55 protein-coding genes (2 of these 55 only partly in view) are annotated in these 55,199 nt (G+C 63.7%); 18 read left to right on the top strand and 37 right to left on the bottom strand.

The features are described 5' to 3' along the window. The 7 genes in view from fliE to FQU74_RS13845 are tightly spaced (at most 9 nt apart) and all read left to right on the top strand, a layout consistent with a single transcriptional unit that may run on beyond the window. Window positions 1-211, top strand: partial view of a flagellar hook-basal body complex protein FliE gene (gene fliE, locus FQU74_RS13875; RefSeq protein WP_146287070.1) — the 3' portion only. The gene continues 83 nt to the left of window position 1, outside the view; only the last 211 of its 294 coding nucleotides appear in the window; its start codon lies beyond the left edge, outside the window; it ends in the stop codon at window positions 209-211. Next, complete coding sequence (gene fliQ, locus FQU74_RS13870) at window positions 208-474, top strand: flagellar biosynthesis protein FliQ (RefSeq protein WP_146287069.1); 267 nt, start codon at window positions 208-210, stop codon at window positions 472-474. Before fliE ends, fliQ begins: the two co-directional genes overlap by 4 nt. 1 nt (window position 475) lies before the next feature. Continuing rightward, window positions 476-1,189 carry a flagellar hook-basal body complex protein gene (locus tag FQU74_RS13865; RefSeq protein ID WP_146287068.1) on the top strand — a complete coding sequence of 238 codons (714 nt, stop codon included), beginning with the start codon at window positions 476-478 and terminating at the stop codon, window positions 1,187-1,189. 6 nt (window positions 1,190-1,195) lie between these two features. Beyond that, the gene (gene flgG, locus FQU74_RS13860; protein WP_146287067.1) at window positions 1,196-1,981 is read left to right on the top strand and encodes a flagellar basal-body rod protein FlgG; all 786 of its coding nucleotides are present in this window, start codon (window positions 1,196-1,198) and stop codon (window positions 1,979-1,981) included. After that, window positions 1,981-2,403: a flagellar basal body P-ring formation chaperone FlgA gene (gene flgA, locus FQU74_RS13855; RefSeq protein WP_146287066.1), complete on the top strand. Its 423-nt coding sequence runs from the start codon at window positions 1,981-1,983 to the stop codon at window positions 2,401-2,403. The genes flgG and flgA overlap by 1 nt, the downstream gene beginning before the upstream one ends. 9 nt (window positions 2,404-2,412) lie before the next feature. After that, window positions 2,413-3,132, top strand: a complete 720-nt coding sequence (flgH, locus tag FQU74_RS13850) for a flagellar basal body L-ring protein FlgH (protein ID WP_146287065.1) — start codon at window positions 2,413-2,415, stop codon at window positions 3,130-3,132. Window positions 3,133-3,137: 5 nt separating this feature from the next. Then, entirely contained in the window at window positions 3,138-3,611 is a 474-nt protein-coding gene (locus FQU74_RS13845) for a flagellar basal body-associated FliL family protein (RefSeq protein WP_146287064.1), read from the top strand. 10 nt (window positions 3,612-3,621) lie between these two features. Here the strand turns inward: FQU74_RS13845 and FQU74_RS13840 are convergent, their stop codons facing one another. The 10 genes from FQU74_RS13840 to xylF form a co-directional block, all read right to left on the bottom strand. Then, complete coding sequence (locus tag FQU74_RS13840) at window positions 3,622-3,954, bottom strand: hypothetical protein (protein ID WP_188781588.1); 333 nt, start codon at window positions 3,952-3,954, stop codon at window positions 3,622-3,624. Continuing rightward, window positions 3,951-5,015 carry an EscU/YscU/HrcU family type III secretion system export apparatus switch protein gene (locus tag FQU74_RS13835; RefSeq protein WP_146287062.1) on the bottom strand — a complete coding sequence of 355 codons (1,065 nt, stop codon included), beginning with the start codon at window positions 5,013-5,015 and terminating at the stop codon, window positions 3,951-3,953. The genes FQU74_RS13840 and FQU74_RS13835 overlap by 4 nt, the downstream gene beginning before the upstream one ends. Beyond that, window positions 5,012-5,770 (bottom strand): flagellar biosynthetic protein FliR, encoded by a 759-nt coding sequence (locus FQU74_RS13830; RefSeq protein ID WP_146287061.1) that lies wholly within the window; start codon window positions 5,768-5,770, stop codon window positions 5,012-5,014. Before FQU74_RS13830 ends, FQU74_RS13835 begins: the two co-directional genes overlap by 4 nt. After that, window positions 5,767-7,842, bottom strand: coding sequence for a flagellar biosynthesis protein FlhA (flhA, locus tag FQU74_RS13825; RefSeq protein WP_146287060.1), 2,076 nt, complete (start codon window positions 7,840-7,842; stop codon window positions 5,767-5,769). The genes FQU74_RS13830 and flhA overlap by 4 nt, the downstream gene beginning before the upstream one ends. Then, window positions 7,842-8,510, bottom strand: a complete 669-nt coding sequence (locus FQU74_RS13820) for a transglycosylase SLT domain-containing protein (RefSeq protein ID WP_146287059.1) — start codon at window positions 8,508-8,510, stop codon at window positions 7,842-7,844. The genes flhA and FQU74_RS13820 overlap by 1 nt, the downstream gene beginning before the upstream one ends. Before the next feature lie 117 nt (window positions 8,511-8,627). Further along, complete coding sequence (gene xylA, locus FQU74_RS13815) at window positions 8,628-9,929, bottom strand: xylose isomerase (protein ID WP_146287058.1); 1,302 nt, start codon at window positions 9,927-9,929, stop codon at window positions 8,628-8,630. After that, complete coding sequence (gene xylB, locus FQU74_RS13810) at window positions 9,926-11,365, bottom strand: xylulokinase (RefSeq protein ID WP_146287057.1); 1,440 nt, start codon at window positions 11,363-11,365, stop codon at window positions 9,926-9,928. Before xylB ends, xylA begins: the two co-directional genes overlap by 4 nt. After that, the gene (locus tag FQU74_RS13805) at window positions 11,365-12,132 is read right to left on the bottom strand and encodes an ATP-binding cassette domain-containing protein (RefSeq protein ID WP_146287056.1); all 768 of its coding nucleotides are present in this window, start codon (window positions 12,130-12,132) and stop codon (window positions 11,365-11,367) included. Before FQU74_RS13805 ends, xylB begins: the two co-directional genes overlap by 1 nt. 14 nt (window positions 12,133-12,146) lie before the next feature. Continuing rightward, on the bottom strand, window positions 12,147-13,466 hold the full coding sequence (locus FQU74_RS13800; RefSeq protein WP_146287055.1) for a sugar ABC transporter permease: 1,320 nt from the start codon (window positions 13,464-13,466) through the stop codon (window positions 12,147-12,149). A 139-nt stretch (window positions 13,467-13,605) separates the two neighbouring features. Continuing rightward, window positions 13,606-14,631, bottom strand: coding sequence for a D-xylose ABC transporter substrate-binding protein (gene xylF, locus FQU74_RS13795; RefSeq protein WP_146287054.1), 1,026 nt, complete (start codon window positions 14,629-14,631; stop codon window positions 13,606-13,608). Window positions 14,632-14,844: 213 nt separating this feature from the next. Between xylF and FQU74_RS13790 the strand changes: the two genes are divergently transcribed. The 3 genes from FQU74_RS13790 (at window position 14,845) to FQU74_RS13780 (ending at window position 21,879) form a co-directional block, all read left to right on the top strand. Beyond that, a complete protein-coding gene (locus tag FQU74_RS13790) occupies window positions 14,845-16,119 on the top strand; it encodes an ROK family transcriptional regulator (RefSeq protein WP_146287053.1) in 1,275 nt (424 codons plus the stop codon). Window positions 16,120-16,210: 91 nt separating this feature from the next. Further along, window positions 16,211-18,046 carry an autotransporter assembly complex protein TamA gene (locus FQU74_RS13785; RefSeq protein WP_146287052.1) on the top strand — a complete coding sequence of 612 codons (1,836 nt, stop codon included), beginning with the start codon at window positions 16,211-16,213 and terminating at the stop codon, window positions 18,044-18,046. Beyond that, on the top strand, window positions 18,046-21,879 hold the full coding sequence (locus tag FQU74_RS13780) for a translocation/assembly module TamB domain-containing protein (protein ID WP_146287051.1): 3,834 nt from the start codon (window positions 18,046-18,048) through the stop codon (window positions 21,877-21,879). The genes FQU74_RS13785 and FQU74_RS13780 overlap by 1 nt, the downstream gene beginning before the upstream one ends. Here the strand turns inward: FQU74_RS13780 and FQU74_RS13775 are convergent. The 7 genes from FQU74_RS13775 to FQU74_RS13745 form a co-directional block, all read right to left on the bottom strand. Then, the gene (locus FQU74_RS13775; RefSeq protein ID WP_229704397.1) at window positions 21,873-22,709 is read right to left on the bottom strand and encodes a YihY/virulence factor BrkB family protein; all 837 of its coding nucleotides are present in this window, start codon (window positions 22,707-22,709) and stop codon (window positions 21,873-21,875) included. The genes FQU74_RS13780 and FQU74_RS13775 overlap by 7 nt on opposite strands. A gap of 94 nt (window positions 22,710-22,803) precedes the next feature. Then, window positions 22,804-23,013: a hypothetical protein gene (locus FQU74_RS13770; RefSeq protein WP_146287050.1), complete on the bottom strand. Its 210-nt coding sequence runs from the start codon at window positions 23,011-23,013 to the stop codon at window positions 22,804-22,806. A 76-nt stretch (window positions 23,014-23,089) separates the two neighbouring features. Further along, window positions 23,090-23,758: a YjbF family lipoprotein gene (locus FQU74_RS13765; RefSeq protein ID WP_146287049.1), complete on the bottom strand. Its 669-nt coding sequence runs from the start codon at window positions 23,756-23,758 to the stop codon at window positions 23,090-23,092. Further along, entirely contained in the window at window positions 23,755-25,935 is a 2,181-nt protein-coding gene (locus tag FQU74_RS13760; protein WP_229704396.1) for a YjbH domain-containing protein, read from the bottom strand. Before FQU74_RS13760 ends, FQU74_RS13765 begins: the two co-directional genes overlap by 4 nt. A 91-nt stretch (window positions 25,936-26,026) precedes the next feature. Next, entirely contained in the window at window positions 26,027-27,937 is a 1,911-nt protein-coding gene (locus FQU74_RS13755; RefSeq protein WP_146287048.1) for a nucleoside-diphosphate sugar epimerase/dehydratase, read from the bottom strand. Window positions 27,938-28,063: 126 nt separating this feature from the next. Next, window positions 28,064-28,696, bottom strand: a complete 633-nt coding sequence (locus tag FQU74_RS13750; RefSeq protein WP_146287047.1) for a sugar transferase — start codon at window positions 28,694-28,696, stop codon at window positions 28,064-28,066. Then, window positions 28,693-29,565: an NAD-dependent epimerase/dehydratase family protein gene (locus tag FQU74_RS13745; protein ID WP_146287046.1), complete on the bottom strand. Its 873-nt coding sequence runs from the start codon at window positions 29,563-29,565 to the stop codon at window positions 28,693-28,695. The genes FQU74_RS13750 and FQU74_RS13745 overlap by 4 nt, the downstream gene beginning before the upstream one ends. 118 nt (window positions 29,566-29,683) lie before the next feature. Here FQU74_RS13745 and FQU74_RS13740 point away from each other — a divergent pair, with 118 nt between their 5' ends. Continuing rightward, on the top strand, window positions 29,684-30,805 hold the full coding sequence (locus FQU74_RS13740; protein WP_146287045.1) for a polysaccharide biosynthesis/export family protein: 1,122 nt from the start codon (window positions 29,684-29,686) through the stop codon (window positions 30,803-30,805). Window positions 30,806-30,823: 18 nt separating this feature from the next. Here the strand turns inward: FQU74_RS13740 and FQU74_RS13735 are convergent, their stop codons facing one another. The 4 genes from FQU74_RS13735 to FQU74_RS13720 are packed head-to-tail and all read right to left on the bottom strand — an operon-like array spanning window position 30,824 to window position 33,147. Next, on the bottom strand, window positions 30,824-31,267 hold the full coding sequence (locus tag FQU74_RS13735) for a MarR family winged helix-turn-helix transcriptional regulator (protein WP_146287044.1): 444 nt from the start codon (window positions 31,265-31,267) through the stop codon (window positions 30,824-30,826). A gap of 23 nt (window positions 31,268-31,290) precedes the next feature. Next, window positions 31,291-32,121, bottom strand: coding sequence for a carbon-nitrogen hydrolase family protein (locus FQU74_RS13730; RefSeq protein WP_146287043.1), 831 nt, complete (start codon window positions 32,119-32,121; stop codon window positions 31,291-31,293). Window positions 32,122-32,124: 3 nt separating this feature from the next. Beyond that, a complete protein-coding gene (grxC, locus tag FQU74_RS13725) occupies window positions 32,125-32,382 on the bottom strand; it encodes a glutaredoxin 3 (RefSeq protein ID WP_146287042.1) in 258 nt (85 codons plus the stop codon). 42 nt (window positions 32,383-32,424) lie between these two features. Next, window positions 32,425-33,147 carry a ComF family protein gene (locus FQU74_RS13720; RefSeq protein WP_146287041.1) on the bottom strand — a complete coding sequence of 241 codons (723 nt, stop codon included), beginning with the start codon at window positions 33,145-33,147 and terminating at the stop codon, window positions 32,425-32,427. Window positions 33,148-33,185: 38 nt separating this feature from the next. On the opposite strand from FQU74_RS13720, the gene FQU74_RS13715 reads away from it, so the two are divergent. Further along, window positions 33,186-33,998 carry a methyltransferase domain-containing protein gene (locus FQU74_RS13715; protein ID WP_146287040.1) on the top strand — a complete coding sequence of 271 codons (813 nt, stop codon included), beginning with the start codon at window positions 33,186-33,188 and terminating at the stop codon, window positions 33,996-33,998. Window positions 33,999-34,083: 85 nt separating this feature from the next. Continuing rightward, window positions 34,084-35,148: a ferrochelatase gene (gene hemH / locus FQU74_RS13710; protein ID WP_170246248.1), complete on the top strand. Its 1,065-nt coding sequence runs from the start codon at window positions 34,084-34,086 to the stop codon at window positions 35,146-35,148. A 51-nt stretch (window positions 35,149-35,199) separates the two neighbouring features. Here the strand turns inward: hemH and FQU74_RS13705 are convergent, their stop codons facing one another. Both FQU74_RS13705 and FQU74_RS13700 read right to left on the bottom strand, forming a co-directional pair. Then, window positions 35,200-35,379: a hypothetical protein gene (locus tag FQU74_RS13705; RefSeq protein ID WP_146287038.1), complete on the bottom strand. Its 180-nt coding sequence runs from the start codon at window positions 35,377-35,379 to the stop codon at window positions 35,200-35,202. Window positions 35,380-35,526: 147 nt separating this feature from the next. Continuing rightward, window positions 35,527-36,102 (bottom strand): L,D-transpeptidase, encoded by a 576-nt coding sequence (locus FQU74_RS13700; protein ID WP_146287037.1) that lies wholly within the window; start codon window positions 36,100-36,102, stop codon window positions 35,527-35,529. Window positions 36,103-36,267: 165 nt separating this feature from the next. Here FQU74_RS13700 and dalA point away from each other — a divergent pair, with 165 nt between their 5' ends. Next, a complete protein-coding gene (gene dalA / locus FQU74_RS13695; RefSeq protein ID WP_146287036.1) occupies window positions 36,268-36,876 on the top strand; it encodes a divisome-associated lipoprotein DalA in 609 nt (202 codons plus the stop codon). A gap of 50 nt (window positions 36,877-36,926) precedes the next feature. On the opposite strand, the gene FQU74_RS13690 is transcribed toward dalA, so the two are convergent. The 7 genes from FQU74_RS13690 to hslO form a co-directional block, all read right to left on the bottom strand. Then, window positions 36,927-37,424: a L,D-transpeptidase family protein gene (locus FQU74_RS13690; protein WP_146287035.1), complete on the bottom strand. Its 498-nt coding sequence runs from the start codon at window positions 37,422-37,424 to the stop codon at window positions 36,927-36,929. Between the two features lie 114 nt (window positions 37,425-37,538). Beyond that, entirely contained in the window at window positions 37,539-38,774 is a 1,236-nt protein-coding gene (locus FQU74_RS13685; RefSeq protein ID WP_146287034.1) for a class I SAM-dependent RNA methyltransferase, read from the bottom strand. Then, window positions 38,771-40,615 (bottom strand): ABC transporter ATP-binding protein, encoded by a 1,845-nt coding sequence (locus tag FQU74_RS13680; protein ID WP_146287033.1) that lies wholly within the window; start codon window positions 40,613-40,615, stop codon window positions 38,771-38,773. The genes FQU74_RS13685 and FQU74_RS13680 overlap by 4 nt, the downstream gene beginning before the upstream one ends. Continuing rightward, window positions 40,612-42,453, bottom strand: coding sequence for an ABC transporter ATP-binding protein (locus FQU74_RS13675; protein ID WP_146287032.1), 1,842 nt, complete (start codon window positions 42,451-42,453; stop codon window positions 40,612-40,614). Before FQU74_RS13675 ends, FQU74_RS13680 begins: the two co-directional genes overlap by 4 nt. Before the next feature lie 67 nt (window positions 42,454-42,520). Beyond that, a complete protein-coding gene (locus tag FQU74_RS13670) occupies window positions 42,521-43,663 on the bottom strand; it encodes a CCA tRNA nucleotidyltransferase (protein ID WP_146287031.1) in 1,143 nt (380 codons plus the stop codon). After that, window positions 43,660-44,250: a CoA pyrophosphatase gene (locus tag FQU74_RS13665; RefSeq protein WP_146287030.1), complete on the bottom strand. Its 591-nt coding sequence runs from the start codon at window positions 44,248-44,250 to the stop codon at window positions 43,660-43,662. Before FQU74_RS13665 ends, FQU74_RS13670 begins: the two co-directional genes overlap by 4 nt. Beyond that, window positions 44,240-45,241 carry an Hsp33 family molecular chaperone HslO gene (gene hslO, locus FQU74_RS13660; protein WP_146287029.1) on the bottom strand — a complete coding sequence of 334 codons (1,002 nt, stop codon included), beginning with the start codon at window positions 45,239-45,241 and terminating at the stop codon, window positions 44,240-44,242. Before hslO ends, FQU74_RS13665 begins: the two co-directional genes overlap by 11 nt. Before the next feature lie 73 nt (window positions 45,242-45,314). Here hslO and FQU74_RS13655 point away from each other — a divergent pair, with 73 nt between their 5' ends. Then, window positions 45,315-45,761 carry an NUDIX hydrolase gene (locus FQU74_RS13655; protein ID WP_146287028.1) on the top strand — a complete coding sequence of 149 codons (447 nt, stop codon included), beginning with the start codon at window positions 45,315-45,317 and terminating at the stop codon, window positions 45,759-45,761. Here the strand turns inward: FQU74_RS13655 and FQU74_RS13650 are convergent. Next, window positions 45,749-47,017, bottom strand: coding sequence for a PP2C family protein-serine/threonine phosphatase (locus tag FQU74_RS13650; protein WP_146287027.1), 1,269 nt, complete (start codon window positions 47,015-47,017; stop codon window positions 45,749-45,751). The genes FQU74_RS13655 and FQU74_RS13650 overlap by 13 nt on opposite strands. Before the next feature lie 161 nt (window positions 47,018-47,178). On the opposite strand from FQU74_RS13650, the gene FQU74_RS13645 reads away from it, so the two are divergent. Further along, a complete protein-coding gene (locus FQU74_RS13645) occupies window positions 47,179-47,550 on the top strand; it encodes an Hpt domain-containing protein (RefSeq protein WP_146287026.1) in 372 nt (123 codons plus the stop codon). Here FQU74_RS13645 and ilvA read toward each other — a convergent pair. From ilvA to FQU74_RS13630, 3 genes are read right to left on the bottom strand one after another with little or no spacing between them, the layout of a single operon-like run. Next, the gene (gene ilvA, locus FQU74_RS13640) at window positions 47,502-48,761 is read right to left on the bottom strand and encodes a threonine ammonia-lyase IlvA (protein ID WP_146287025.1); all 1,260 of its coding nucleotides are present in this window, start codon (window positions 48,759-48,761) and stop codon (window positions 47,502-47,504) included. The two genes, FQU74_RS13645 and ilvA, sit on opposite strands and share 49 nt — an antisense overlap. A gap of 36 nt (window positions 48,762-48,797) precedes the next feature. Next, window positions 48,798-49,577 (bottom strand): hypothetical protein, encoded by a 780-nt coding sequence (locus FQU74_RS13635; RefSeq protein WP_158635593.1) that lies wholly within the window; start codon window positions 49,575-49,577, stop codon window positions 48,798-48,800. A 30-nt stretch (window positions 49,578-49,607) separates the two neighbouring features. Continuing rightward, on the bottom strand, window positions 49,608-50,366 hold the full coding sequence (locus tag FQU74_RS13630; protein WP_206665033.1) for a hypothetical protein: 759 nt from the start codon (window positions 50,364-50,366) through the stop codon (window positions 49,608-49,610). Between the two features lie 113 nt (window positions 50,367-50,479). On the opposite strand from FQU74_RS13630, the gene FQU74_RS13625 reads away from it, so the two are divergent. Together FQU74_RS13625 and FQU74_RS13620 are read left to right on the top strand one after the other, a co-directional pair. After that, entirely contained in the window at window positions 50,480-51,709 is a 1,230-nt protein-coding gene (locus tag FQU74_RS13625; RefSeq protein WP_146287022.1) for an argininosuccinate synthase, read from the top strand. Window positions 51,710-51,828: 119 nt separating this feature from the next. Continuing rightward, on the top strand, window positions 51,829-52,110 hold the full coding sequence (locus FQU74_RS13620; protein ID WP_146287021.1) for an SCP2 sterol-binding domain-containing protein: 282 nt from the start codon (window positions 51,829-51,831) through the stop codon (window positions 52,108-52,110). Between the two features lie 3 nt (window positions 52,111-52,113). Here FQU74_RS13620 and FQU74_RS13615 read toward each other — a convergent pair whose 3' ends face one another. The 3 genes in view from FQU74_RS13615 to nirB are tightly spaced (each overlapping or abutting the next) and all read right to left on the bottom strand, a layout consistent with a single transcriptional unit that may run on beyond the window. Next, entirely contained in the window at window positions 52,114-54,777 is a 2,664-nt protein-coding gene (locus tag FQU74_RS13615; protein ID WP_146287020.1) for a nitrate reductase, read from the bottom strand. Continuing rightward, entirely contained in the window at window positions 54,774-55,109 is a 336-nt protein-coding gene (nirD, locus tag FQU74_RS13610) for a nitrite reductase small subunit NirD (RefSeq protein ID WP_146287019.1), read from the bottom strand. The genes FQU74_RS13615 and nirD overlap by 4 nt, the downstream gene beginning before the upstream one ends. Beyond that, a protein-coding gene (gene nirB / locus FQU74_RS13605) for a nitrite reductase large subunit NirB (protein WP_146287018.1) crosses the window boundary here: on the bottom strand, window positions 55,106-55,199 show its 3' portion. Its footprint extends 2,345 nt past the window's final position; the window shows 94 of its 2,439 coding nt (coding positions 2,346-2,439); the start codon falls outside the window, past its right edge; it ends in the stop codon at window positions 55,106-55,108. The genes nirD and nirB overlap by 4 nt, the downstream gene beginning before the upstream one ends.

Below are 55,199 nucleotides of genomic sequence, written 5' to 3'. Positions count from 1 at the left end.
TGCTGCGAACCCCGTCGCCAGCTCCGTCTCTGCGTTCGAGGAGGTACTAGCCTCGGCCGAACAGACGGCACGGGCGGCGATGACGGGCGGCGCTGATCCGCATGCGCTGGTCGAGGCGCTGGCCGCCAGCGAAATGGCCGTCGAAACCGTAGTCACCGTCCGCGACAAGGTGGTCGAGGCCTATCAGGAAATCCTGAGGATGCCGGTATGACCGAGGACCAGATCTTTGATGCGCTACGTCAGGCGCTTTGGATCGCAGTCAAGATTTCGGCCCCGATGCTCTTGGTGGCGCTTGTCGCCGGCGTGGTGATCGGCCTCTTTCAGGCGTTGACCTCGATTCAGGAAATGACGCTGACCTTCGTGCCCAAGGTTGCGGCGATGCTAATTGTTCTCTGGGCATCCATGAGCTTCATGACCGCAAACCTCGTGAGCTTCTTCACCGACCAGATCGTTCCCGGAATCGCAGGAGGTTGAAATGGATGCCGCTGGCTATGTGACGCTGACCCGGCAATCCGGGCTGATGCGCGAAATGCAACTGATCGCCAACAACATCGCCAATGCCTCGACCGCCGGCTTCCGGCGCGAAGGGGTGGTGTTCTCGGAATATGTCAGGCGCCTCGACGATGCGCCGTCGCTGTCGATGGCCCATGCATCGGCACGCCACGTCGACCTGACGCCGGGCGAAACCGAGATGACGGGCGCGACCTTCGATTTCGCGATCGAAGGCGAGGGCTTTTTTCTTGTTGAAACCCCACAAGGCAATCGCCTGACACGCGCGGGCATGTTCACGCCCTCGGCCGAGGGTGAACTCGTCAACCCCGACGGCCATCGCCTGCTCGATCAGGGCGGCGCACCGGTCTTCGTGCCGCCCGATGTGGGCCAGGTCATGCTCTCCTCCGATGGCACGCTGTCCGCCGGGGATGAGCCGATTGCCCGGATCGGTCTGTGGCAACCCGCAGCCGACGGCGACCTGCAGCATGAGGGCGGGACTCTCTTTCGTACGACGCAAGGCGAGGTTCCGCTGGATGGTGGTCGCATGGTGCAAGGCCGCATCGAGGCCAGCAACGTGAACCCGATGTCCGAGCTTGCACGCATGGTCGAAGTGCAGCGCGCCTATGAGGCCGGCCAAAGCTTTCTTGATCGCGAGGATGATCGCTTGCGCACCGTCATTCAGGTGCTTGGAGGATAACCAAAGATGAAGGCACTCCAGATCGCGGCCAGCGGCATGGCGGCACAGCAGATGCGGGTCGATGTCGTCTCGAACAACCTCGCAAACATGAGCACGACCGGCTACAACGCCCGCCGTGCCGAGTTTGCGGACCTGCACTATCAACAGATCGCGCGTCCCGGGTCGATCTCGGCCGAAGATGGCTCCATGCTGCCAACCGGCGTTCAACTTGGCATGGGCGTGCGGCCTGCCGCGGTTTCGGTCGTCCTGGCCCAGGGCTCACTGACCCAGACGGGCGGCGATCTGGACATCGCGATCGAGGGACGCGGCTATCTTGAGGTCACCTTGCCGTCGGGCAGCGCGGGCTATACCCGCGACGGGGGCCTGAAGCGTACGGCTGACGGACTGATCGTAACCTCCGAGGGCTACCCGGTCGCGCCGGGACTGACGATCCCAGTCGATGCCCGCAGTGTCTCGATCAATGCCGATGGCGAGGTCTATGCCCATTTCATCGACGAGGTTCAGCCCGAGTTGATCGGAGAGCTGAGCCTTGTGGGCTTCGCAAACGAAAAGGGCCTTGAGGCGATCGGCGGCAACATGTTCCTCGAAACCGCCGCCTCAGGCCCAGCCGTGCCGGGGCAGCCGGGTGAGGACGGGTTGGGCACGCTGCGGCAGGGGTATCTTGAGGAAAGCTCGGTCGATTCCGTGCGCGAGATCACCGAACTGATCAAGGCGCAGCGGGGATATGAGCTGAACGCCAAGGTCATCACAGCCGCCGACCAGATGCTGTCGGCAACCGCACAGGTACGCTGATGCGATGTCTTCTCTATACCGCACTCCTGCTAGGCGGCATGGCGGAAGCGCAGTCGCTTGTGCCGACCCGCACCATCCGCGCGACCGAGATCATTGCGGAAACCGACCTTACACCGGGTGAGAGCGAAGTGCCCGGTGCGCTTTCCGACCCAGCAATGGCAATCGGACAAGAGGCGCAAGTCACGCTCTATGCGGGTCGCCCAATCCGCGCCGAGGATATCGGGCCACCGGCGATCATCGAACGGAATCAGATCGTGCCGCTTGCATATGGCTCGGGTGGTCTTTCGATCCTGACCGAGGGTCGCGCGATGGCGCGCGGCGGCGCCGGAGACGTCATCCGCGTCATGAACCTTGAATCGCGAACGACTGTCACCGGCCAGATTCAGCCCGACGGCACTGTCTCCACCCGCTCCAGCCCGTGAAGGACCATCATGCGCCGCATCCTGCTTTGCGCCCTCTGCCTCGCCGCCTGTGGACGGCTTTCGAATGTGGGCAAGGCGCCCGAGCTGACCCCGATCGAAGGCAGCTATCAGCACCATTCGATGTATTCGACACCGTTCCCCAAAGACCTCGCTGAGGGTCGGCCATCGGATGCCTCGTCCCTGTGGTCTGCCAATCGCGAATCCCTGTTCGGCGAACGCCGCGCCCAGGGGCGTGGTGACATTCTGACCGTGGTGATCGAGATAGACGACAGCGCCGAGATCTCCAATTCCAGCAGCCGCGACCGCGAGGGCAGCGATACGATGCAGGTTCCCGACCTCTTCGGTATCCCGCAGCGTCTGAACGAGCACCTTCCGGAGGGTGCCAGCATGGAAGAGGCGGTGAACACCTCCTCAAGCTCCAGCTACAAGGGCGACGGGTCGATCTCGCGCGCGGAACAGTTGGAACTGCGGATCGCCGCGACCGTGGTCGAGCAGCTTCCCAACAGCATCCTGCGGATCGAGGGGCAGCAAGAGGTGCGCGTGAACAATGAACTGCGCGAGCTGATCGTAACCGGCTATGTGCGGCCCATCGACATCTCACGCCAGAACGAGATCACCTATGACAAGATTGCCGGCGCTCGGATCTCTTATGGGGGCCGAGGCCAGATCACCGATGTGCAGCAGCCCCGCTATGGCCAGCAGATCACCGATATCCTTCTGCCGTTCTGAGCCCGATGAAACGCGTCTTCCTGTTCCTCGCCATTATCCTGATCAGCGCCGGCGCCGGCATAGGCGCCGGTCTGAGATTCCGCCCCGCGCCGCACCCGGAAGAGATCGAAGCGCCAGCAGAGGCTTCAGATCATGCAGGGGCCAGCACCCCCGAGGCGCTGGAGTACGTCAGGATGACCAACCAGTTTGTCATCCCGCTGGTCGAGAAGGGGCGCATCCGGTCTCTGGTTGTGATGTCGCTCAGCCTCGAGGTGCAGCAGGGTCAGGAAGAAGCCGTCCACGCAAAGGAGCCGAAACTGCGGGACAGTTTTCTCCAGATCCTGTTCGATCATGCAAATTCCGGCGCCTTTGACGGCACCTTCACCGAGGGCAACATCCTGGATCGGCTACGTGAAAACCTGTTGGCAGAGGGCAATCAGATCCTGCCCGGGATCGTCAGCGATGTGCTGATCACCGACATCGGACGACAGGATAGCTAACGTGGGGGCGCTAGCCTGCCGGCCGCCCTGACAGCTGATTCAGAACCTGCGACTTGCCAAATGCCTGCGCCGCCTCTGTGCGGCGCTTTTTGGCTTCGTCAAGCTGCTGTTCCAGAATTTCGCGCAGTTGCGCCCGGCGCCGGTCGGCCCAGACGCCATAGACCAGTTGCGCCTTTGCGGCTGCGATCAGGGGCAGGTCAGACGCGGGCGAGGCATCGAGTGCCTGCATCAACGTGCGCGTCTCTGCGCAGCGCGCCGTTGCCTCGTGATAGGCACCCAGCTTGCGGTCGCTGATGGCTGCCGCCAGTTGAACAAGCCTCGCAAGTCTTTCGTCCTTCATCATCTCCTCCGGGCCTTCTTGCGCATGGCTTCGGCAAAGCGGATCGCCGCCGCGACGGCCTGATAATGTTCGCGACCGATCTCATCCCCGACGTCGAGCGCGGCATGCAGCGCGCGCGCGGTGGGTGGGTCGCGGTGGATTGGGACACCGGCTTCGATCGCACGTTCGCGGATGCGGGCCGCAATCTCATCCTGACCCTTGGCGACACAGACCGGCGCGCGCCCGTCCTTGCGGTTCCATTTCAGCGCCACGGCATAATGCGTCGGGTTCACCACGACGACATCGGCCTCGGGCACCGCCTGCAGCATGCGGTTCAGCGCAATTTCCTGTCCACGCTGACGCCGATGGGCGCGAAAATGCGGATCACCCTCAGACTCCTTGTGCTCTTCGGTCATTTCCTGGCGGGTCATCATCGCCTGCCGGCGATGGCGCAGCACCTGCCAAAGGTAGTCGGCAGCGCCGAAAACGAGCCCGAGGGCGGCCGACAAGATCAGGAAGTCCATCGCGAGGTCGAAGATCACAAAGGCAATCTGGCGGCCCTGCAGTTGCGCGACCCCCATGATCGCGTTGAGGTGAGAGCGAACGAACCAGACGGCGGCGATGGCAGTAACCGCCAGCTTCGCAAGATTACGCCCGAAATCGAACAGCCCCTGCACCCCGAACTTGTGACCGGCCGCCGCCAGGGGCGAGATGCGCGACAGACGCGGTTCAAGGTTCTTCGGGGTAAAGGTCCACCCTCGCATCACGGTGACCGCCAGCACGACGGCCATCAGTGGCGGAAGAAACAGCGGCGCAATCTCTAACGCGAGAGACAACACAAGCTCTGCGGGCCGCATGTTGCCCGCCCAAGCCACCCCGGCCTCGGCAGACAGCAGGCGCATCAGACGCAACGACACCTGATCGGTGATCGCAGGGCCAAGAAAGACTGCGCCCAGACAAAAGGAAACCAGCGAAATGGCCGAAAGCGCCTCTGGCGAGCGGGCGATGCGGCCTTCGGAGCGCAACGATTCCAGCCGCTTCTGGCTGGCCTCATGCTGGCGATCGTCGGCGTCTTCCTCGCTCATCTCGGCAGGGCCAGCGGGTCGGAAAGGTAGCTGTCCAGCGACCCACCCCAGATGACAAGCGCAATCGGCGCCGTGATTGCCAGCAGCGCCATCCCGCCCAGAACCACCACCGGGGCCCCGATCATCGAGACCATCATCTGCGTCATGGCTCTGTTGATCACCCCGAGCGCAAGATTGTACAGCACCGAGATCACGACGAACGGCCCAGCGAGCGTAAAGCCAAGCCCGATACAGTGCGCGGCCTGTGCGGTGGCCCATTCGGCCGAATCGTGCGCGGCGGGGGCAAGGCCGACAGGGAAGAGATCATAGCTTTCGATCAGCAATGCCGCGACCTTGACATGAAGGCCAGCCGCAACCGCAAGGGCCAGCGCCGCGACCGCCAAGAGATGCGAGACCACCGGCTGAGGCTCACCCGCCACGCCGAAAAGCTGCGCAAGCGAAATGGACTGCGCGATGATCGTCCCGGCGATCTGCAGCGCCATGACAAGCAGCCGCAGACCAAGGCCGAGCATCAGTCCAATGGCCGCCTCGGCAATGATCGCGGGAATAGTGGGCGGCACAGGGTGGGGGGCGACAACTGGCCCCACAACCATGGTAAAGGCCAGCGCCACGCCAAGGCGCACACGCGGGGGCAGTGTCGCCTCGCCGAACGCGGGCAACAGCGCAACCATGCCTGCCACCCGGCAAAAGATGACGAGCAGACCGGCTACGTGCGGTCCCGCCACCTCCATCAGCGCGGTCAATTCTGCCGTCATGCCGGAACGACGCCGATCAGGGCCGGGCGAGCCTCCATCCCGATTTCTTCATAGGAGAGCACCGGCGTCGGCAGGCCTTTGGCGCCCAGGACCGTCCGCAGGAACCGTCGCCGCAGGGTCGAGGTGACAAGCGCGGGGTGCATGCCACTTTCGGCCGCTTTCGACAGGCGTTCGGCCAGCGCGTTTGCGAGGCGACTGAACTGGTCGGGCGGCAGGGCCACGTCGCGCAGGCCGCGTTCACCCTCGATCTGATAGGTGGCAAAGGTCTTTTCCCACTCTGGCGCCAGTTGCAGCAGCGGGATCGTGCCATCCTCGCGCTTGAGCTCGGCGACAATCTGAAAGCCAAGCCGCTGACGGACGTGATCACAGACCGCCTCGGGCGTGGGTTGGCCGCGCGCCTCGGCGATAGCCTCCAGCACCAGGGGCAGGTTGCGCACCGAGACGCGCTCTTCCAGCAGAAGCTTCAGCACTGTGAGCAAGAGATCCGTTGGCACGCGGTCGGGGATCAACTCGTCGAGCAGCTTCCGGTTCGCTTCGGCCCTTGCGGGGTCAGAGACGTTGACGAATTCGTCCAGAAGTTTACGCAACCCCTTGAGCGTCAGAAGACGGGCAAGATTGGCCTTCAACACCTCAAGCAGGTGCGTCGCCAGCACCTCGGCCGGGGTGACCACGGTCAGGCCGGACAGAACCGCATCCTCTTGCAGGTCCGGGTCGATCCAGCGCGCCGGTGCACCATAAACCGGCTCACGCACATCCAGGCCACCGGGCGCCTCTACTCCATCGGACAGCAGGACCAGCACCTTGTCGGGCTGCAAACGGTCTCGCACCCGCTCAACCCCCTGCAGGCGGATGCGATAGGCTCCGGGGGGAAGAAGCGCATCATCTGTCAGCCGGATCTCAGGCAGGATCAGGCCGAAACTCGCGGCAATATGGTTGCGCATGTTCTGGATACGTGCGTCGATCCCGGTCGCGGGGGACAAGGCCATCGGCACAAGATCCGGGGCAAACTCGATATGGATCTCGTCAAAGTCCAGCACATCGCCCATAGGCCGGCGGCTTGGCGCGACGTTGGCTGGATCGGACAGCACATCACCTGCGGGCGCTGGCGCCTTGTGACGGAAACGGGCCGCCAGCCCAAGAGCCGCTGCCCCAGCCATGAAGGGCAGAAACGGCAATCCCGGCACCAGCGCGAACAGGAACAAGAGCACCGCGACTGTCGCAAGCGCGCCGGGGTACTGGCCAAGTTGCCTGAAGAACGCGGCGTCCGCCGAGCCTGTCCCACCGCCACGCGCCAGCAGCAGCGCCGAGGCGACAGAGATGATGACGGCCGGGATCTGCGTCACCAACCCGTCACCGACCGTCAGAATGGTGTAGGTTTCAAAGGCCTGTGCGGCGGGCATGCCGTGAATTGCGATGCCCATGATCAACCCGACGATCAGGTTCAGCCCGGTGATCAACAAGCCCGCAACCGCATCACCCTTGACGAATTTCGAGGCCCCGTCGAGCGAGCCGAAGAAGTTGGTCTCGGCCAGTTCACGCTCGCGTCGCGCCTTTGCCTCGGCGTGGGTTATCGCACCAGCCGACATGTCGGCGTCGATGGCAAGTTGCTTGCCCGGCATCCCGTCAAGGGCAAAGCGCGCGCCCACCTCGGCCATGCGACCCGCGCCCTTGGTGATCACCATGAAGTTCACGATCAGCAACACGCAAAAGATCACAAGGCCAAGGATCAGGTTGCCGCCCATGATGAAATTGGCAAAGCCTTCGATCACATGGCCGGCTGCGGCAGTTCCGGTGTGGCCGTTGCCGATAATCAGCTTGGTGGACGAGACATTCAGCGCCAGCCGCAAGAGCAGCGAGGCCAGCAGGATCGTCGGGAAGGCCGAGAAATCCAGCGGCCGTTCCACAAACAGCGTGACCGTGAACATCAGGATCGCCAGTGCGAATGATACGGCAAGCCCGAAGTCCAGAAGCCATGTTGGTACGGGCAGGATCATCATCGCGATGATCGCCATCAGCGCCAGCGCGAGCAGGATCGTGGGCTGAAAGAGGGTGCGCAGGTTGGTCCCGGTCATCACGGCATCCGCCGCAAGAGAGACCCGACCCCGCCGACCCGCGGCATCAGCGAGCCGTTCGAGGCCCGCCCCTCGCCCGCGACCAGCAGCGGAAAGGCATTGACGCGCGCCCCCTCGACAATGGGCCCCGCATCAGCCAACCGGACATCCCCGATCCCGGCCAGCACATCTTCAAAACGCGCCATATAGCGGTCGGCGTGGCTGTCGGTGCCCGAGTGATAGGCCCCTGCAGCCTGCACCCAATCGGCGGTTTCCCGATACTTCTGCAACAGGAACTGCGCGGCATAGCGTGCATTTTCCTCGGGGTCGAACATGTCAGGCAGCGCGGCGAATTTCTCGGCATGCCAGTGCAGGTTCAACTGAAAGCAGCCAATGTCGAGATTGGTGTAACCCAGCTCAAGCTGCGCCTCGACGAACTGCTCGGCCTCGGCCTTGCTGTCGAACCAGTAGCCCTGACCTGCCTGATTGACGGCCCAGGGCCAAGGCTCCAGCCCCGTCTCGCCCGCCCGACCAGTTTCGGCACGCGTCAGCGCAAGAAGGATATCAGCAGGCACCCCGGTTTCCCGCGCAGCGTTCCGCGCGGCCTGATCGCAGAGTACCGCAGGCCGGGCATCTGCGGGCGTTGCGCCAAGGGCGGCCAGCAAAAGGGCAAGGGGGTATCGTGGCATGGTGGCGGATTCTCCGTCCGTGCGGGGCGCTTGGGGCCCAGACTACGGCGCGAATCCTTTCCAACCGGTAAGCACCGGGCAGCAGAAGGGCCGCCCGCAGGCGGCCCTTCGCAAAGATCAGATGTAGCGGTTCCAGAGGTTCTCCAGCCGCTCCTGCCGACCTGAACGCGGCTCGGGTTCCAGACCTTCGGCCGTCACGCGGGCGGCCGCGGCCTCCAGCGTGCCCTTCAGCATCGCCTGCGCGGCCGGGGTTTCCCACCCTGCGTAGCGGGCCTTGCGGTTGGCCTCCAGCTCACCCGACTCCAGCAGGGCAGCTGCCGATTTCAGGGCGCGCGCGCAGGTGTCCATGCCGCCCACATGCGCAAGGACCAGATCCTCGGGATCGAGGCTCTGGCGCCGCACCTTGGCATCAAAGTTCGTCCCGCCCGTGGTGTAGCCACCGGCGCGCAGGATTTCATAGAAGGCCAGCGCCTTTTCCGCATGGTTGTTCGGGAATTGGTCGGTATCCCAGCCCGATTGATAGTCGTTCCGGTTCATGTCGATCGAACCGAAGATGCCAAGCGCCGCGGCGGTTGCAATCTCGTGCTCGAAGCTGTGACCGGCGAGGATGGCATGGCCCTGTTCGATGTTGACCTTGACTTCTTTCTCCAGTCCGAACTGCACGAGGAAGCCGTAAACGGTGGCCACATCATAGTCGTACTGGTGCTTTGATGGCTCTTGCGGCTTGGGCTCGATCAGGATCGCGCCCTTGAAGCCGATCTTGTGCTTGTACTCGACCACCTGCTGCAGGAAGCGCCCGGCATGCTCACGCTCGGCCTTCAGGTCGGTGTTGAGCAGCGTTTCATAGCCCTCGCGGCCCCCCCAGAGAACATAGTTCGCCCCGCCCAGTTTCAGCGTGGCATCCATGTTCGCCTTCACATTCGCGGCGGCATAGGCATAGACATCCGGATCGGGATTTGTCGCCGCACCCGACATCCAGCGCCGGTGGCTGAACATATTGGCGGTGCCCCACAGAAGCTTTGCCTTGTGGCTGGTCTGCTTCTCGCCAAGGTAGTCGACGATTTCCTCAAGGTTGCGCAGCGACTCCGCGAAGGTGGCGCCTTCGGGGCGGGCGTCGGCGTCGTGGAAGCAGTAGAAGGGCGCGCCCAGGATATCGAACATCTCGAAGGCCACATCTGCCTTCAGCTTGGCAAGCTGCATCGTGTCGCCGAACCACGGGCGATCGAACGTCTGTCCACCGAACGGATCGCCACCCGGCCAAGCGAAGCTGTGCCAGTAGGCGATGGCGAACCGCAGGTGATCTTCCATGCGCTTGCCGAGGATGACCTCGTCGGGATTGTAATGCCGAAAGGCAAATTCGTTGGTGCTCGACGGCCCCTCATACTTGATCTGGGGGATGCCCTTGAAAAACTCGGTCATGTCAGTCCTCGGATTGCGGATTGTGCAGCGCGATAGCGGGCATGGCCCGCATCGAATGCGTCGGAAAGCGCGGTGACGGGTTCTATCACCCGCGCGATGGGGGGAAGGGTCGCGATCTCGGCCCCGGCGCCGGTTGCGGCCATCATGGCAAGGCGGGCGGCGCCGAAGGCCCCGCCAAAATCGCCGGCTTGCGGCAGCATGACGGGCACGCCGAGGGCGGTCGCGATGGCCGAGAGCCAGTATTCGGACCGAGAGCCGCCGCCCACCGCGACAAGCCGCTCAAGCCGGGTGCCGGTGACTGCCAGCGCATCGCGGCAATCGCGCAGGGCAAAGGTGACGCCTTCCAGCACGGCGCGGGTGCCTGCGGCGCGGTCGGTCGCGTGCTCGAGCCCCGTAAGGGCACCCCGGATCGCGGCGTCGTTCAGGGGCGTGCGCTCACCGCCCAGATAGGGAAGGAACACCGTCTTCCCCGGCGCCTGCAACGCGCCAAGTTCGGCCGTTAGCGCCGCCGCGTCGCGGTCGACAAAGCGCCCATACCAGTTCAGCGCATCGGTGGCGGCCAGAATGACCCCCATCTGGTGCCAGGTTTGCGGCAAGGCATGACAGAAGGTATGCACGGCCGTATCCGGCGCGGGCCGATAGCCATCATTCGCCGCAAAGAGCACGCCCGAGGTGCCAAGGCTGACGAAGGCATCTCCCGCCCGTACAACACCCACCCCCACGCCAGAGGCTGCGTTGTCGCCGCCCCCACCGGCCACGACCACATCGCCGGGCAAACCCCAACGGTTGGCCAGTTCCGCGCGCAGCCTGCCCGAAACTTCGGAGCCCTCGATCAGCCGCGGCATGTGGCTGCGTGTCAGTCCGGTTGCGGCCAGCAGATCATCCGACCAGTCGCGCGCACCGGTATCAAGCCAGCTCGTGCCCGCCGCATCCGACATCTCTGCCACATGCTCGCCCGTGAGCCAGAGGCGCAGGTAGTCCTTGGGCAGCAAGACCTTGGCGACACGTTCCCAGATCCGGGGCTCATGCGCGCGGACCCAGTCAAGCTTCGGCGCCGTGAAGCCCGGAAAAACGATATTGCCCGAGATCCGTCGGAACATCGGATCTCCATCGAGCACGGCGGCCTCAACATGGGAACGGGTGTCGTTCCACAGGATACAGGGGCGCAGCACTTCGTCCGCGGTATCAAGAAGTGTAGCGCCGTGCATATGCCCGGAAAGGCCGATCGCCCGCACCGCACCCAGCCCCGCAGAGCGGGACAAAGCCTCCATCACAGCCTCGGCTGCTGCTATCCAGTCGGCGGGGGACTGCTCGCTCCATCCCGGCGCAGGTCGCGAAACGCCCAGAGGGGCGGCGGCCTCGGCCACCACCCCCTGGGTTTCATCGATCAGCAACCCCTTAAGACCAGAGGTACCCAGATCAAGCCCGAGATACATCAGTAGGCCTGCGGGGGTTTCTTGCCCATGATGATCATGCCAAGGATGTCATCATCGGTTACATCGCCCACGTTCACCGTGCCGACGCGCTGGCCGTTCTTCATCACCACCGCGCGGTCACAGAGGTCCATCACCGCATGGATGTCATGCTCGATCAGGAAGATGCCCAGACCCTGCTTTTTCAGTTCCTGGATCAGCTCGGCCACCATCTGCGTCTCATGTGGCCCGAGTGCTGCGGTCGGTTCGTCCATGATCAGGATCTTGGCGTTGAAGTAGACCGCCCTCGCGATGGCGACCGACTGCCGTTGACCGCCCGAAAGCGCGCTGACCGGCACATTGAACTTGCGGAAGTTCGGGTTCAGCCGACCCATGATCTTGCGGGTCTCGGATTCCATCGCGATGTCATCAAGGAAACCGCCCGCGCCGACCAGTTCGCGCCCGAGGAACAGGTTCGAGGCGGCATCGAGGTTATCGGCCAGCGCAAGCGTCTGGTAGATCGTCTCGATGTTGTAGCTGCGGGCGTCACGCGGGTTGTTGATCTCGGCCTTTTCGCCATTGATCCAGACTTCGCCGCTGTCGGCCCGATAGGCGCCCGAAAGGCACTTGATCAGCGTGGATTTGCCGGCGCCGTTATGGCCCAGAAGCCCCACGACCTCGCCGGGGTAAAGATCGACCGAGACGTGGTCGACCGCCTTGATCCCGCCGAATGCGATCGAGATGTCGCGCAGTTCGACCAGGGGGGTGCCCTTGTTGGGATTGGTGCTCATGTCCTTGCCTCCCCTTACTTCGCGCGCTTGCGATAGATGATGTCGACCCAGACCGCGAAGACGAGGACCGAACCCACGACGATGTTCTGCAAGGCGGCGTCAAAGCCGATCAGCACCATGCCCGTCTGCAGCGACTGCATGACCAGCGCGCCGATGATCGCGCCGTAGATCGTGCCGACACCACCTGCCAGAGAGGTGCCGCCGATGACGGCTGCGGCGATCACGTACAGCTCGTCCAGTGTGCCAAGTGCGTTGGTGGCCGAGTTCAGGCGGGCCGAGGCGACGATCGACGAAAGCCCGGTCAGAAAGCCCATCAGCGCAAAGATCTTGACGGTCATCAGCTTGGTGTTGATGCCCGAAAGCTCGGCTGCATCGGGGTTGCCGCCCATGGCAAAGACGTAGCGGCCAAAGCGGGTGCGGGTCGAGAGAACCGTCATGGCGATGCCCACCGCAATTAGCACCAGAACCGGGATGGCCCAGCCGTGGCTGATGAACAGACCCTCGGCCGGCACCTCGAAGCCCTGTGCCGCGGCGTATTGGTTCACGATGCCCTTGGGCCAGGGATAGGCGTTGACCAGCATCGTCGCGCCGATCACGAGGCCGCAGCCAAGCACACCCAGAAAGACCTCGGCCCAGACCGGGCGCTGCGGAAAGCCGTGGTGTTCACGGTTCTTGCGACCGCTGTAGAGCTTCCACAGGATGAAGGCGCAGGCGATCAGGCCGACGATCCAGCTGCCCGTGGCGCCGATAGAGCCATAGGGCCCGCCACCGATCAGCGAGAAAGTGCTGTCGAGGGGCGAGATCGTCTCGCCGCGCGCCAGAAGGAAGGCCGCGCCACGCCAGACCAGAAGCCCGCCCAGTGTCACGATGAAGGCGGGGATACCCCGATAGGCCACCAGCCAGCCATGGAAGGCGCCGATTGCCGTGCCCACCACAAGCCCAACAAGGCAGGTGACGATCCAGATCATCGGGCTGCCAAGACCAAATATATCGGGCAGGATGCGGGCTTGGGTGATACCCATGACCATGGCGGTGAAACCCAGAACCGAACCGACCGACAGGTCGATATGGCGGGTCACGATGATCAGGACCATGCCGCAGGCCATGATGCCGATAGAGGCGGTCTGGACCGACAGGTTCCAAAGGTTGCGGGGCGTCAGAAACGAGCCCTGCCCCTTGAAGACTGCGCCAAAGATGTGAAAGCCCAGCCAGATCAGCAGAAGGGCCCCGACCATGCCAAGCAGGCGGGTGTCGATCTCGGTGGCTTTAAGAAAGCGGGCAACGGGGCTCTGAGCGGTGTCAGTCCCGTGGGATGGGGTGGTGGATGAGGTCATGTTTGCGTCCGGCACTACGGGGTGAAGGGTGCAGACGGGCGGACAAGGGGGCCATCCCTGTCAGGCCTTTGTCGCAGTGGCGGCGGTGCCGCCTGTGAAAAGCCCGGCGCGCGCATGGGCGCACCGGGCAGCGGGGGCCTTACTTGCAGGCCGCCACGTCGTCGGCAGCGCCTTCGCAGGCCTGTTCCTTCGAGATCACACCGGCGTCGATCACGACGTTCAGGTTCGCCTTGGTGATCGGGGTCGGGTCAAGGAAGATCGCGTTCATCTCAACGCCCTTTTCGCCGCCCGAGAACTTGACTGCACCCTCGACCGCATCAACCGCGGTGCCCGAGGCGAGCGCCGAGGCGATTTCGCCGGCCGCCTTGCCCAGTGCACGGCTGTCTTTCCAGACAGACACGGTCTGCGTGCCACGGGCCACGCGGTTCAGCGCGGCAAGGTCGCCGTCCTGACCACCGATCGGAATGTTCAGACCCTGGGCCTGCAGCGCGGCAATCGCACCGCCCGCCATACCATCGTTCTGTGCCAGAACGGCGTCGATGGCGTTGTTGTTGGCGGTCAGGATCTGTTCCATGTTCTCCTGGGCGCCTTCCGGCTTCCAGCCCTGGGTGAACTGCTCGCCCACGATCTTGATGTCGCCCGAGGCAACCTTCGGAGCCAGCACCTCTTCCATGCCTTCACGCAGGAAGCCAGCATTGGCGTCGCCCGGATCACCCTTGATGATCGCGTAGTTGCCCTTCGGAGCAGCGGCGACCACATTTTCAGCGATGATGCGGCCCACACCCTTGTTGTCGAAGGTCAGGTAGAAGGCGCGCGGGTCTTCGATCAGGCGGTCATAGGCCACGACCGGGATGCCTTCGGCTGCGGCCTTTTCGATGGCGGGGCCAATGGCGTCCTTGTTGTAGGCCAGAACGATCAGGGCATTTGCGCCCTGGGCGATGAGCGCCTCGATATCGGTCAGCTGCTTGGCTTCCGACGCCTGGGCGTCAGCCGAGATATAGGTGTTGCCGGCGGCTTCGAGGGCGGCCTTGATGGCAGCCTCATCGGTCTTCCAGCGCTCCTCCTGGAAGTTGGACCAGCTCACGCCGATGGTCAGGCCTTCGGCAAGAGCCGCGGACGAAAAGCCAGCGGCCGCGATGACCGCGGCGATCAGAGCATTACGCATTTGTATCCTCCCTATGGATGCGGCCAGCGAATGGCCAGGCCGACGGATTCGCCGGCACGCCAGAAAAATGCCCTGAATAATTTCAGTTGTCAAAATATAATTTTTGTCAGACTGTCATGAAGCCGAAGTTTGTTGCGTTTTCTTGCTGCCGTGCAGCATTTCGCAGGCAGATTTGGCACCGCTGCCCGAATTTTTAGTTTGGAGACCGAAGAAATGACGCCGCGAACCCTGTTGGCCGGACTGGGGGATGAGCGCAAGGGGTGCGGCCCCCTGATCGCGCCCCTTTCCGAAACGACGCGGCCCCTGCGCCAGCAGGTGTTTGACCGGGTGCGCGCGGCGGGGCTGATTCCCCGCGTGCAGGTCGCCAAGGAACTCGGCGTCTCTCCCGCCTCGGTCACGACAATCACCCAGGAGCTGATCGAGGCCGGTCTGATCGAAGAGGCCTCTGCCCCGCGCGAAGGTGACCAGGGACGCGGCCGGCCCGCGGTCGCACTCTGCGTGCGGTCCTCGGCGCATCTTGTGGCCGGAATGAAGCTCTCTGACCGTGAACATACCGCTGTGGTGGTAGACTTCTCGGGCAACCTGATCGCCGGCGACGTCATCCCCCGTCGTCCCGGACCGATGAGCCTGCCAGAGCTGTTGGCCGCGATCGAAACGCTGCTGCATCGCGTCTGCGCCAAGGCCGGGATCGAGCCCGCCAATCTGACCGCGCTTGGGCTTGGGGTGCCGGGCTTTGTCGATTGCCAGTCGGGAATGGTCATGTGGTCATCGGTTCTGCTGGAACGCGGTGTGGCCCTGGCACAGGCGGCGACCACGCACCTCGGCCTGCCCGTCCATGTGGACAACGACGCCAATCTGGTGACGCTGGCCGAGCTGTGGTTCGGCGCAGGGCGGGCGCTGGCCGATTTCGCGGTCGTCACCATCGAGCACGGCGTGGGCATGGGGTGCGTGATCAATCACCGCATCTACCGCGGCGCCAAGGGCCTTGGCATGGAGCTGGGCCATACCAAGGTGCAGCTCGACGGCGCGCTCTGCCGCTGCGGCCAACGCGGTTGCCTTGAGGCCTATGTCGCCGACTATGCCCTTGCGCGCGAGGCGACCACCGCGCTGAACTGGAGCCACCGCGAGGGCCAGTCGATCAACGTCCTGCTGGAAAGCCTCTATGATCACGCCAAGGCGGGGAACACCGCTGCCCGGTCTATCTTCCGGCGCGCGGGGCGCTATCTCGCGGTAGGTCTGTCCAATGTGGTGAACCTCTTTGACCCCTCGCTGATCATCTTGTCGGGCGAGCGGATGCGCTACGACTATCTTTATGCCTCGGAAACGCTGGCAGAGATGGAGCAGCTTGCGATCTCGACCGGCCGCCCGAAGCCGCCGGTCAAGATCCATGCCTGGGGCGATCTTCTCTGGGCGCATGGCGCGGCGGCTCTGGCCTTGTCAGAGGTCACCGACGCGCTTTTGATGCCTGCGCGTGAATCCGCAGCCTGACCCGGCAAAACCGGCGCGACTTGCCTGCAACGATTGAGCTTCGCAGCCCAAGCTGCAATACTCGATGCGATTTCGATAGCTGGGGGTACGCGTGTCATTCTTGCGTCTGCGACCGATCGCTGGGGCCGCCATTCTGGCTCTGGCGGGCACAGGCCTCTCTGAACTCGCCCTGGCAGAAAAGGCGGCGGATCAGATTGTGCGCTTTGGGGTCACCGGGCCAGATGCGGCCGAGGTTGACGATGCCGTGCGCGCAGCATCCTCGCTGCTCGGTACAGTACGCGATGGCAACACAGAACCCGACGACCTCTATGGTGCCGCACGCGCGGAATATGCCAGCATCGTCAATGCCTTATATGCGCTTGGTCATTACGGGCCGGTTGTGCATGTGCTGATCGACGGGCGTGAGGCCGCCTCGATCCCGCCGCTTGAGGCCCCGAAACGGATCGGGCTGGTCACTGTGACCGTAGACCCGGGACCAAAGTTCCAGTTCTCGGACGCTGTCGTGGCGCCGCTTGCCCCTGAAACCCGCCTGCCCGAGGATTTTGCCCGCGGCAAGGTTGCCCGCAGCGATCTGGTGCGGCAGGCCGTCCAGACCGGCGTGGACGGGTGGCGCGATGTCGGTCACGCCAAGACCAAGGTTGCCTCGCAGCGCGTGATTGCCAATCACGACAACAGCACGCTGTCCGCCAATGTTCAGCTGAACCCCGGCCCGCGCCTGCGCTTTGGGACCCTGACCGTGAAGGGCAACGAGCGGATGCGCGAGCGCCGCATACACAAGATCGCGGGCCTTCCCGAAGGCGAGGTCTACAGCCCCGAGGATCTGCGCCGTAGCGCCGAACGCCTGCGTCGGACGGGTGTGTTCAGCTCGGTCACGCTGACCGAAGCCGAGGCCATCCGGGCGCCCGACTACCTCGACATCACCGCAACCGTCGTCGAAGAGCGGCGGCGGCGCTATTCCATCGGGGCTGAAGTCTCCAGCCTCGACGGGATTGACCTGACCGGCAGCTGGCTGCACCGCAACCTGTTGGGTGGGGGCGAGCGGCTGCGGGTCGATGCCGAGATCGGCAATATCGCCGCGCAGTCAAGCGGGGTGGATTATGGGATCGGCGTGCAGCTTGACCGGCCCGCCACGCTGACGCCAGACACGACCCTCAGTTTCAAGACCGCCTTCGCGCATCTCGATGACGAGGATTACATTGCCGACATCGTCACGCTGGGCGCGGGGTTCAGCCACTTCTTCTCCGAGCAGCTTACGGCGAGTGTCGGGCTTGAGTTCGGCTACGCCAAGGTGGACGACTTCTTTGACGAATACACCTACGAATACCTGAACCTGCCGATCGGTGTCACATGGGACACCCGCGACACCAAACTTGACGCGCAGAAAGGCTTCTTCCTTTCGACCCAGGTCAGCCCGTTCCAGGGGTTCAACGATACCGACAGCGGTGTGCGCATCACGGCTGATGGCCGGGGCTATCTGACCTTTGGCGAGGAGCGCCCCCTGACATTGGCGGGTCGCGCGCAACTTGGCACGATCATCGGGTCGACCCTGCTCGGCACACCCCGCGACTTTCTGTTCTACTCGGGCGGGGGCGGCACCGTGCGCGGCCAGCCCTACCAGTCACTTGGCGTCGATTACCCCGAGATCTACGCTGAAAAGATTGGCGGCATGGCCTTTGGCGCCCTGTCAGGCGAGGTGCGTGCCCGTGTGACCGAAAAGATCGGCGTCGTGGGCTTTCTCGATCTCGGCTATGTCGGCGCGATGGATTTCGGCGGCGACTATGGCAACTGGCATGGCGGCGCCGGACTTGGGGTGCGCTACGCGACAGGCTTTGGCCCGATCCGATTTGACGTCGCCGCCCCAATCGAGGGCAGCGTCGATACCGGTGAAGGGGTTCAATTCTACATTGGTATCGGACAGGCCTTCTGATGAAGCGGATTTATGCTCTTGCCCTTTGCGCCCTGCCCCTACAGGCGGCAGCTCAGGAAGACGACCGAGGGTTTCTGACCCGCCTGCTTGAAGACAATCTCTCGGGTGCCGGACGCGCCGTTACCATCACGGGGTTCGAGGGCGCGCTGTCGTCGCAGGCCACCATGGCGGAACTGACCATCGCCGATGACACCGGCACATGGCTCACCCTGCGCGATGTGGTGCTGGACTGGAACCGGGCAGCGCTTTTGCGAGGCAATGTCTCGGTCAATACACTGAGCGCGGCTGAGATTGTGCTTGATCGGATCCCGCAGTCGCAAGCGGGTCCGGAACTCCCCTCGCCCGAGGCGAAGCCCTTCGCGCTGCCAGAGTTGCCGGTCTCGATCAACATCGGCCAGCTCTCTGCGCAAAAGATCACGCTGGGGGAATCTGTGCTGGGACAGCCGGTCGAGGCGCGGCTCGATGCGGCCGTCTCTCTCTCGGGTGGCGAGGGGCAGGCCAGGCTTGACCTAACCCGCACTGACGCGGGCCCTTCAGGTGTGGTCGATCTGACGGCGGGCTTTGTCAATGAATCAGGCGTGCTCTCGCTTGACCTGCGCGCGGCGGAGGACGCAGGCGGTATCGTCACCACCTTGCTGGGCCTGCCGGGCGCCCCGCCGGTCGAGCTTGCGGTTCAGGGCGAGGGGCCGCTGACCGACTACACCGCCAATATTCGCCTTGCCTCGGACGGTGCTGACCGTCTGGCCGGAACGGCCAAGGTGGCGAGCGGCACCGCCCCCGGCGACACCCGCTTTGCGCTGGACCTGCGCGGCGATCCGGCACCTTTGTTCCTGCCGGAATATGCGGCCTTCTTCGGGTCAGACGTGGCGTTGACGGCACAGGGCGAGCGCCGGGCCGATGGTGCACTGGAGGTCAGCCAGTTTGGCGTCACCACGCGCGCCCTGCGGCTCGGCGGCGATCTGGCGCTGGCAAGCGATGGCTTGCCCCAACGCTTTGATGTGAAGGGCAATCTGGGGCTGGATGGCCAGCGCGTGCTTTTGCCAATCGCGGGCGACAAACCCACCTATGTATCGCAGGCTAACCTCAATCTGGCCTTTGACGCGGTCAAGGCAGATCGTTGGACGATTGATCTTGGCGTAACGGGACTGGACGCGCCCGAGCTCGGCCTTGGGCAACTTGGCGTCACTGGGGGTGGCAGCATCGCGCGCCCCGACGGCAAGCCGCTTGCCGAGGGAACGATCGACTTTGCCGCGACAGGTGTCGCAGCTGCCGATCAGGCGCTGGCCCGTGCCATCGGCGACACGCTGAAGGGCCGCCTCGGGTTTCGCTGGCAAGAGGGGCAGGATGCGCTGGCCCTGCCGCTTCTTCAGGTCGAAGGCGCAGATTTCGGCTTTGACGGGGCGCTCGATATCGGCGGCCTTCAATCAGCGCTGGCCCTGAAGGGTCAGGGCGCTGTGCGCGCCGATGATCTTGCGCGGTTCTCGGACCTTGCGGGCCGATCACTGGGCGGCAAGGTGCAGGCCCAGCTTTCGGGCGATGCAGCGCTTCTGACCGGCGCCTTTGACCTTGCGGGTCGTATACAGGGTGAAGGGTTGAAGGTCGGGATTGCCGAAGTGGACAATCTTCTGGCCGGATCCTCAGCCATCACGATAAACATCAAACGCGACCAAACCGGCACCCGCCTGAACACGCTGGATGTAACGGCCGCCAGTCTCAAGGCGACGGCCAAAGGCTCCCTGGCCACAACGGGCAGTGATCTGACCGCCGATCTGAGTTTTGGCGACCTGTCGGTGTTGGGCGGGCCGTATCGCGGCAGCCTTGCAGGTCAGGCGCGCGTCACAGGCACCAGCCAGGATGCGGTCGTTACGTTTGACGCGCGCGGAAACGGCCTTGCGGTGGGCATCGCCGAGGCTGACAGCCTGCTGCGCGGCGCATCGACCATCACGGCAAAGGCGCGGGTGCGGGGGCAGACCGTCGATCTGGAACAGCTGACGGTCAATGCCGCGACGCTGGATCTTTCGGCGCAGGGCAAGATCGACCCTGCGGGCCATGATCTGCGCGCCCGGATGGGCTTCAGCGATCTGCGCACTCTTGGCGGCGGATATCGTGGCAGCCTGACGGCGGATGCCACCTTCCGCGGAACGCCACAGGATGGCGCGCTGACGCTGCGCGCGAATGGCCGGGGTCTCGCCATCGGGCAGCCCGAGGCCGACCGCCTGCTGGCGGGCGAGACGCGTCTGGCTGCGGATGTTGCGCTGCAGGGCGGGCAGGTCAAGGTGAACACCGCCAACCTGAGTAACCCGCAGATGCGCGCCGATCTCCGCGGCACCATCGAAGGGGCGAACCGCCGCCTGACGGTCGATGCCGCGATCAACAATCTGGCGACCGTCCTGCCCCAATTTCCCGGTGCACTGACCATCAAGGGCACGGCTGTCGAGGACGCGCGCGGCTATGACCTGAACCTTGCCGCGCGCGGTCCGGGTGGGATCGACAGCACAGTGCGCGGTCGGATGGCGTCAGACTTCTCAACGGCCGATCTGGGCATTGCCGGGCGTGCGCAGGCAGCGCTTGCCAACCCCTTTGTCGATCCGACCACGGTAACCGGTGGGGTGCGCTATGACCTGCGGCTGGTGGGGCCGCTGGCGCCTGCCTCACTGCGCGGCACGGTGACGCTGGATGGCTTGCGCATCGCCAACCCCTCGGCCCCCAACAGTGTCGAGGGGCTGGGCGGAACCATTACACTGTCGGGCGGCACGGCCCGGATTGACCTGCGTGGACGCAGCAACGCAGGCGGCGACTTTTCGATCGCGGGCAGCACGGGGATCGAGGCCCCCTTCCAGGGCAATATCGACGTCAGTTTACGACAGTTGATCCTGCGCGATCCCAACCTGTTCACGACGCGTCTGAATGGCGGGGTCTCCGTTCGCGGTCCGCTCGCAGGGGGGGCCATGATCGCGGGCAACATCACGCTCAGTGAAACCGAACTTCAGATCCCCTCCACCGGCTTTGGTGGTGCGGCAGGTCTTCCGGGCCTTGAGCATAGGGCCGAGCCTGCGGATGTACTCGCAACGCGCAAGCGCGCCGGACTGCTTGGCGACGGCAGCAAGGCCTCGGGCGGTGGGGGCAGCAAGATGCGTCCCTACGGGCTGGACCTGACTGTGTCTGCTCCGCAGCGCATCTTTGTGCGCGGTCGCGGGCTTGACCTTGAGATGGGCGGAGAGCTGCGCGTAGGCGGCACCACCGAGCGCATCGTCCCGTCGGGTGGGTTCGAGCTGGTTCGCGGCCGGCTGGACATTCTGGGCAAGCGTCTGACGATTTCCGAAGCGACGATCCGAGTTGAGGGCGACTTCGACCCTTATCTTCAGGTCGTGGCCTCGAACGAAAGCGACGGGATCACAAGCTCTGTCCAGATCGAAGGGCCGGTCAGCGAGCCTGACGTCAGCTTCGTCTCAAGCCCCGAACTGCCGCAGGAAGAGGTTCTGGCGCGGCTTTTGTTCGGGCGCGACCTGAGCTCACTTTCAGCGTTTCAGGCGATGCAGCTGGCCTCGGCGGTGGCGACACTGGCCGGGCGGGGTGGCGCCGGGATCGTGGGCAACCTGCGCAAGGGATTTGGGCTTGATGATCTGGACGTCAGCACCAATGCCCAAGGCGAGACCACCGTCACAGCAGGCAAGTACATCTCGAAGAACACTTATACCGAAGTCGAGATCGGCCAGGGCGGCCAGGCCGAAATTCACCTCAACCTCGACGTGACGGATTCGATAACGGTGCGCGGTACCGTCGGCAACGATGGCGATACCAGCATCGGCATCTTCAAGCAGAAGGACTACTGAACCGGGGGCAGCCCCGGTTCGGGAACCTCGGCCCGTTCGGCGTCAACTGCGGCGCCGAACAGCACCGCATAGGCGCTGAGGTACATCCAGATCAGAAGGATCACCACCGCCCCGATAGAGCCGTAGACGCGGTTGTAGGTGTTGAAGTTCGCCAGATAGATCACGAACCCACGCGAGACGACAAACCACAGCACCAGCGCCACAAGCAGTCCCACCGTCAGCAGGGGCGGTCTCTGGTGATGCTCGGCCCGGTTCGGACCAAAGCGATAGGTGATCCCCAGACTGAAGACGACCAGCCCCAGCAGGAAAGCCGTATTGGCCAGTTCAAGCGCCAGTGCCGTCAGGGCGCCGAGCGGCAGGAGCGAGATCACGAGTGGCACCACAAGCGCTGCCACAAGCGCCAGCAGCGCCAGGGAGATCAGCCCGAGGGTCAGCACCAGCGCCAGCAGAGTGCCACGCAGGCTGCCGTGATCGGGCCGGTGGTGGACAGCATTGAGACCCGAGATCATGCCGGCAACGCCCGCGCGCGCCGACCAGAAGGCGACGAGAAGCGACAGGATCGTAGTCCAGCCCAGTTCGGTGCTGTTCGCGGCCATCAGTGCCTCGACCTGGCTTGAAAGCAGCGAGAAGGCATCGGGTGGCAGGAAATCGTCCAGAATCTCCAGCTCGCGCCGAATCGCTTCTGGATCCGCGGCTATGCTCCACAAGGCGATGACCAGAGCTATGCCCGGAAAGACAGCCAGAAAGCCGTAGAACGCCACCGCAGCCGCAGCCATACCAAGCTGCGCCTTTGCAGCGCGGACGAAGATGCGTGCAAGGCGGCGCTTCAACCTGTGAATAAGGGTCGGCACAGTGCGCAGTCCTGAAAAACAGAAAGGCCCGCTAGAAGCGGGCCCCCTGAACCGAATGCTCGGTAACCACCGATTAGTTGGTGGTGTCGTCCGACGAGTCCGACGACAGAGCGGCGATCAGCGCCAGGCCTGCGAGGCCAGCGATGATGCCGGCGGTGCCGATCGACGAAGCCGGTGCAGCAGCAACGACTGCCGGCTCTTCAGCCACGACAACCGGGCCACCAGCGAATGCAGCGGTCGAAGCCAGCGAGGCGGCGACGACGAGAGCAGCGAACTTTTTCATTTTATCTCTCCATGACTTAGTATTGGCGATTGCCCACGCGATATCACAACGCGACAGGGAAAGTAAGACTGAACTTCTAGCCCCTGTCAATCACCCGGAAAAGCTCGATCGGGCCCCATTCCGTCACAAGCAACTCCTTGGATTTCCTTACTTTTCCGTCACTTTCGAACCAGTATTCATTGGTAAATTGACCCCGATTTCCGGTGCACTGTTCCAGCATATGACGGGTCGAATGTTGCCGGCCTACCACAGTAATGGTTTCTGCGCCTGCGAAACTGACCGCACAGTCGTAGGTAAAACGGACAAGACGATCGCCGCCATCCAGATAAGCATAGCTACGCCGATAGGTTGAGCCGGGATTCTGCAGCTGCGAACGACTCGGAGTCGCAGATTCCATGATGTCGGGGCCGATGCCGCGCGTCTGCGACATGACATCGTCCTTGAAGGTGATGGTGATGTCGTTTGACGTCGACCAGGTCACGACATTTCCCTGCTGGGAGATCGGGACAAGGTAAAGGAGCCCGCCCGACGACGCGATCGTGCCCATGATGACCGGCGTGCCCAGCTTTTCCAGTTCGGCCCGCGACACCTGAGCGGGCGCCGCCGCACCGCCCTTGCCCATGACCACACCGGCAAGCGTCTTGCCAAAGAGGACAGCCGGTGAGGATTGGCCTTTGTCGCTGCCGCATGCGCCAAGCGTCAGCGCGACTGCGCCGAGGATGGCAAACCCGATGCTGCGTGTCATTTCCAGAACCGCCCCCACTGTCCGTCGATGCTCGACTCGTCATGCCGGCGGATGGATTCGTACAGGCGATCCGCGACATTGAGGCGTGCGCCGCCATCCCGAGTAAGCGGCCTGATCGTGGCGCCATAGGTGTCGGTGGACGGCGTCCCCAGGCCCCAGGTAAGCGGAATCGTCAACGTAATGCCCTTGTCGAACGAGCCCTCGCCGAACTCCTCGGCCGAAACGTCAGTCTTGGTCGCAAAGACCCCGACACGCCAGCCATTCTCGAACTCGCGGTTCAGCGAAAGGGTGGCGCCGACGTCCCCAGCCAGATAGCGGCCCACATCAAGCTGGGCATGATACCCCTCGCCGAATTCATAGTAGCCCGACACATGGCCCGTCGTGACCGTGTAATCCTGGAAGGTGAAGAGCTGGTCATAGTCGCGCTGTTGCACGTAGTTCACCTCGGCGCCGAGCGCGAAGGGGCTATCCACCCGCTTCCACAGGACTTCGGCCGAAACACCGCCAAACATGCGCTCGATCAGGCCGACCGTCACCCGGCTGTAAACCGTTGGCGTCGGGCTGGCGTACCAGGCGGCGGTCAGATGCTCGATCGCGGGGCGCCCCTGCTCGTTATAAAGCGCGGCGTCCGAGCGCACGTGCGGCAGTTCCGAGGTCGAGGGGGTCGGATCGTCATCAAGGTTGCCGAACAGCGGCTGCGTGATGGCACCTGACAACACAATACCCGGTGCAGCCTCATAACGGCCAGACAGTTCAAGTCCGAAATCGGCCTTGAAGGGCTCGTCCGGGTCAAACAGTTCGATCTGCGCATAGGGGGCCAGCGACCAGCGGAACCGCGGATACAGATCCGGGTTCATCGTCATGTCGAGGGTCCGCAGCGGCGACGTCTCAGTCACCACGACACCCTTGCGCATGTCCTCGGTCGCAGTGGGCGAGTTTTCGGTGCGTTCAAGCGTTTTGCGGTCAACCACGATGCGTGAAGCGGGTATGCCGTCATGCACTGGCAGGATCTCGAAAGTCTCGACCGAGTTCGGCATGGTATAGGACATGGCCCGCGCGACCCGACCCACCATCTGCGCTTCGGCATCGTAGCGGTTGTTGCGGACGGTGACGCGGGCGGTCGTGCCATCAAAGTTCATGCCTTCGACCACAAGGCCGTCGGTTTTTAGCCGCTTGTTGATATTGGAGATCAGCAAGGGCGCGGCGTCTGGCTGGGTAACCCAGCCAGGATCATAGCTTTCCGGGTCGGCGCTGCGGGCAGGCCGCGGCTGGACCGGATCGGGCGCGCCGTCGCGGATGCTGCCCATCGGGCGTTGCTTGGGATTGATCGTGAAATGCGCGGCAAAGCCCAGTTCGCTGCCGTACATGTAATAGCCACCGACACGGAACCATTCGTTGAAGGTGTATTCCGCGCCAACGTTGATCGGGCTGCTGCGATCAAAGGTCTTGCGTTGTTCCGCCTCGACATCGAAATTGTCCGAGGAATATTCGAGCTTGAATGACAGCTTGTCGGTCGCCTGCCACTCCACCCCACCAAAGAAGGCGGAGGGGCCGCGGAACCAGGTGTCGTAGTTGAAATCGCCACCCTCATCGACCTGGATCTTCGGCCGGTCGCCAAAGGGTGATCCGAAGGATCCGTAGCTTCCAAGCCGGCCCCAGCCGAGGCCGAGGGTGGCCTTGAGCTCTGGCGTGATGTGCTTGGTCGCCGCGATGAACTCGCCCGACAGGATCCCGGTTCCGGCGATGTCCTGCAGCCCGATGACCACCGAAGGCAGATAGCCCCGCTCCTGCAACAACTGATAGCGGAAGTCGAAGGAGCGGTCGTAATAGGTCTCATAGCTGTTCACCCGACCCTGACAGTCGGGATAGCAGTTCAGGTTGGCGATCCAGTCCTCGACCCCGTAGTATCGAAAGCTCGCCGACATGCGGGGGGTGATCTGGAAGGTCAGCGTCGTGCGGCTGATCGGGCCGAACGTCCCGTAAGAGCTGGTCAGATAGGCATCAGGCTGCATCTCACCCGACGGCATGTCGATCAGACCGCTGACACCGTAAAGGTTGAGCGTGGCGCGCGGAAAAACCGGATCGGCAGACTGCGCCTGCAAGGCGGAAGAGGCTACGAGGGCCAACAACGAGGTGGCGGCGAGATATCCCGCCTTCCGGGCCGAGAACGTCATCATGCGGTTGTTGCCTTGGCTTCCTGAATGTTTCGAGCGCAGAATAGGAGAAAGTCCGCGCCGCAACAATCGCCCAACCGTCAGTATCGGCACATCATTGCGCGGCGGAAACATGTTGTGCGGGCTGATAGCCGTTCACCCACCTGACGATCACGCCCCGCGCGGCATCCTCGTCACCCACGGCGACGGCCGAACGCAACTCGCGCAGCGCCGAGGCCATTTCGAGCTCCGACAGGCTTTCTTCACGGGCGCGCATGATCTTGCTGTGCGGTGTGGTCAACAGTCCCGCCCCGATCAGCAGTTCTTCATAGAGCTTCTCTCCGGGCCGCAGACCGGTCACTTGAATCTCTATATCGCCATCGGGATTGCGATCGTCGCGCACCGAATAGCCCGCCGCATGGATCATCTGCACCGCCACATCGCGGATCTTGACCGGCTTGCCCATGTCCAGAACGAAAACATCGCCCCCGCGCGAGGTTTGCGCATCCGAGAATGAACCCGCCAGCAGAACAAGCTGCGCGGCCTCGGAGATGGTCATGAAATAGCGCGTCACGTCCTCATGCGTCAGGGTGACAGGGCCACCCTTGGCGATCTGCTCCTTGAACAGCGGGATGACAGAGCCTGATGAGCCCAGCACATTGCCGAAGCGCACCATGGAAAACACTGTCCCGCGTGAGCGTTTGGCAAGATCCTGGATCACCAGCTCGGCCAGTCGCTTGGATGCACCCATGACATTCGTGGGACGCACGGCCTTGTCGGACGAGACGAGGATGAACCGCCCAACACCCGCCTCATGCGAAACCTCGGCTATGGTGCGGGTGCCAAGGACGTTGTTGGCAAGTCCTGCCAGCGGGTTGATTTCCACCAGCGGCACATGTTTGTAGGCAGCGGCGTGGAATACGACGTCGATGGCGTACTGGTTGATCACGATCCGTGTCAGCCGGCTGTCGGTGACCGATCCCAGCACCGGGACGATCTCTATACCTGAATCCTCGATCCGCTCTCGCAATTCGCGGTCGATGTTGTAAAGCGCGACCTCGCTGACCTCATAAAGCACGATCCGCGCGGGCGCATAGTTGATCAATTGCCGGCACAGCTCTGACCCGATCGAACCGCCCGCCCCGGAGACGAGGATCGACTTGCCACGATAGGCGCCATCAGCCTTGAGCAGACGATGGTCGATCTGCGCCCGACCCAGAAACTGTCCGGGGACCACGGGCGACAGATTGTCGATCAGCTCTTCCTCACCCACCAATTGCGCGAAAGAGGGCAGCGACTGAACCTTGAGCCCCATGGCCCGCAGGCCGCGCGAGAGGCGTGCGATCTTGGGCGCCGAGACCGAGGGCATCGCAAGGATCACCCGGTCGATATCATATTGCTCGGCCAGTACCTCCAGCCGGTCGGGGGGCAGCACGCGCAGCCCCGATACGGTGGTCGAATGCAGCGCGGCGTTGTCGTCGACAAAGGCCACCGGCACGATGCGCTCGTGTGAACGCAGCGCGGCAACAAGCTGCACGCCGGTTGCCCCGGCCCCGTAAATCACCACACGGTGCTTTTGCTTGCCATGGCGCAGGACCCACAGCAGCGCATGGAACATGGCCAGACGCACCCCGACCGAGGCGATAAAGGTCACAAGCCCGAAGACGACCACACCGGCAATCGGGAATCCGGGCATGAACAGGCCCAGTATGATCGGCACCGCAAGCGCAAGAACCAGCGCAAACATCGCCGTCCGCGCCATCGCATTTGTCTCATAGGCCTTAAGCTGGATGCGCGACAGACCGAGCCAGATCGACAGCGCACCGCCAATGGTGGCCAGTATCGGCAGCGCCAGAATGACACGGGGATAGATCACGAAGGCCGACAGCCCATTGCGTATCAACACAAGGGTCAGCACCAGAACTGCGGGCGGCAGCAGCGTGTCGATCACCAGCAGGACAAACTGCTTGTTCCTGCGCGAGAGCTTCGACTGAAAGATGTGAAGCGCGTCCCTTAGCTGCCGCATCTTGTTCCTTGTCGGTCCGGTCGTTTGCCGCCGGGCCTTTGTTCGATTTTGAAAAGGACTGCCCAATCTTAATGCATTACGGCCCTTGCAACAAGGCCGTCACATACTTGACTGGCGTGATTCGGCCTAGGGCTGTTTCCGCTTCGTCAACCGCTTCAAGAGCACACGCTTGCCGGTCTGCGCAATGAGGGCCATGTCGAAACACAGCGACCTGTGGCGCTGATAAATCAGGTCGAGCGTCGCCTTTCTTGGCACGCAGCGCCGCGAATAGACTTCGTCCGTCTCGGCCGCGCTGGAACAGCAGGCCAGAATCCGCTCCTCATGGGCATGAAAATGCAGCGATGCAAGGCCGGTAATTCCCGGTCGGCTGCGCAGAACCTGTTCATAAAGTTCAGGAAATCTCTCGACATACAGGCGAAGCGGTGGGCGCGGACCCACAAAGCTCATGTCACCCCGGATCACGTTCCAAAGCTGCGGCACCTCATCCAGCCGGGTCTTGCGCAAAAAGCGGCCCATGCTTGTGATCCGCGCGCTTTTGTCACCCCCCGAGACCCCGCTGTCGCTGCGCGCCACTGTCATCGTGCGCAGTTTCCACAACCGGAAGGGCTGTCCCGGCGCCTTCATCCGCTCGGCCACGTAGAAAATGGGGCGCCCTTCCTTGACCAGCAGGACCACCAGCAAGACCGTGAAAGGCACCAGCAGGACAGCACCCAGAAGCAGCGCCAGCACCAGATCGAACACTCGCTTGCCAAAGGTCAACGTGCAGGCCCCTCTTCCAGTCGCAACTCTTGCATCAAGGCGCGCGCGCTGCCCGGTCCGGCCAGACCGGGGCAAAGCGCCTCCAGCAAGGTCGTATCCAGCACCAGCCGCGCCAGAACCGCCGGATTGTCCGGCCCCCATTGCCATGAAATGCCGCCCGTCTCCAGCAGTTCGGCCATGCCGACCGGCAAGGGGGCTGCGATGTTCAGCACGGGGGGAAGCGACGCACCCGCCTGCGCAAGTTCGGCAAGCCGCCATAGCACACGGGCAAGGCTGCGCGGACCGATGTAGGACCGCATCGGCCCCTCTGGCTGTCCCGGCACCGGATCAAGCGTCACAATACGCCCCTGCTGCACGCCGCCGATCAACGCATCCGCCCCAAGCACATTGCCGATCCGCAAGAGCGTCAGGCCAGGACGGCCAGGGTGCGACGCCCACTCCAGCGCCACCTCCTCCATCCGCAGCTTTGCCTCGCCGTAGGGATTTGCCGGATGCGGTTCATCATTTTCGCAAAGGGCACGCTGTTTGGCGCTGCCGCGACCATAGACTGCCGAGGAAGAACAAAGAAACACATGCCGCGCGCCCGAGATCCGCGCCGCCTCGCATCCGGCAAGGCCGAGATCCACATTCGCGGCCAAAGCGTTGGCGTCGCCACCGGTCACGCCAGCAAGGTTGAGGACCACCCCATCCGGCAGCGCCACCCCGGAGGGCCATGGCTCTGACAGCATGTTCCAGGCGAGCCATCCCGCTGCAGCGTCGGGAACAGATCCCGACCGCGCCTGCCAGAGTACCGGCTGATATGGTGCCGATACCCAATGCTGTCGTAAGATTGCACCCAACCGACCCGTTGCGCCAAGAACACAGATCATTCCAACCCCGGCATAGTTTCGCCTAAGAATTCTTCGGCATTGAACCCGTTCCGTTCCCCAAGTATCTTCTGACGCCAAAACAAGTCCACCCCCGCCGGGTGGTCTGCCGGAGTTTCAGATGACGCAATTCGCCGGAAAGGTCGCGCTGATTACAGCCTGCCTCTCCATCCTTTCCGCCTGTTCCGATCCGCCCGGCGGTGCTCCACAAGCAGGCCAAATTCTTAGTGAGGCTTCGCAGAAGGACGCGAACTACGCGGTCTACCCTGTCACGCGCGAGACCCTGCCCCTGCTTGCATCATGGCCCAGGCATGACCGAGCCCGTCAATATGGCTGGATCAAGCGGCAATCGGGCCCGTCTTCGCAAGTGATCGCGCCGGGCGACGTGATCGATCTGGCGATCTGGGACAACGGCGACAGCTCGCTTCTGATGGAGAAGGGCCGGAAAACCGTCGAAATGAAGGGGATCCGCGTGACCCCGGCAGGCGAGGTATTCCTGCCTTACGTCGATCAGGTCTATATCGCGAACATGACCCCTGACCGCGCCCGTGCCGTGGTGCAGGAAAAGTTCTCGGCCATCAGCCCTACCGCGCAGGTGCAACTGCTACATACACCGGGCCGCGAAAGCTCGGTCGATCTGATCAGCGGTGTGACTACTCCGGGCAGCTTCCCTCTTCCCGATCGCGACGTGACCGTGCTTGGCCTGATCGCCATGGGCGGTGGCATCAGCAAGGATCTTATCAATCCACAGGTCCGGCTGTCGCGCAATGGCAAGCTTTACGGCATCTCGGCCAACAAGTTGATGGATGAACCCTCGCTCGATACGACGCTTGCAGGCGGCGACAAGGTGTACTTGGAAAGCGACGAGCGGTACTTCCTGTCGCTGGGTGCCGCGAACAAGGAATCGCAGGTCTTCTTTCCAAGCGATCAGGTCACGGTTCTGGATGCAGCCTCGCTCGTCGGTGGCCTCAGCGCGACGCGCGCCAACGCCAAGGGCGTGCTGATCCTGCGCGAGTATCCCTCGACCTCGATCCGCACCGACGAGACCGGCCCCAAGACCAACCGTGTCGTGTTCGTGTTTGACCTGAAATCGGCAGACGGGCTGTTCAGCGCCGGCGAGTTCCCCGTCCAGCACAAGGATCTGGTGCTTGTGACCGAGAGCTCGGTCGTCGGAACAGCGACCATCATCAGCCTGATCTACGAAGCCTTCGGTATCGTGATCCGGGCCGAGGATCTGACCTGATCGCAACGGGGGGCGGCGTCAGTCGTCGCCCTCAAGCTTGCCACGCAGATCCCGCAACACGGGAAGCACCCCGCGCACCTTTTCTGCACCAAGCGCAGTCACCACCTCGGCGATCAGCGGGGCGATGGCTTGAACGGCTGCGTCGCGCGCCGCCCGGCCCGAGGGGCTGATCGCCACGAACTTGCGCCGCGCATCGTCCCAGTCGGGACGGATATGGATATGCCCGGCCCATTCCAGCTTGTTCAGCGTATTGGTCATCGCGCCGCGGGTGACGTGGAAACTGCGCGCCAGTTGCGCGGGCGTGCGCTCTTCCTGGATGCGGGCCAGATGATTCAGCACGCCGAAATGCGAAAGTTCCATCCCCTTGGGCAGCACTTTCGAGATGCGGTTGCGCGCAAGCTGATCGGCCATGAACAACTCGCCAAAGAGCGCAATCGCCAGATCCTCGGTTTTCTCTGCCATATCGCCGCCCCTACCCCTTGCCATCACGGACCATCGAAGGGCCGGTCATGGGTCAGGGACGGAACCCGCCCCCGTGCCTTGTCCACTTCAGACAGATCAAGATCGACGAAAGTGACGCCCGGATCGGTGCCCGCATCGACCATAACCTCACCCCAGGGGTTCACTGCAAGGCTGTGACCATGTGTGCGGCGTCCCTTGCCATGCTCTTCGGGGTGAAAGCCCGTCTGCGCGGGGGCCAGCACGAAGCAACCGGTCTCAATCGCGCGGGCGCGGAGCAGAACTTCCCAATGCGCCTCGCCTGTCAGGTGATTGAAGGCTGCCGGAACCGTCAGGATCTGCGCCCCGCCCTGCGCCAGTCGGCGGAAGAGATGCGGAAAGCGCACGTCATAGCAGATCGCCATACCGATCCGGGCGAAGGGCATGTCCGCCACAACCGCGCGCACGCCCGGCCGATAGGCCGCGCTTTCGCGGTAGACTTCGGTCTCTGATACATTGACGTCAAACATGTGGATCTTGTCGTAGCGCGCGACGATTTCTCCGTCGGCGCCAATCAGGAAAGACCGATTGGCGAATCGCCCGTCGGCATCGCCGGTCAGCAGCCCCAGTGATCCCACCAGCACCGGAATCCCGATTGCGCGCGCCTCGGCACGCAAGGCCGCAAGCGTTTCATCCTCGGCCTCAGTGCGCAGAACCCGCCGCTGGTGATCACGGCTGGAGCTGAGAAGCCCGGTGCATTCCGGCGTCAGCACAAGATCGGCGCCACCTGCCGCCGCCGCCCGCAGGTAGGTCAGCGTTTCGGGAAGGTTCGCCTGCGGATCGTCCCCGACCGTCAGCTGGACCAGTGCGGCGCGCATTCCTCAGCCCGCCAGAAGCGGGTCAAGCTTGCCCGCATCTTCCAGCGCATGCAGGTCATCGCAGCCGCCGACGTGAACCTCACCCACAAAGATCTGCGGCACGGTCCGGCGTCCGCTGGCACGTTCGGTCATGGCTGCGCGCAGCGCTGGATCACCGCTGACGTCAATTTCGGAATAGGTCACGCCCTTGCGCGCCAGAAGCCGCTTGGCTGCCTGACAATAGGGACAGGTCGGGGTCGTGTAGATTTCGACAGGTTTCATCTTCGCATCCGCGTTTCGTGCAGTTGCGGCAAATATAGGGATTCACGCCTCTTTCGCAACGCGACACAGCACCACGACGTCAACCCGTGCGGCACCTGCCGCGAGACAAGCCTCGGTGCAGGCCGAAAGTGTCGCGCCCGATGTCATGACATCATCGACCAGCAGCACCGGACGCCCCGCGGCCACCCAATCGCGACCGGGCCTGACCCGGAACGCCCCTTCGACATTGCGGAAGCGGCCGTCGCGGTCACGTCCTTCCTGACTGCGGGTGTTGCGGTGACGGATCAGCAGATCGGGGCAGGCCGGGCGTCCGGCCTGCCGCGCCAGGGCCTGCGCCAGTACCGCAGACTGGTTGTACTTTCGCCGGACCATGCGCAACCAATGGAGCGGCACGGGCGCGATCACGGTATCCGGCGCGATAAGTGGCGAAGCCGCGCGCATCAGCCATTGCGCCGCAGGCACGGCAAGATCCAGCCGGTCAGCGTGCTTCAGCGCCATGACGAGCTGCCGCGCCGTATCACGATACTGCAAGGCCGCGCGGCCGCGGCTCCACGGTCGTGCAAGCGTCAGGCAATCGTCGCATTGCGCGGCGCGGCCATCGTCCTCGCCCGGCAAGGGTGCGCCGCAGCAGTCGCAGACCGCGCCGCCGATAAATGGCGTCGTCTGCCAGCAGTCGGTGCAAAGACCGAATTCCGTTGCCACCTGCCCATCACAGGCAATGCATAGCGGCGGATAAATCAGCCGCAGCGCCGCTTGCAAACCCATCTCACACACTCCTATGGTCCGCACCGGAAGGAGCCGCCATGCACCCACCGCAGATCGTTGACCGCACCGCCCTAAGCAGAAACCGCCGCCGCGCCCGCCGTGACGCGCTGTTCCTGCATGACGAGGCCGTCATTGAGGTGCAGGAGAGGCTGAGTCAGGTTAACAGGAGGTTTACAAACCCCGCGATCGTGACGCCTTGGCCGGAAATCTGGGCTGAAGTTTTGCCCGGTGCGCGAATTGTTGCGGATGATGAGGTGCTGGACCTGCAGCCGGGGTCGCATGACCTGATTGTCCATGCCATGTGCCTGCACTGGTCAAATGATCCGGTTGGACAACTGGTGCAATGCCGGCGCGCTCTGGTACCGGATGGCCTTCTTCTGGCGCTGACACTGGGTGGGCAGACCCTGCAGGAGCTGCGTGCCGCGCTGGCCGAGGCCGAAATCGCCCAGACCGGCGGCCTGTCCCCGCGTATTCTGCCCATGGCAGAGATCCGCGATCTGGGCGCGCTGCTGCAAAGGGCGGGTCTTGCCCTTCCGGTGGCCGATGGCTTTACACGGACCGTGAGCTATCGTGATGCCTTTCACCTGATGGCCGACCTGCGCGCCATGGGTGAGGCCAATGCTCTGACCGAGCGCACGCGCCACCCGACCCGGCGTGCGGTTCTGGCGGATGCGGCCGCGCGCTATTCTGCCCATTTCGCAACCCCCGATGGCCGCGTTCCGGCCAGCTTCGATATCATCTGCCTGACCGGCTGGGCGCCGCATGAAAGCCAGCAAAAGCCGCTGCGTCCGGGCTCGGCCATCGCCCGACTTGAGGACGCGCTGAAGGCTGCGGCAAAAGACGACAGTTGACCTGACCGCCCCGAAGGCTATCTCGAGCGGGCGAGTATGACAGGAGACGACGATGCTTGATGCGCTGCGCGATGCGGTGGCTGCGATGATCCGCCCGGGAGAGGGTCGCCTGACCCATGCGCCGCAGAGCCACCCGCCGGTGCGCACCGCGCGGATCGGCGTGCTTCTGGCCAATCTGGGCACGCCCGATGCGACCGACTACTGGTCCATGCGGCGCTACCTGAACGAGTTTCTGTCCGACCGGCGGGTGATCGATTATCCTGCGTGGAAGTGGCAGCCGCTGTTGCAACTGATCATCCTGTCCAAGCGCCCCTTCACCAGTGGCGCCAACTACAAGCTGATCTGGGACAATGAGCGGAACGAGAGCCCGCTGATGACCATCACCCGCAACCAGACCGAGGCGGTGGCCGCGGCGCTGAAGGCCCAATACGGCGATGCGGTCATGGTCGATTTCTGCATGCGCTATGGCAATCCCTCGACCGAGTCGAAGGTCCGCGCCATGGTAGAGGCGGGCTGCGAGAAGATCCTCTTCTGCCCGCTTTATCCGCACTATGCCGGGGCAACCTCGGCGACTGCGAATGACCAGTTCTTCCGCGCCCTGATGAAGGAAAAGCGTCAACCTGCGGCCCGCACCCTGCCCGAATACTTTGACCATCCGCTCTATATCGACGCGCTCGCACAATCGGTCGAGGCGGCCTATGCGGGTCTCGATCACAAGCCCGATGTCCTCGTGGCCAGCTATCACGGCATGCCGAAGCGCTACCTGATGGAGGGTGACCCCTATCATTGCCAGTGCCAGAAAACCTCGCGCCTGCTGCGCGAACGGCTTGGTTGGGACAAAGGCGCGATCGACACCACCTTCCAGTCGGTCTTCGGGACCGAGGAATGGCTTCGCCCTTATACGGTCGAGCATGTGGCAGAGCTTGCCAGGCAGGGCAAGAAGCGCATCGCCGTCATCGCACCCGCCTTCAGCGCCGATTGCATCGAAACACTGGAAGAGATCAACGGCGAAATCCGTGAGAGCTTTGAGCATGCCGGGGGTGAGGTTTTCACCTATATCCCCTGCCTGAACGCCGAGGCTGCCCATATCACGGCGCTGACGGCTGTGATTCGCGAGAATCTGGCAGGCTGGATCGCGCCCGCAGAATGAAAAGACGCCGGGGTTTCCCCCGGCGCCCGTCTGTCACAATGGTGGCGGATCTCAGCTGGCAGCCGCCGCAGCCACGACAAGCAGCAGCATCAGCGGAACGATGACGCCGCCGGCCGAAGACGACGTCGCCTGTTCAACGACTTCCGGCTCCATGACCGGCTCAACCATGCCGCCGGCAAAAGCGGTAGAGGCGGCCAGCGTGAGCGCGGCTGCGAGCGCGAATTTCTTCATGTGTGGTAACCTCCAGTATGCCCTGCCGGCCCACTTTGCGTGACCGGCGGGTCCCCAAGACTGATCCTCGTTCCTGTTGTCTATTGCTACGTCAGACAGCAGGCAACGTGGGGCGCATGTGCACTACCTGGACAGCCTGACCGGTCGTCAAATCAGCAACACCTGCGCGCCGATCTGGACGTAGTCATACAGCTCTTCGACGTGCTCGTTGAACATGCCAATGCAGCCGTTCGAGGATTTCCGCCCGATCTTGCGGGTGTCGTGGGTGCCGTGGATGCGGTAATATTCCCAAGACAGCCACATCGCACGGGTGCCCAGCGGGCAATCCGGGCCCGGAGGAATGTATTCCGGCCAGTCAGGGTTGCGCTCGCGCATCGAGGGCGTCGGGCGCCAGGACGGGGCGGGATCCTTCTTGATGATTGTCGTGCGGCCCAGGCGCGTCAGTTCCGGCGAAACCGGCACCGAAGTCGGATAGAGCTTGTAGGTCACCTGGTCGGGCGACCAGTAGTGCAGCGCCCGCGACACCGTATCGACAAGGATCGCGCCATTTTCCAGCGTCGGGAAATAGGGTTGCCAGTCCAGCATGCGGAAGCTGGAGATATTGGCCACAATCGAGCTTTCCGTCTGCGCCAGAACCGGTGCGGCGACCGCGGTGCCCAGCATGGCAGCAGCCCCCCCCAGAACGGCGCGGCGGCTTGGCTTGAACGAGCTATCTGCGGACATGAAGCGGACTCCTGATCTTGCGAATTGAGCGGTTTTTAGCCGCAGCCGCGCACATTCGCAATTCAAACACCTGTCAACAAGCGGATTTGTGCAGAGTTGCGTTTGAACCTTGCCAGCCGATTGGCTAAAGACACGGGCAATCCAAAGCCATCGGTGTGATGAGAGATGACGAAATTCACGGTTCTTGCTGTCTGCGCAGCGGCTCTGCTGTCGGCGTGTTCGCCCGCCGCCAAGGGGCCGCAAGTCGGGCCCGACGGGCGCCCCCTGCCGCAGGTCTACAAGATGTCCAAGGCCGATATCAAAGAGATACCCTACCGTGTGGTGGATTCGGTCAACACATTGCGGGCAGCAAGGGGTGTGCAGCAACTGCAGCTGAACAGCGCCCTGAGCGATGCCGCCGTGGCCCATTCGCGCAATATGTCGGCACAGAACCGTCCGTGGCACTTTGGCTCGGATGGCTCGTCCCCGCCGGTCCGGGCGCAGCGCGCAGGCTATCAGGGTCACCTGCAGGGTGAGCTGATTGCCGAGACCTATCAGTCGGAACTGGAGGTTCTGTCCGACTGGACAGCGCAGCCCGATACGCTTGCCGTGTTGATGGATGCCAGCGCCAACGAGATGGGCATCGGCTGGTATCAGGAGCCTGCGGGCAAGCTGTGGTGGACGCTTCTGACGGGGGATTCGACCCGCCCGCCCGTTGCCAATGTGACGTCGACAGCGCTCGGTCGCTCGGTCAACACCGAGATGGACGGCGCGACCGCACTGCCAACGCAGTAAGGAAAGCCGCGCCGGAAACAAAAAAGGCGCCCCGAGGGGCGCCTTTTTTCTTACGGGAAGATGTAAATCGGTGTGTTCTTTCGCAACATCGAATAGACCTCCTCCATGTCGTCATCCTCGATGGCGATACAGCCGGCAGTCCAGTCTCCCTTGTGACGCGAATCATAATTCGTGCGTCCGTGGATCATGATATCTCCGCCGGGATCCTTGCCCTGTTCCAGCGCATAGGTCAGATCATTCTCGTTGGGATAAGAGATCCCGACCGACAGGTGATAGCGGCTGCGCGGGTTGTGGTGGCTGATGAAGTACAGCCCCTCGGGCGTCTTGCCGTCACCCTCGAACTGCTTGTGCCCGACGGGGTTGAAGCCCAGCGAGATGTCATATTCCTTCAGCACCTCGGTCTTGTGGATGAGGTACATCTTGCGGTCCGCCTTATGGACCTGAATCTGCGTGACCTCTGGTCCGTTGTATTTTCTGAACTTGCTGTTGCCGCAGGCGGCGATGCCGACCGCCAGTGTCAACATCAATAGAATGCGGATGAACTTCATGGAACGACCGTCTTTTTCTGCTCGTGGTTTTTCCTGCCCCCTTATCGATTTTTGCACGACCTGCAAAGCGTGGATAGTGCCGCAAAGGCACAGCAACTTCACGGAATCGTGCGCTTAGCGGCTAAACCTTGCGGCAAGCTCCACATGGGCCGACCAGCGGAACTGATCGACCGCCTGAACCCAGTCCAGCCTGTAGCCCGCCTGCACCAGCACACGCGCATCGCGGGCAAAGGTCACGGGGTTGCAGGAAACCATGGCGATCACCGGAACGGCGCTGCGCGCCAGCGTTGCCACCTGTGCCTCTGCCCCGGCGCGGGGCGGGTCGATCACCACGGCATCGACATGGCGGAACTCGTCCGGCTCCAGCGGGCGACGGAACAGATCGCGCGTCTCGCAGGTGACCCGGTGCAGGCCCCCCACCATGCGCCAGCCCTTGTCGAGCGCGGCCATCATCGCGGCATCGCCTTCAACCGCATGGACATCGGCCTGTTCCGACAAGGGCAAGGCAAAGGTTCCGGCGCCTGCGAACAGGTCTGTGACCTTCTGCGCGCGGCCCACGACCTCTCGCACACAATCGAGGAGCGCGCCCTCGCCCTCGGCGGTGGCTTGCAGGAAGGCCCCGGGTGGTGGGGCGACCAGCGCCCGCCCCATCCGCTGCATCGGCGCCGCGCGCAGGGCAACCACCTCGACCTCGCCACGCTCGTCCGTCCAGGACAGGCGTGACAGGCCGTGCGCTTCGGCGACCCGCGCAAGAGCAAGGCGCAGTTCGCCGTCCAGCGCCTTGCCGCCCTTCACCAGGACATCCGGCCCGGCCAGCGTGCGGGTGATGGTCAGCGCCAGTTCGGCGGTGCGCGATCCACCCGCCATGACCAGCGCCTCCAGTGCCGGAACCGCGGCCATCAGGTCCGGGTGCAGAAGCTGGCAGTTCGGCACCGGGATGATCGTATCAGAGTTGCGGGCATGAAAGCCGATCAGCGTGCCACCTTTTGTGCGGCGCGCCGCCAGCGTCGCCCGGCGGCGCGAACGCGGCGGCGAGGTCAGGATCGGTCGCATCGGTGCCTCCAACCCCTGCCCCGCCAAGGCGCCGCGCACGATCCCCTGTTTCCAGTCGGCCACGAACCCGTCCCGCGCGTGCTGCATCAGGCAGCCACCGCAACTGCGGGCATGTGGGCACGGCGGTTTGACCCGGTCGGTCGAGGGTGTGAGGATCCGTGCGCCCGCAAGCGATGTCCCCTGCAACTCTCCCTCAACCTCTTCGCCCGGCAGCATGCCCGGCACATAGACCGGACCTTCCGGCCCCTCGGCGATGCCGTCGCCAAGATGCCCAAGCCGTGCGATGGTCAGTTTCATTCCGCTGCCTCTTCGGTGACGATGAAGCCCCCGGATTGCCGGTTCCAGTAGCGCGCGTAAAGCCCCCCTTTGGCCAAAAGCGCCTCATGGCTGCCCTCTTCGACGATCCGGCCCTCATCGAGCACGACGATCCGGTCCATTTCGGCAATGGTGGACAGACGGTGCGCGATGGCGAGCACGGTCTTGCCCTTCATCACGCGGTTCAGCGCCTCCTGAATGCTTGCCTCCACCTCGCTGTCGAGCGCGCTTGTCGCCTCGTCCAGAACAAGGATGGGCGCGTCCTTCAGGAAGGCGCGGGCAAGCGCGATGCGCTGGCGCTGGCCCCCGGAAAGCTTGACCCCCCGTTCGCCCAGATGCGCGTCATAGCCCTTGCGACCCTGATGATCCTCCATATGCAGGATAAAGTCATGCGCCTCGGCGGCCTTGGCGGCGGCGATGATCTCGTCCTCTGACGCATCCGGGCGGCCGTAGCCGATGTTGTCGCGGGCCGAGCGGTTGAACATCGCGGTTTCCTGCGTGACCATGCCGATCTGGCTGCGCAGGCTCTCTTGCGTCACCGCGCGCACGTCATGCCCATCGACCAGAACTGCGCCTTTTTCGCAATCATAGAGACGCAAAAGCAGGGAAACGAGCGTTGACTTGCCTGCACCCGAAGCACCGACAATCCCGATGCGCTCCCCCGGTTTGATATGCAGCGTGACGCCATCGATCCCGCCGCGACGCCGGCCATAAGCAAAGCCCGCATCGTTGAACCGGACATCTCCGTAAACCTTGGGCAGATCGATGGCATCGGGTGCATCGGTCAGGCGGTGGGGGCCGGCCAGCGTGCGCATCCCGTCCTCGATCTCGCCCACGTTGGAATAGACCGACATCAGCGCAAAGCTGACCCAGCCGGTCATTTGCGTGATCCGCATCGCGACGGCGCCAGCGGTGGCGATGTCGCCGGGGGTGGCCGCGCCCTGCCGCCACAACATCAATGCCCCCCCGATCAGCATGACCGGAAGCACACCGGCCAGCGCCGTCAGCGCCAGCCGGAACTGGGTCGAGATGATGCCGAAATCGAGACTGCGCTCGCGGAACAGATCCATGCTTTTCAGCGCGACGCGGTCCTCGAAGCTGGCGTGGGCGAACAGCTTGACGGTCTTGATGTTGGTGATCGTGTCAACCACCTGCCCGGTCACCATCGCCCGAGCCGCTGCGCGCGCGGACGAGTTCTTCTTCACCCGCGGCAGGAAGAACCGGATCGTCGCAAGATAGATCACCAGCCACAGCAACAGACCGACGGCAATCGCCCAGTCGACCGTCAGCAGAAAGAACGCCGAGCCGATCACCGAGGCGAGCGAGAAACAGACGGTATTGATGCTCTCGGAGGCAACATCGGTCATCGCGCGGGCGGCCTGCATCTGCTTTTGCGCGATCCGACCGGCGAAATCATTGTCAAAGAAGGTGACATCCTGCCCCATCGTCCAGCGATGCAGGCGGCTCAGGACCAATGGCAGCACGTTCGGCCCGACAAGGACCGAGTTCGAGGCCGAGAAGATGCCAAAGGCCAGTGGACGCAGGATCAGGAAGAAGGCGACCGACCCGATCAGCAGCGGTGCATGGTCGGCCAGCACCCGCTCGGGCCCGCTGGCAAGCGCTGCGTCAATGGTCCAGCCCAGAAGAAGCGCCGAGATCACCTCCATCGTGCCGGCCAGCGCGCCGATCACGGCCGCGAGCATCAAGGGTGGCCAGGCGCCTGACAGGCTCCAGCGGATGAACGCGCCAAGCGTCTGCGGAGGTGGGCCATCCGCGGGGCGAAAAGCATCAATCACCGTGCCGAGCGCGCGAAGGGGCCTCATGCCGCATCCTCCGTGCCGATGAAGCCACCGGATTGCCGCGCCCAGAACCGTGCATAAAGCCCGCCCTTGGCCAGCAGTTCGGCATGGCTGCCCACCTCGGCGACGCTGCCATCCTCCAGCACCACGATGCGGTCCATCGCGGCGATGGTTGACAGCCGGTGCGCGATGGCGATCACGGTCTTGCCCTGCATCACACCATAAAGCGCCTCCTGAATCGCGGCCTCCACCTCGCTGTCGAGCGCACTTGTCGCCTCGTCCAGGATCAGGATCGGCGCATCCTTCAGGATGACCCGTGCAAGCCCAACGCGCTGGCGCTGCCCGCCGGAAAGCTTGACCCCCCGCTCCCCCACATGGGCATCATAGCCACGGCGGCCCTCGGGGTCTTCCAGCGTCAGGATGAACTCGTGCGCCTCGGCCCGTTTGGCGGCGGCGATCATCTCCTCTTCGGTCGCGTCGGGGCGGCCATAGAGGATGTTGTCGCGCACCGAGCGGTGCAGAAGCGAGCTGTCCTGCTGCACCATCCCGATGTTCTGGCGCAAGCTGTCCTGCGTCACATGGGCGATGTCCTGACCGTCGATCAGCACGCGACCGCCCTCGCAGTCGTAAAACCGCAGCATCAGCTTGACGAGGGTGGACTTGCCCGCGCCCGACCGCCCCACCAGCCCGATGCGTTCACCGGGCCGGATCGTCAGACTGACGTCGCGCAGACCGCCCGTGCCGCGACCATAATGATGCGACACATGGTCGAGCACGATCTCACCCTTGGTGAGTTGCAGGGGCCGCGCGTCCTGCGCATCGGTCAGGCCGATGGGCTGGGTGATCGTCTCCATCCCCTCCTGCACGATGCCAAGCGCCTGCACCAGCGAGGTGGTGGCCCACATGATCCAGTAGGTCATGCTGTTCAGCCGCAGCACCAGCGCCGTTGCAGCCGCGACCGTGCCGATGCTCGCCTGCCCCTGATACCACAGAAGCAAGGCCCAGCCGGTGACCGAGACAATCAGGAACCCGTTCAGCACCGTCAGCGCAAGATCCATCCGCGTCACGATGCGCATCTCGAACTGGAACTTGCGACGCGCCTCTTCGATCGCCTCGGTCGCGTGGCGCATTTCCAGCCCGTGATGGGCAAACATCTTGACCGAATGGATGTTGGTATAGGCATCGACGACGCGCCCTGTGACTGCCGAGCGTGCATCCGAACTGGCCTTGGAGGCTGGGCCCGCGCGCCGGAGTGTCCACTGGACAAGGGCCGCGTAGAGCGCAAACCACACCAGCAGTGGCAGCAGAAGTCGCGGATCAGCCCCGGCAAGCATGATCCCCGCGCCCACGATGGTGACGCTGGCAAAGGCCATGGCGTCAAAGGTCTGGAACACCGCATCCCCGGCCGCAGGCGGGGTCTGCATTACCCGATTGGCGATGCGACCCGCAAAGTCGCTTTCGAACCAGCCAACCGGCTGACGCAGAACATGATCATGCGCGCGGTAGCGGATCATGGTTCCAAAGTTCGGCAGAATCGTGTTGTGCAAAAGCGCCACGTTCGACACCAGCAGCAGCGGGCGCAGCATCAGAACCGCCAGGGCGACTGCCACGATCTCGAACCCATGCGCGGCCCAGACCTGCGCGGGCGTGCCCTGTGTCAGTTGATCAACCAAGCGCCCGACATACCAGATCAGCGCCACATCGATCGCTGCTGCGATGACAGACAGCACCGCCGTTGCCGCAAAGACCTTGCGGAACGGCCGGATATATTCAGCCAGAAACGGCCAGAGCTTTCGCGGTGGCGTGTCGGAATGCACATAGGGCTGATAAGGGTCGACAAGCCCTTCAAAGAACCGGAACATGGGAAAGGCGCCTCACAACGGTCGGAGGCCTGATATAGCTTGATTTGACCGGAAGGAAAACCTGCGCTCAGCCGAGAAGCGCCTCACGCGGCAGCCGCAGGTCGGATTGCAGCCACTGCGCCTCAAGCTCTTTCAGCCGTGTACCAAGGGCGGCGCCTTGCAACGCGGGCATCAGATCGGCGGGCTTCACGGGAAATGCGGTGGATGCACCACGGGCGATCTCTGCGGTCCAATCGTCGGGCGGAGCGGTTCCGAACAGTGCAGCGCGGGCAAGAATCGTATCGCCGGCCAGTGTGGCGCCCAGCCGGTATCCAAGAACTGCGGGCGTAGACATCGCGCCCAAAGCGTCTCTGATATGGCTCAAATCACGGGATTCCGCCCGCGACAGGCGCCAGCGATCCGTCACATCCTCGCCCCCCAGAACGGCGAGTCGGCGGAGCCACCGGGGCGGCAGGCCGCCCTCAAGATGCACCAGCACAGCAAGGAAGCGCGCGTCTCCACTGGGAAGGACCTGGGCCAACACCCCTGCCCGCTCCATCGCGGCAACCGAGGGCGCGGGATCCTCCGCCGCCAGAAGCTTGCGCATCTCGGCGCCGATCCGCTCGGCCGAGAGGCCGGAAATGGCCGGAGCATGGCGCGCGCAAGCCGCCAGCCCTTCGGCGTCGATCCCACCTTCAGGGTCGCCATAGATGGCATGGAACCGGAAGAACCGCAGAATGCGCAGATAATCCTCACGGATGCGCGCATCGGCATCGCCCACAAAGCGCAAGCGCCGCGCCAGCAGATCAGGCAGGCCACCCAGCGGATCGATGACCGTCCCGTCGCGTCGGGCGTAAAGCGCATTCATCGTGAAATCACGACGGGCAGCGTCATCCTCGATATGCGGCGAATAGGCGACCACCGCGCGGCGCCCATCGGTTTCGATGTCCTGACGGAAGGTCGTGACCTCATGCGGGATACCTTGCGCAATCACCGTCACGGTTCCGTGGTCGATCCCCGTGGGTGCGACCTTGAATCCGGCCCTTTCGGCAATATCAGAGACTGAATGAGGATCGGCGTCTGTGGCGATGTCGATGTCGGAGACCGGACGATCCAGCAGCGCGTTGCGCACGCAGCCGCCCACGAACAGCGCCTGATGACCCGCGCACTCAATCGCGTGGCACACGGCCTGCGTCGCGGGGTTGTCGATCCAGTCTCCACTCACCCTCATGGCTGCAACCTCTCTGCCAGACCGCGCAGCATTCGGGCCGTCGCCCCCCAGATGTAATAGGGGCCCCACGGCACCGCATAGTAGCGCCGCCAGTCTCCGCGCCACATGCGCCGTTCAACCCGGTAGCGCGAGAGGTCGGCCAGATGCGCAAGTGGCACATGGAACACCTCGTCTACCTCGCCGGCCTCGGCGATCGGGGTGAAGGATCGGGTGACATGGGCCAGAACCGGGATGGCACTGTATCCGGTGACGGTTTCATGGGCTGGCAGCCGGCCAAGGATCTGCACGATGGCAGGGTCAAGCCCCACCTCCTCGCGCGCCTCACGCAGGGCTGCCGCCTCGGCCGAGGCATCGCCCGCATCTATCTTGCCGCCCGGAAAGGCGATCTGCCCCGGATGGTGCTGCAGGCCGGAGGCGCGCTTGGTGAGCAGCACCGACGGACCTGCCGCACCTTCGCAGATCGCCACCAGCACTGCGGCCGGGCGCAGAACACGCCCCGGCGGCAGCACGGTTCCCGGATTCAGATCATAGTCCGAACTTTCGGGCGCCACCCGTTCAAGCGCCGCCCGCCACTGATCAAGCTTCATCCTTCCGCGCCTTTTCGGCCTCAAACCCTAGCGTTGCCGGATCAAACTCATAATGCGCACCGCAGAACTGGCAGTCGGCGGTGACAATCCCCTCGGGCGTGGTCATGTGGCGCAGGTCCTTCGCCGAGTAGATCGACATCGCATTGCGCACCTTGTCGGCCGAACATGAGCAGCCAAAGCGCACGGGCTGCGCATCGAAGACCCGCGGGCCTTCCTCATGGAAGAGCCGCACCAGAAGGTCAGTCGGCGCGACCGAAGGGCCGATCAACTCGATCTCCTCGACCGTGTCGAGCAGCAGGTTCACGCGGTTCCAGTTCTCGCCCTCTTCGCCCTGCACGATGTCAGAGGCCTTGAGCAGCCCACCCTCGCCCGAGCCGCCCTCGCCCGCCACGAAGGGCGAGGCCTTGGGCATGTGCTGGATCATGACGCCACCGGCCCGCCAATGCGGGTTGGAGCCCGGCAGCTGGCTGCGGCCATAGGTCAGGGCAAAGCGCGTGGGCAGCTGTTCCGATTGGGCAAAATATGTCTCTGCACAGGCAGAAATCGAGTCCCCCGTCAGCGGCGTGATCCCCTGATAGGGAACCATGCCCTGCCCCTGATCGATCACAATCACGAAGTAACCCTCGCCCAGAAGGTCAAAGGGCTTTTCGGCCGTGTCGAGTTGATCTTCCTCGAAATGGGCATAGGCGCGGATGCGTGCGGCCTGCCCGTCATCGGTGGGGCCATAGTAGTCGGTCGCGATCATCTTGACCGCGCCGGTGCCACGGATCTGCAGCGAAAGCCGCCAGCGCAGCTTGATCGTCTGCCCGATCAGCGCGGTCAGCAGCGCCGCCTCGCACACCAGCGCCTCGATCTGTGGCGGATAGGCATGCTGCTTGAGCACCTGATCCAGCACACCGTCCAGCCGGGCGACCCGGCCGCGGATATCCGAGTGATCAAGTTGAAATGGCAGGACCGTATCGTCCCATGCGATCTGTGTTCCGATAGTCATTGGGGGTTTCCTGAATGCGCCAGTCTTGGCATACCGCGATCATATAGGCACGGCAAGTTCAGGACCCAATGGCATGATCCGGCGATATGGTGAAGCGGTGAAAACCGCCCAAAGCTACAGACGGCGCCCCGGCGTCTATGCTGTGCTGCTTGAGGGCGACCAGATCCTGACCACGTTTCAAGACGCGCCGAAGCCCGAATTCCAGCTTCCCGGAGGCGGCATCGACCGGGGTGAGCAACCCATCGCCGCCCTGCACCGCGAGGTTATGGAGGAGACCGGCTGGTCGATCCGCGTGACCCGCCGTCTGGGTGCGTTCCGGCGGTTCTGCTATATGCCGGAATACGAGTTCTGGGCCGAAAAGCTGTGCACGATTTACCTTGCGCGCCCCGTCCGCCCCATCGGCCCCCCGACCGAAGCAGGCCACAGCGCGATCTGGTTGCCGGCAATCGAGGCGCTGGACCTGTTGGGAAATGCCGGCGACCGTGCTTTTCTGGCACGCGCGCTGGTTCAGCCGCGATAGTGCAGCAGAACGCCTGAGACATCGTCCGGGAAATCCGGCGTGTCGGTCCGTGCCGACAGATGCCAGACCAGCGCATCGAGAAGTGCCGCAGGCTCCAGATCCGCATTTGCGCGCAGGAAATCATTCAACCCCTCGGCGCCCAGTTCCTGATCCTGCGCATCTGGGCATTCGGTCACACCGTCCGAGACCAGAAACAGCCGGTCTCCGGGGTGCAGTTGCAACTCGACCCGCTCGAACGTCACGCCCGGGATCAAGCCAATGGGCATCCCGCCATTGCCAACGGGCTCGACGCGCCCGTCACGGCGCATAAGCACGGGATGCGGATGCCCGGCCTGCACCAGCATCGTCTTGCCCGTCTGCAAATCGATTTCGGCATAAGCCATGGTGAAGTATTGGTCGACCTGCATGTCATCGAGCATCAGCCGGTTGAAGCGCCACGCCACCATCTCGGGTGGCCAGGCGCCGCGATTGCCGTCAACCCCGCCGGTCAGCGCGATGTTCTGGTCGGGCAGCGCGCCCGACAGCATCCCGGCCAGACGCGCCGTCATCATGGCCGAGGCCACGCCATGGCCTGAGACATCGATGGAGAACACCGCAATCCGGCGCGCGCTGATCTCGAAAAACCCCGCCAGGTCCCCCCCGACATGCCCCGACGGGCGCATCAGGATGGTGGCGCTGGCCCGGCCGAAATCGCGGACCCTTTCCCGCATCAGTGTCTGCTGAAGCTTGCGCGCCTCGATCAGGTCGCGGTCGAGCGAATCATACAGATGGCGCAACTCGTTCAGCGTGTCGCCGATCAGCCGGTTCTTCTCGATCAGCTCGCGCTGCATGCCCAGGATGCGTTCCCCCGCGCGCAGGCGGGCGCGCAATTCGTCGGGGCTGACAGGCTTGATCAGAAAGTCATCCGCGCCACCGTCGAGCCCGTCCGCAATCTCGGTCTTTTCGGATTTCGAGGTCAGAAGGACAAAATAGCCGTAATGATCATGGGGCAGGGCGCGGAAGGCACGACAGAATTCAAGCCCGGTCATCCCCGGCATGACCCAGCCCGAAAGGACGATATCAAAGATCGTATCGGCACACTGGCGGAGCGCCTGTTCGGCCGAGCCCGCCTCGGTCACATCATACCCCCAGCGACGCAGCATCAGCGCAAGGATGTGGCGTTGCGCACGACTGTCATCGACCACGAGCACACGCCTTGGATGTGCCACGCGGCACGCGGCGATCGGGCCTGCGATGTTCGGGCGGTGATGGGTCATGACATCCTCGATACGTCCGGGATGCAGACTGACCGGGCGGTCTTAAGGGAAAGTGAAGCCTAAAATGCCACGCGTCGGGGCGGGCCAGAGGCGGGCTGGCGCAACCGGCTGTTAACCTGCGGCAGCGAGACTGGCTCCGGGTGGTCTGAAGGGGGTAATCCATGATCGACTGGACGCGTGTCGCTGAACTGCGATCCGAAATCGGCGAGGATGATTTCGCCGAAGTGATCGTTCTGTTTCTCGAAGAGGCCGACGAGGTGATCGCCCGCCTGCGATTGGGCGACCGGACGCGTCTGGCGCATGACCTGCATTTCCTGAAGGGCAGCGCGCTGAACATTGGGCTTAGCGGTCTTGCGCAACTCTGCCACGAGGGTGAGCGGGCCTGCACATCGGGGCAGGCACCGCTCGTCGATCTCGACAATCTTCTCGCCTGCCACGATCAGTCACGCATCCAGTTTTGCGCCGGCCTGGCGACGCAAGAGCGTCAGATCAGGAACTCGGCCAAGGCCTCGTCGCCGGTGATGTCGCGATAGGCAAAGCCTGCCTCATCCATCCGGCGCGTCAGATCGGCAAAGTTCTCTGCGCGCTTCGTCTCGATACCGATCAGGACCGAACCGAAGTTGCGCGCCGATTTCTTCAGATATTCGAACCGGCTGATGTCGTCATCCGCGCCAAGCATCGACAGAAACTCGCGCAATGCGCCGGGGCGCTGCGGCATACGCAGGATGAAATATTTCTTCAGACCCGAATAGCGCTGCGCCCGCTCTTTCACTTCGGGCAGGCGCTCAAAATCAAAGTTACCACCCGAGGTAATACAGACCACCGTCTTGCCGCGGATCTGGTCGGCCAGCACCGGCAGTACATCGACCGACATGGCCCCCGCAGGCTCAAGCACGATACCCTCGACGTTCAGCATCTCCAGCATGGTGACGCAGATCCGGTCTTCGGGCGCGAGCAGCACCTGATCGGGCTGCGCCCATTTCAGCCGGTCATAGGTCAGCGCACCCAGTCGGGCAACGGCGGCACCATCGACAAAGCTGTTGATGCGGGGCAGGGTGGTCGGCGCGCCTGCCTGCAGCGCGGCCGTCAGGCTTGCCCCGCCAAGCGGCTCGACGAAGCGGAAATCTGTCGCCGGTGACACCGCCCGCAGATAACCGGTGACGCCCGAGGCAAGGCCGCCGCCGCCCACGGGAAGGATGACCATATCGGGCGCGCATCCAGCCAGATCGCGCAACTGTGCAAGCAACTCGACCCCGACGCTCGCCTGCCCCTCGATCACGTCCAGATCATCGAAGGGCGACAGGAAATGCGCACCCTGATCGCGGCAATAGGTTTGGCTCGCGGCAAGCGTCTGGTCGAAATAGTCGCCCGTCAGCACGATCTCGATTGCGGCGCCGCCAAAGGTGCGGGTCTTGTCGATCTTCTGCTGCGGGGTGGTGACCGGCATGAAGATCGTGCCCTTCACGCCGAAGTGCCGACAGGCATAGGCCACGCCCTGCGCATGGTTGCCCGCGCTTGCACAGACGAAATGGCCCTGCGCAGGGCTGTTGGCCAGAACCTTGCGCATTGCGTTGAAGGCGCCGCGCAGCTTGTAGCTGCGCACGGGCGTCAGGTCCTCGCGCTTCAGCCAGATCTCTGCGCCCAGACGGGTCGAGAGATGGTCGTTGCGCTGCAGGGGGGTCGGCTCGAACAGCGCACGCAAGGCGTCGCTGGTCTGGCTGGCGGATTGGATCAGATCGGTCATGCGCCGATTAGACCCGCATCGGCGGAATTGGCAAGATCAGACCAGCGGACGCTTCTCGATGTAATGGCCGTAAAGCGTGGTCAGAATCGACAGGCCCAGCATGCCGAGGAACCAGTTGATTGCCAGATTCGCAATCATGCCGAGCACAGGCACGATGGCCAGCAGCCCGCCGATAAGTCCACACAGGAACGAGATCAGGCCGAAACCGACGACGAGGATAAGCATGGCAGGCCATTCGCCCTGCGTTGCTGTCCAGGCGGCGCCAAATCCTTCGCCACGATCAAGTGCTGCGCCCGGCAGCGCGGTCGAAAACCGCCAGGCCGCGATGTTGAGGAACAACAAAGCCACCAATCCCAGGATCACTGTCAGAACCCCTGCGCCGTCACTAGCGCCGGTTATAAGGAAAATTGGGGTCATGACGAGAAATCCGATCGCCAACAGCAGAACAACCAACAGGATCACGCGCAGGGCGTATGCCCCGATCCGCCTCCTCCGCAGCGCGGGAAGCCAGCCCACTGGCTCGGCCAGCAGAACGTGGCGGTGCCAACTGACCGCGACACTGGCAAAAAGCGCCGCATAGATCACGAATACAACCAAAGCTACTGGCACGACGCCCGGTTCTGCAACAGGTTCGGGGGTCCCGCCTGTCAGGGCATAGACGCCAGCGATGAGGGCAATGCTCAAGGCCAAGATCATGAGTCCCGGAACTACCGAAACCCTGAAGGCCGCACCAATGTTGTTCATCAGCAGCCTGATCGACGCCTCAAGAATTTTCCAGCCCTTCACCCGCACCTCCATCACCTGTGACTTATCCACATTGGTGATGTGGGCCTGCGATTTGTCAACCTAGAGAAGTGCGCGCTTTTCGATGTAGTGGCCATAGAGCGTGGTCAGGATCGAGGCGCTGATCATCATCTGCACCCAGCCACTGATCACCTGCCACAATAGCGACAGGATCGATCCCTCGGGCAGCAGGGCAAGCGGGCTGCCCAGCACAATGGCTGCCACCCCCGACAGGAACGCAAGGATCAGGATCGTCGGCGTCTCGCCGGTCGTTGCGACCCAGCCATCGGCGAAGCCCAGATCGCGATCAACCGCCACTCCCGGAAGGATTGTGCTAAGGCGGTAGAGAAAGGTCAGGACCGGCACGATGACGCAGATAACGATCAGAAGCTCGGTCAGCCAGGTCAGACCGAAAAGCCCGACGAACAGCGTGCCGAACGCCAGCCACAATACCATCCCGATCAGCAGCGACAGAAGCGCGATCAGGATCGACCGACCGGCATAGCGGCCCAGCCGTTGCAACGAGAACTGCGGCAGATAGCCGGCCGGGCGTTCGTTCAACAGAACGAAGCGGTGCCAGGCTACGGCGATCCACATCAGCGCGATCAGCATCGCCATCATGGCGATTGTCACCTTTGTCGCCTCTGCGCCCGTCGGCTCGGTCGTGGCCTCCATCGCGGTGGTCGTGACCCCGAGTGCGATGGCAATCGCCATCTGGGCCAGATAGATCAGGCCGGATATCTGCAGGGCCTCGGGCAGATTGCCAAAAACCTGCCGGATCGAGTGCACGAATATGGCCCAGGCCTTCATCTTCATCTCCATGGATCGCTACCGCACAGAAGGCAGACCGCCGGGCCGCTGTCAACCTCGGGCTGCGCGGCTTGCGCAAGCGGCGTTTTCCCTTTAATCGCGGGCAAAACCGATTGGAGCGCCCCATGTCCAAGCCCAAGAAAGTCGTGCTCGCCTATTCCGGCGGCCTTGATACCTCGATCATCCTGAAATGGCTTCAAACCGAATACGGCTGCGAGGTGATCACCTTCACCGCCGATCTGGGGCAGGGCGAAGAGCTGGAGCCCGCGCGCGCCAAGGCCGAGCTTCTGGGCATCAAGCCCGAGAATATCCATATCGTCGACGTGCGCGAGGAATTCGTGCGCGACTTCGTCTTCCCGATGTTCCGCGCCAATGCGGTCTATGAAGGGCTCTATCTTCTGGGCACCTCGATCGCGCGTCCGCTGATTTCCAAGCATCTGGTCGAGATCGCGCATCGCCATGGCGCCGATGCCGTGGCCCATGGCGCGACCGGCAAGGGCAACGATCAGGTCCGGTTTGAGCTGTCGGCCTATGCGCTTGACCCCTCGATCAAGGTGATCGCTCCCTGGCGGGAATGGGACCTGACCTCGCGTACCAAGCTGATCGAGTTTGCCGAGACGAACCAGATCCCGATTGCCAAGGACAAGCGCGGCGAGGCGCCGTTCTCGGTTGACGCCAACCTGCTGCACACCAGCAGCGAGGGCAAGGCGCTGGAAAACCCGGCCGAGGCCGCGCCCGACTATGTCTATCAGCGCACCGTGAACCCCGAGGATGCGCCCAACACGCCCGAATTCATCGAGGTGACCTTCGAAAAGGGCGATGCGGTTGCGATCAACGGGCAGGCGATGTCGCCCGCGACGATCCTGACCCAGCTGAACGAGTTTGGTGGCAAGCATGGGATCGGGCGGCTCGATTTCGTGGAAAACCGCTTTGTCGGCATGAAGTCGCGCGGGATCTATGAAACCCCCGGCGGCACCATCCTGCTTGAGGCACACCGCGGCATCGAACAAATCACGCTGGATGCGGGCGCAGGCCACCTGAAGGATTCGATCATGCCGCGCTATGCGGAACTGATCTACAATGGCTTCTGGTTCAGCCCCGAGCGCGAAATGCTGCAGGCGCTGATCGACAAATCGCAAGAGCACGTCACCGGCACGGTGCGGCTGAAGCTCTACAAGGGCTCGGTCACCTGCGTCGGCCGCTGGTCCGACCATTCGCTCTACAGTGAAAAGCATGTGACCTTCGAAGAAGACGCCGGTGCCTATGACCAGAAAGATGCCGCGGGCTTCATCCGCCTGAACGCGCTGCGCCTGAAGCTGATTGCCACGCGCAACGCACGTGTGGCCAAGAAGTAAGCATCGACCTATCGCAATGGATCGGGGCCGCGCTTTTGGGCGCGGCCCTTTTCGTGACGCGACGCTTCTGTTGCGGGGCGGGCCGGTTTCTGGCTGTCTGCCCCTGTCCATGGAGGTGCATGATGGAACAGATCGCGGCAGACATTCGCAAGGCGCTGGAGACGCGCAGCTTTTCGGGTAGCCTCAAGTTCGACTGCGGATCGGACGGGGTCATTGTTCTGGCCGATGGCACCGCCAGCACCACTGACCGCGAAACCGATTGCACCCTGACCTTAAGCCGGGACAATCTGACCAGTCTTCTGAAGGGCAAGCTGAACCCGATGATGGCGCTGGCCACCGGCAAGCTCAAGCTGTCGGGCAACCCCGCAGTGGCCATGGGGCTTGCGAAACTTCTGGGCTGACGCCTACTCGGCCGCGCAGCGCGGCATGTGCAGCCGGATCAACGCACCGATCTCGGGCCGGCAGGATCCGCAGTTGGTTCCGGCGCGTAGTGCCGCGCCGATGCCTTCGACCGTGACCAGACCTTGTTCGGCAATGGCGCGGGCGATGGTGTTCACACCCACGCCAAAGCAGGCACATACGGTTGCCCCCTGATCGGGCCGGTCGGCACCGGGTTGGCCCGCCAGCACACCGGGATCGGCCGGGGCACCGAGGAGCCCCGCGACATGCGCGCGCGCTACCGCCACCGGATCGGGCCCCACGAACAGGGCTGCAACCAGCCGCCCGTCCTGAATGAAGGCAAGCCGCGTCAGGCCGCGCTTGCGGTCACGCATCACGATGGGCTCCACCTCCAGACCGAACATGGCAGCACCATAGGCCGCCCAGTCTTCGGGCACGGCGGCGCCCGCCAGTTCGACCTGCACACCATCGGGCAGCGTCGCGCGCGCCCAGTAGTCGCAATCGGGCCGGAACTCTCGCGCGGCAATGGCATAACCGTACCACGCTGCACAGAAAGGCCGCACCGCAACCGGGGCGGATTTCGACGCTGGCTGCCCCGATACCGGATCAACCAGCCCCGGCACCAGCACATCCACACGGCCAGAAGGCGCGGTCTCTCCCGTCCAGTGAATCGGGGCGAAGGGGTGACCTTCGGCCACGCGATCCGTCACCAGCACACGCAGGATGGCACGCCCATGCGGGCTTTCCACCTCGGCCAGACTTGCAGGTTGTAACCCAAGGCGTCGGGCGTCGGCAGGGTGCAGTTCAAGATAGGGCTCGGCCATGTGGCGGGCGAGGCGTGGCGAAAGGCCCGTGCGGGTCATCGTGTGCCAGTGATCGCGCACCCGGCCAGTGTTCAGCCGGAACGGGTGGTCAGGCGTCACGGACTGCGGTGCGCGCGGGGTCACGGCGATCATCCGCGCCTTGCCGTCGGGCGTGTGAAAGCGCCCGTCAGCAAAGAACCTGCCGCCGTTTTTCCGGGCAGACTGCGGCCAGAGAAATGGGTCGAGTGCGGCGTAATCAGTCTCTGTTATGGCCGAATAGGCCGAAATATCGAAGTCGCTACCCAGATCACCCGCAACCCCCGAAAGCGCCGCATGTTCAGCAAAGACCTCGGCCGCCGACTGCCAGGTGAAGGCATCGCGCCAGCCCATCCGACGCCCAACCTCGGCGATGATGCGCCAGTCGTCGCGCGCCTGTCCGGCGGGCGGCATCGTGCGCCGCTGCCGGCTGATGCGGCGCTCGGAGTTGGTGACGGTGCCGTCCTTCTCACCCCATCCGGTCGCAGGCAGCAACACATGGGCAAGGCGCGTCGTATCAGTTTCCGCCATCATGTCAGAGACCACGACAAAGTCGCAGCCCGCGATGGCGCGGGCGACGCGGTCGGCCTCGGGCATCGAGACGGCGGGGTTGGTGCACATGATCCACAGCGCCTTGATGCGGCCCTCTTCGACCGCGCGGAACAGATCGACGGCCTTCAGCCCCGGCTTCGGGGCCATGGTGGGCGCCGCCCAGAAGCCTTGCACCGCATCACGATGCATGGGGTTTTCGATATCCAGATGGCAGGCCAGCATGTTGGCAAGCCCGCCAACCTCGCGCCCGCCCATGGCATTGGGCTGGCCCGTCACGCTGAACGGCCCCATGCCGGGGCGCCCGATGCGCCCCGTCGCCAGATGGCAGTTGAGGATTGCGTTTACCTTGTCGCTGCCGCTGTCGGACTGGTTGATGCCCTGCGAATAGACGGTCACGACCTTTTCCGAACCGATCCACAGGTTGAGAAACCGCCCGAGATCGGCTTCGGACAGGCCAAGCTGATCCGGATCGCTGGCGCAGGCGGCCTGATACGCCGCATCGAAACCGTTGACGTGTTCAAGGAAGCCGGCATCCAGCGCATCGCGCCGCGCAATCTCGACCAGAAGACGATTGAAAAGCACCGCATCCGACCCCGGCGCCAGCGCAAGGTGCAGATCGGCAATATCGCAGGTGGCCGTGCGGCGCGGGTCCACCACGATAATGCGCATCTGGGGCCGCGCCTCCTTCGCGGCCGCCAGACGCTGGAACAGCACCGGGTGGCACCAGGCAAGGTTCGACCCCACCAGCACCACCAGATCGGCCTCTTCCATGTCCTCATAAAGCCCCGGCACCGTGTCAGTACCAAAGGCGCGGCGGTGGCCGGCAACCGAAGAAGCCATGCACAGCCTTGAATTCGTGTCGATATTGGCCGATCCGATGAAGCCTTTTATCAGCTTGTTGGCCACGTAGTAGTCTTCGGTCAGCAACTGGCCCGAGACGTAGAAGGCCACAGAATCCGGCCCATGCGCGGCGATGGTGTCCGAAAAACGCCGCGCCACGAGATCCAGCGCCGCATCCCAACCCGTATCACGCCCATTGATGCGCGGCGCCAGCAGGCGGCCATCCAGACGCACCGTCTCACCAAGCGCCGAGCCCTTGACGCAGAGCCTGCCAAAGCTCGCCGGGTGATCCGGGTCGCCTGCGATGGCAAGGCCGCCCTGTCCATCAGGCGTGGCCAGCACACCGCAGCCGACGCCGCAATAGGCGCAGGTGGTGCGCACCGCCGTACCGGCGGCGGGCAGGGCGCGACCCGCGCGGATCGGGGCGGCATCTGTCATGCCGCGCTCCGCCGTTTCAGAAGGGCTGCATCGAGGAAGACGCGGCCAGCCTCGACCTTGGCGGCAAAGGTGCGCACCATGCCCTTATCCGCGCCCTGCGCCTCACCCGAGTTCATGTCGAAGACCCAGTTGTGCAGGGGGCATGTCACGCGGTCACCATGCACGATGCCTTCGGAGAGCGGGCCGCCCTTGTGGGGGCAGCGATCCTCAAGCGCGAAGATACGGTCATCCGAGGTGCGAAAGATCGCGACGCAGCCCTCGACCGTCTTGACCACGCGGGCGCCCTGGACGGGGATGTCCTCCAATGCGCCGATGTCGATGAACAGGGTCATTCTGCTGCCTCCAGCGTAAGATCGGCAAGCGGCGCCCATTTTGCGCGCTCATCAGGTGCGGCGTGTTCGGCCCAGGGATCGGTGCGATAG

This window comes from Gemmobacter aquaticus (assembly GCF_007859075.1).
GTDB lineage: Bacteria > Pseudomonadota > Alphaproteobacteria > Rhodobacterales > Rhodobacteraceae > Gemmobacter > Gemmobacter aquaticus.
Note: the sequence above shows the minus strand (reverse complement) of the source record. Positions and strands in the feature narration are given on the sequence as shown.

What these genes read in the sequence shown, in the direction of transcription:
- FQU74_RS13720 (WP_146287041.1), bottom strand. Translation starts at nt 33,147, where the DNA reads ATGGGTTTGCAAGCGGCGCTGCGGCTGATTTATCCGCCGCTATGCATT.
- FQU74_RS13655 (WP_146287028.1), top strand. Translation starts at nt 45,315, where the DNA reads ATGATCCGGCGATATGGTGAAGCGGTGAAAACCGCCCAAAGCTACAGA.
- FQU74_RS13645 (WP_146287026.1), top strand. Translation starts at nt 47,179, where the DNA reads ATGATCGACTGGACGCGTGTCGCTGAACTGCGATCCGAAATCGGCGAG.
- FQU74_RS13820 (WP_146287059.1), bottom strand. Translation starts at nt 8,510, where the DNA reads ATGCCACGATACCCCCTTGCCCTTTTGCTGGCCGCCCTTGGCGCAACG.
- FQU74_RS13865 (WP_146287068.1), top strand. Translation starts at nt 476, where the DNA reads ATGGATGCCGCTGGCTATGTGACGCTGACCCGGCAATCCGGGCTGATG.
- FQU74_RS13690 (WP_146287035.1), bottom strand. Translation starts at nt 37,424, where the DNA reads ATGAAGTTCATCCGCATTCTATTGATGTTGACACTGGCGGTCGGCATC.
- FQU74_RS13675 (WP_146287032.1), bottom strand. Translation starts at nt 42,453, where the DNA reads ATGTTCCGGTTCTTTGAAGGGCTTGTCGACCCTTATCAGCCCTATGTG.
- FQU74_RS13625 (WP_146287022.1), top strand. Translation starts at nt 50,480, where the DNA reads ATGTCCAAGCCCAAGAAAGTCGTGCTCGCCTATTCCGGCGGCCTTGAT.
- FQU74_RS13830 (WP_146287061.1), bottom strand. Translation starts at nt 5,770, where the DNA reads ATGACGGCAGAATTGACCGCGCTGATGGAGGTGGCGGGACCGCACGTA.
- hemH (WP_170246248.1), top strand. Translation starts at nt 34,084, where the DNA reads ATGATCCGCCCGGGAGAGGGTCGCCTGACCCATGCGCCGCAGAGCCAC.
- FQU74_RS13790 (WP_146287053.1), top strand. Translation starts at nt 14,845, where the DNA reads ATGACGCCGCGAACCCTGTTGGCCGGACTGGGGGATGAGCGCAAGGGG.
- FQU74_RS13805 (WP_146287056.1), bottom strand. Translation starts at nt 12,132, where the DNA reads ATGAGCACCAATCCCAACAAGGGCACCCCCCTGGTCGAACTGCGCGAC.
- xylF (WP_146287054.1), bottom strand. Translation starts at nt 14,631, where the DNA reads ATGCGTAATGCTCTGATCGCCGCGGTCATCGCGGCCGCTGGCTTTTCG.
- flgH (WP_146287065.1), top strand. Translation starts at nt 2,413, where the DNA reads ATGCGCCGCATCCTGCTTTGCGCCCTCTGCCTCGCCGCCTGTGGACGG.
- FQU74_RS13680 (WP_146287033.1), bottom strand. Translation starts at nt 40,615, where the DNA reads ATGAGGCCCCTTCGCGCGCTCGGCACGGTGATTGATGCTTTTCGCCCC.
- xylB (WP_146287057.1), bottom strand. Translation starts at nt 11,365, where the DNA reads ATGTATCTCGGGCTTGATCTGGGTACCTCTGGTCTTAAGGGGTTGCTG.
- FQU74_RS13650 (WP_146287027.1), bottom strand. Translation starts at nt 47,017, where the DNA reads ATGACCCATCACCGCCCGAACATCGCAGGCCCGATCGCCGCGTGCCGC.
- xylA (WP_146287058.1), bottom strand. Translation starts at nt 9,929, where the DNA reads ATGACCGAGTTTTTCAAGGGCATCCCCCAGATCAAGTATGAGGGGCCG.
- FQU74_RS13620 (WP_146287021.1), top strand. Translation starts at nt 51,829, where the DNA reads ATGATGGAACAGATCGCGGCAGACATTCGCAAGGCGCTGGAGACGCGC.
- FQU74_RS13630 (WP_206665033.1), bottom strand. Translation starts at nt 50,366, where the DNA reads ATGGAGATGAAGATGAAGGCCTGGGCCATATTCGTGCACTCGATCCGG.
- FQU74_RS13770 (WP_146287050.1), bottom strand. Translation starts at nt 23,013, where the DNA reads ATGAAAAAGTTCGCTGCTCTCGTCGTCGCCGCCTCGCTGGCTTCGACC.
- FQU74_RS13730 (WP_146287043.1), bottom strand. Translation starts at nt 32,121, where the DNA reads ATGCGCGCCGCACTGGTCCAGCTGACGGTCGGGGACGATCCGCAGGCG.
- nirD (WP_146287019.1), bottom strand. Translation starts at nt 55,109, where the DNA reads ATGACCCTGTTCATCGACATCGGCGCATTGGAGGACATCCCCGTCCAG.
- flhA (WP_146287060.1), bottom strand. Translation starts at nt 7,842, where the DNA reads ATGACCGGGACCAACCTGCGCACCCTCTTTCAGCCCACGATCCTGCTC.
- FQU74_RS13845 (WP_146287064.1), top strand. Translation starts at nt 3,138, where the DNA reads ATGAAACGCGTCTTCCTGTTCCTCGCCATTATCCTGATCAGCGCCGGC.
- FQU74_RS13835 (WP_146287062.1), bottom strand. Translation starts at nt 5,015, where the DNA reads ATGAGCGAGGAAGACGCCGACGATCGCCAGCATGAGGCCAGCCAGAAG.
- FQU74_RS13800 (WP_146287055.1), bottom strand. Translation starts at nt 13,466, where the DNA reads ATGACCTCATCCACCACCCCATCCCACGGGACTGACACCGCTCAGAGC.
- FQU74_RS13665 (WP_146287030.1), bottom strand. Translation starts at nt 44,250, where the DNA reads ATGAAGCTTGATCAGTGGCGGGCGGCGCTTGAACGGGTGGCGCCCGAA.
- FQU74_RS13745 (WP_146287046.1), bottom strand. Translation starts at nt 29,565, where the DNA reads ATGATCTGTGTTCTTGGCGCAACGGGTCGGTTGGGTGCAATCTTACGA.
- FQU74_RS13685 (WP_146287034.1), bottom strand. Translation starts at nt 38,774, where the DNA reads ATGAAACTGACCATCGCACGGCTTGGGCATCTTGGCGACGGCATCGCC.
- grxC (WP_146287042.1), bottom strand. Translation starts at nt 32,382, where the DNA reads ATGAAACCTGTCGAAATCTACACGACCCCGACCTGTCCCTATTGTCAG.
- FQU74_RS13780 (WP_146287051.1), top strand. Translation starts at nt 18,046, where the DNA reads ATGAAGCGGATTTATGCTCTTGCCCTTTGCGCCCTGCCCCTACAGGCG.
- FQU74_RS13740 (WP_146287045.1), top strand. Translation starts at nt 29,684, where the DNA reads ATGACGCAATTCGCCGGAAAGGTCGCGCTGATTACAGCCTGCCTCTCC.
- FQU74_RS13735 (WP_146287044.1), bottom strand. Translation starts at nt 31,267, where the DNA reads ATGGCAGAGAAAACCGAGGATCTGGCGATTGCGCTCTTTGGCGAGTTG.
- FQU74_RS13765 (WP_146287049.1), bottom strand. Translation starts at nt 23,758, where the DNA reads ATGACACGCAGCATCGGGTTTGCCATCCTCGGCGCAGTCGCGCTGACG.
- FQU74_RS13705 (WP_146287038.1), bottom strand. Translation starts at nt 35,379, where the DNA reads ATGAAGAAATTCGCGCTCGCAGCCGCGCTCACGCTGGCCGCCTCTACC.
- FQU74_RS13615 (WP_146287020.1), bottom strand. Translation starts at nt 54,777, where the DNA reads ATGACAGATGCCGCCCCGATCCGCGCGGGTCGCGCCCTGCCCGCCGCC.
- FQU74_RS13700 (WP_146287037.1), bottom strand. Translation starts at nt 36,102, where the DNA reads ATGTCCGCAGATAGCTCGTTCAAGCCAAGCCGCCGCGCCGTTCTGGGG.
- FQU74_RS13755 (WP_146287048.1), bottom strand. Translation starts at nt 27,937, where the DNA reads ATGCGGCAGCTAAGGGACGCGCTTCACATCTTTCAGTCGAAGCTCTCG.
- hslO (WP_146287029.1), bottom strand. Translation starts at nt 45,241, where the DNA reads ATGACTATCGGAACACAGATCGCATGGGACGATACGGTCCTGCCATTT.
- flgG (WP_146287067.1), top strand. Translation starts at nt 1,196, where the DNA reads ATGAAGGCACTCCAGATCGCGGCCAGCGGCATGGCGGCACAGCAGATG.
- FQU74_RS13760 (WP_229704396.1), bottom strand. Translation starts at nt 25,935, where the DNA reads ATGATGACGTTCTCGGCCCGGAAGGCGGGATATCTCGCCGCCACCTCG.
- FQU74_RS13840 (WP_188781588.1), bottom strand. Translation starts at nt 3,954, where the DNA reads ATGATGAAGGACGAAAGACTTGCGAGGCTTGTTCAACTGGCGGCAGCC.
- flgA (WP_146287066.1), top strand. Translation starts at nt 1,981, where the DNA reads ATGCGATGTCTTCTCTATACCGCACTCCTGCTAGGCGGCATGGCGGAA.
- dalA (WP_146287036.1), top strand. Translation starts at nt 36,268, where the DNA reads ATGACGAAATTCACGGTTCTTGCTGTCTGCGCAGCGGCTCTGCTGTCG.
- FQU74_RS13670 (WP_146287031.1), bottom strand. Translation starts at nt 43,663, where the DNA reads ATGAGGGTGAGTGGAGACTGGATCGACAACCCCGCGACGCAGGCCGTG.
- FQU74_RS13715 (WP_146287040.1), top strand. Translation starts at nt 33,186, where the DNA reads ATGCACCCACCGCAGATCGTTGACCGCACCGCCCTAAGCAGAAACCGC.
- fliQ (WP_146287069.1), top strand. Translation starts at nt 208, where the DNA reads ATGACCGAGGACCAGATCTTTGATGCGCTACGTCAGGCGCTTTGGATC.
- ilvA (WP_146287025.1), bottom strand. Translation starts at nt 48,761, where the DNA reads ATGACCGATCTGATCCAATCCGCCAGCCAGACCAGCGACGCCTTGCGT.